The sequence below is a fragment of the Kitasatospora phosalacinea genome, from assembly GCF_030268885.1.
Classification (GTDB): domain Bacteria; phylum Actinomycetota; class Actinomycetes; order Streptomycetales; family Streptomycetaceae; genus Kitasatospora; species Kitasatospora phosalacinea_C.
In genome coordinates this window covers 228,100-285,074 of record NZ_BSSA01000005.1, presented here as the reverse complement: position 1 = coordinate 285,074, position 56,975 = coordinate 228,100, and the positions used below count along the sequence as shown (strand labels likewise).

At 74.7% G+C, this 56,975-nt stretch carries 51 protein-coding genes and 2 pseudogenes (2 of these 53 only partly in view); 14 read left to right on the top strand and 39 right to left on the bottom strand.

All coding sequences use genetic code 11. The features are described from left to right. The 6 genes in view from QSK52_RS10590 to QSK52_RS10565 are tightly spaced (at most 45 nt apart) and all read right to left on the bottom strand, a layout consistent with a single transcriptional unit that may run on beyond the window. On the bottom strand, positions 1-229 hold the 5' end (the start) of the coding sequence (locus tag QSK52_RS10590; RefSeq protein WP_285735696.1) for an SRPBCC family protein. The gene continues 230 nt to the left of window position 1, outside the view; only the first 229 of its 459 coding nucleotides appear in the window; it begins with the start codon at positions 227-229; the stop codon falls past the left edge of the window. A gap of 1 nt (position 230) precedes the next feature. Next, complete coding sequence (locus QSK52_RS10585; RefSeq protein WP_285735695.1) at positions 231-485, bottom strand: acyl carrier protein; 255 nt, start codon at positions 483-485, stop codon at positions 231-233. 11 nt (positions 486-496) lie between these two features. Then, positions 497-1,723 carry a beta-ketoacyl synthase N-terminal-like domain-containing protein gene (locus QSK52_RS10580; protein ID WP_285735694.1) on the bottom strand — a complete coding sequence of 409 codons (1,227 nt, stop codon included), beginning with the start codon at positions 1,721-1,723 and terminating at the stop codon, positions 497-499. Next, positions 1,720-2,985, bottom strand: coding sequence for a beta-ketoacyl-[acyl-carrier-protein] synthase family protein (locus QSK52_RS10575; RefSeq protein ID WP_285735693.1), 1,266 nt, complete (start codon positions 2,983-2,985; stop codon positions 1,720-1,722). The genes QSK52_RS10580 and QSK52_RS10575 overlap by 4 nt, the downstream gene beginning before the upstream one ends. Then, entirely contained in the window at positions 2,982-3,410 is a 429-nt protein-coding gene (locus QSK52_RS10570; RefSeq protein ID WP_285735692.1) for a cupin domain-containing protein, read from the bottom strand. Before QSK52_RS10570 ends, QSK52_RS10575 begins: the two co-directional genes overlap by 4 nt. A gap of 45 nt (positions 3,411-3,455) precedes the next feature. Next, on the bottom strand, positions 3,456-4,592 hold the full coding sequence (locus tag QSK52_RS10565; RefSeq protein ID WP_285735691.1) for a SchA/CurD-like domain-containing protein: 1,137 nt from the start codon (positions 4,590-4,592) through the stop codon (positions 3,456-3,458). A 248-nt stretch (positions 4,593-4,840) separates the two neighbouring features. On the opposite strand from QSK52_RS10565, the gene QSK52_RS10560 reads away from it, so the two are divergent. Beyond that, positions 4,841-6,502, top strand: coding sequence for an FAD-dependent oxidoreductase (locus QSK52_RS10560; RefSeq protein ID WP_285735690.1), 1,662 nt, complete (start codon positions 4,841-4,843; stop codon positions 6,500-6,502). A 207-nt stretch (positions 6,503-6,709) separates the two neighbouring features. Here QSK52_RS10560 and QSK52_RS10555 read toward each other — a convergent pair whose 3' ends face one another. The 12 genes and pseudogenes from QSK52_RS10555 to QSK52_RS10500 all read right to left on the bottom strand — a co-directional run bounded on the left by QSK52_RS10555 (position 6,710) and on the right by QSK52_RS10500 (position 23,458). Further along, positions 6,710-8,113 (bottom strand): MFS transporter, encoded by a 1,404-nt coding sequence (locus QSK52_RS10555; RefSeq protein ID WP_285735689.1) that lies wholly within the window; start codon positions 8,111-8,113, stop codon positions 6,710-6,712. Between the two features lie 97 nt (positions 8,114-8,210). After that, positions 8,211-8,789 (bottom strand): hypothetical protein, encoded by a 579-nt coding sequence (locus QSK52_RS10550; RefSeq protein ID WP_285735688.1) that lies wholly within the window; start codon positions 8,787-8,789, stop codon positions 8,211-8,213. 85 nt (positions 8,790-8,874) lie between these two features. Then, positions 8,875-11,355, bottom strand: coding sequence for a SpoIIE family protein phosphatase (locus QSK52_RS10545; protein ID WP_285735687.1), 2,481 nt, complete (start codon positions 11,353-11,355; stop codon positions 8,875-8,877). 130 nt (positions 11,356-11,485) lie between these two features. After that, positions 11,486-12,100, bottom strand: a complete 615-nt coding sequence (locus QSK52_RS10540) for a TetR/AcrR family transcriptional regulator (RefSeq protein ID WP_285735686.1) — start codon at positions 12,098-12,100, stop codon at positions 11,486-11,488. Positions 12,101-12,160: 60 nt separating this feature from the next. Continuing rightward, positions 12,161-13,759, bottom strand: a complete 1,599-nt coding sequence (locus QSK52_RS10535; protein WP_435053216.1) for an AMP-binding protein — start codon at positions 13,757-13,759, stop codon at positions 12,161-12,163. Positions 13,760-13,954: 195 nt separating this feature from the next. Beyond that, a complete protein-coding gene (locus QSK52_RS10530) occupies positions 13,955-14,758 on the bottom strand; it encodes an inositol monophosphatase family protein (RefSeq protein WP_285735684.1) in 804 nt (267 codons plus the stop codon). A 224-nt stretch (positions 14,759-14,982) separates the two neighbouring features. Beyond that, entirely contained in the window at positions 14,983-15,738 is a 756-nt protein-coding gene (locus QSK52_RS10525) for a maleylpyruvate isomerase family mycothiol-dependent enzyme (protein ID WP_285735683.1), read from the bottom strand. A 69-nt stretch (positions 15,739-15,807) separates the two neighbouring features. Further along, a complete protein-coding gene (locus QSK52_RS10520) occupies positions 15,808-16,971 on the bottom strand; it encodes an acyl-CoA dehydrogenase family protein (protein ID WP_285735682.1) in 1,164 nt (387 codons plus the stop codon). Positions 16,972-17,039: 68 nt separating this feature from the next. Continuing rightward, positions 17,040-18,989, bottom strand: a complete 1,950-nt coding sequence (locus QSK52_RS10515; protein WP_285735681.1) for an acetyl/propionyl/methylcrotonyl-CoA carboxylase subunit alpha — start codon at positions 18,987-18,989, stop codon at positions 17,040-17,042. 35 nt (positions 18,990-19,024) lie between these two features. After that, the gene (locus QSK52_RS10510) at positions 19,025-20,623 is read right to left on the bottom strand and encodes an acyl-CoA carboxylase subunit beta (RefSeq protein ID WP_285735680.1); all 1,599 of its coding nucleotides are present in this window, start codon (positions 20,621-20,623) and stop codon (positions 19,025-19,027) included. After that, a pseudogene (locus QSK52_RS10505) lies at positions 20,620-22,355 on the bottom strand (acyclic terpene utilization AtuA family protein). Before QSK52_RS10505 ends, QSK52_RS10510 begins: the two are co-directional and overlap by 4 nt. 749 nt (positions 22,356-23,104) lie before the next feature. Then, positions 23,105-23,458, bottom strand: coding sequence for a VOC family protein (locus tag QSK52_RS10500; RefSeq protein ID WP_285735679.1), 354 nt, complete (start codon positions 23,456-23,458; stop codon positions 23,105-23,107). 193 nt (positions 23,459-23,651) lie between these two features. On the opposite strand from QSK52_RS10500, the pseudogene QSK52_RS10495 reads away from it, so the two are divergent. Next, positions 23,652-23,993, top strand: a pseudogene (locus QSK52_RS10495) (transposase); the annotation flags it as partial. A gap of 70 nt (positions 23,994-24,063) precedes the next feature. On the opposite strand, the gene QSK52_RS10490 reads toward QSK52_RS10495, so the two are convergent. Further along, on the bottom strand, positions 24,064-24,249 hold the full coding sequence (locus tag QSK52_RS10490; protein ID WP_285735678.1) for a hypothetical protein: 186 nt from the start codon (positions 24,247-24,249) through the stop codon (positions 24,064-24,066). A gap of 258 nt (positions 24,250-24,507) precedes the next feature. On the opposite strand from QSK52_RS10490, the gene QSK52_RS10485 reads away from it, so the two are divergent. The 3 genes from QSK52_RS10485 (at position 24,508) to QSK52_RS10475 (ending at position 26,759) form a co-directional block, all read left to right on the top strand. Beyond that, positions 24,508-25,419: an HAD family hydrolase gene (locus tag QSK52_RS10485; RefSeq protein WP_285735677.1), complete on the top strand. Its 912-nt coding sequence runs from the start codon at positions 24,508-24,510 to the stop codon at positions 25,417-25,419. A gap of 4 nt (positions 25,420-25,423) precedes the next feature. Then, positions 25,424-26,062, top strand: a complete 639-nt coding sequence (locus QSK52_RS10480) for a GNAT family N-acetyltransferase (protein WP_285735676.1) — start codon at positions 25,424-25,426, stop codon at positions 26,060-26,062. A gap of 181 nt (positions 26,063-26,243) precedes the next feature. Then, positions 26,244-26,759: a GNAT family N-acetyltransferase gene (locus tag QSK52_RS10475; RefSeq protein WP_285735675.1), complete on the top strand. Its 516-nt coding sequence runs from the start codon at positions 26,244-26,246 to the stop codon at positions 26,757-26,759. Positions 26,760-26,792: 33 nt separating this feature from the next. Here the strand turns inward: QSK52_RS10475 and QSK52_RS10470 are convergent, their stop codons facing one another. Continuing rightward, positions 26,793-27,482 (bottom strand): HAD family hydrolase, encoded by a 690-nt coding sequence (locus QSK52_RS10470; protein WP_285735674.1) that lies wholly within the window; start codon positions 27,480-27,482, stop codon positions 26,793-26,795. 281 nt (positions 27,483-27,763) lie between these two features. Between QSK52_RS10470 and QSK52_RS10465 the strand changes: the two genes are divergently transcribed. Continuing rightward, entirely contained in the window at positions 27,764-28,111 is a 348-nt protein-coding gene (locus QSK52_RS10465) for a hypothetical protein (protein ID WP_285735673.1), read from the top strand. Between the two features lie 13 nt (positions 28,112-28,124). Here QSK52_RS10465 and QSK52_RS10460 read toward each other — a convergent pair whose 3' ends face one another. Beyond that, positions 28,125-28,319, bottom strand: coding sequence for a hypothetical protein (locus QSK52_RS10460; RefSeq protein WP_285735672.1), 195 nt, complete (start codon positions 28,317-28,319; stop codon positions 28,125-28,127). A gap of 416 nt (positions 28,320-28,735) precedes the next feature. Next, a complete protein-coding gene (locus tag QSK52_RS10455; protein ID WP_285735671.1) occupies positions 28,736-29,806 on the bottom strand; it encodes a phosphatase PAP2 family protein in 1,071 nt (356 codons plus the stop codon). A 151-nt stretch (positions 29,807-29,957) separates the two neighbouring features. Here QSK52_RS10455 and QSK52_RS10450 point away from each other — a divergent pair, with 151 nt between their 5' ends. Further along, the gene (locus tag QSK52_RS10450) at positions 29,958-30,620 is read left to right on the top strand and encodes a TetR/AcrR family transcriptional regulator (protein WP_285735670.1); all 663 of its coding nucleotides are present in this window, start codon (positions 29,958-29,960) and stop codon (positions 30,618-30,620) included. A 170-nt stretch (positions 30,621-30,790) separates the two neighbouring features. Continuing rightward, complete coding sequence (locus QSK52_RS10445; protein WP_285735669.1) at positions 30,791-31,555, top strand: glucose 1-dehydrogenase; 765 nt, start codon at positions 30,791-30,793, stop codon at positions 31,553-31,555. Positions 31,556-31,566: 11 nt separating this feature from the next. Here the strand turns inward: QSK52_RS10445 and QSK52_RS10440 are convergent, their stop codons facing one another. Both QSK52_RS10440 and QSK52_RS10435 read right to left on the bottom strand, forming a co-directional pair. After that, positions 31,567-32,223, bottom strand: coding sequence for an MBL fold metallo-hydrolase (locus QSK52_RS10440; protein ID WP_285735668.1), 657 nt, complete (start codon positions 32,221-32,223; stop codon positions 31,567-31,569). 67 nt (positions 32,224-32,290) lie between these two features. Next, on the bottom strand, positions 32,291-33,268 hold the full coding sequence (locus QSK52_RS10435) for a nucleotidyl transferase AbiEii/AbiGii toxin family protein (RefSeq protein ID WP_352230280.1): 978 nt from the start codon (positions 33,266-33,268) through the stop codon (positions 32,291-32,293). 410 nt (positions 33,269-33,678) lie between these two features. Between QSK52_RS10435 and QSK52_RS10430 the strand changes: the two genes are divergently transcribed. The 3 genes from QSK52_RS10430 to QSK52_RS10420 are packed head-to-tail and all read left to right on the top strand — an operon-like array spanning position 33,679 to position 40,130. Then, complete coding sequence (locus QSK52_RS10430) at positions 33,679-34,806, top strand: LCP family protein (protein ID WP_285735667.1); 1,128 nt, start codon at positions 33,679-33,681, stop codon at positions 34,804-34,806. A 13-nt stretch (positions 34,807-34,819) separates the two neighbouring features. Next, the gene (locus QSK52_RS10425) at positions 34,820-38,701 is read left to right on the top strand and encodes a bifunctional glycosyltransferase/CDP-glycerol:glycerophosphate glycerophosphotransferase (protein WP_285735666.1); all 3,882 of its coding nucleotides are present in this window, start codon (positions 34,820-34,822) and stop codon (positions 38,699-38,701) included. Further along, positions 38,694-40,130 carry a hypothetical protein gene (locus tag QSK52_RS10420; RefSeq protein WP_285735665.1) on the top strand — a complete coding sequence of 479 codons (1,437 nt, stop codon included), beginning with the start codon at positions 38,694-38,696 and terminating at the stop codon, positions 40,128-40,130. The genes QSK52_RS10425 and QSK52_RS10420 overlap by 8 nt, the downstream gene beginning before the upstream one ends. 88 nt (positions 40,131-40,218) lie before the next feature. Here the strand turns inward: QSK52_RS10420 and QSK52_RS10415 are convergent, their stop codons facing one another. From QSK52_RS10415 to QSK52_RS10365, 11 genes are all read right to left on the bottom strand, one after another. Then, complete coding sequence (locus QSK52_RS10415; protein WP_285735664.1) at positions 40,219-41,124, bottom strand: endonuclease/exonuclease/phosphatase family protein; 906 nt, start codon at positions 41,122-41,124, stop codon at positions 40,219-40,221. Positions 41,125-41,267: 143 nt separating this feature from the next. Continuing rightward, positions 41,268-42,167: a Gfo/Idh/MocA family protein gene (locus tag QSK52_RS10410; protein WP_352230281.1), complete on the bottom strand. Its 900-nt coding sequence runs from the start codon at positions 42,165-42,167 to the stop codon at positions 41,268-41,270. 169 nt (positions 42,168-42,336) lie between these two features. Further along, complete coding sequence (locus QSK52_RS10405; protein ID WP_435053215.1) at positions 42,337-43,326, bottom strand: urease accessory protein UreD; 990 nt, start codon at positions 43,324-43,326, stop codon at positions 42,337-42,339. A gap of 32 nt (positions 43,327-43,358) precedes the next feature. Beyond that, positions 43,359-43,985 (bottom strand): urease accessory protein UreG, encoded by a 627-nt coding sequence (ureG, locus tag QSK52_RS10400; protein ID WP_285735661.1) that lies wholly within the window; start codon positions 43,983-43,985, stop codon positions 43,359-43,361. 22 nt (positions 43,986-44,007) lie between these two features. Beyond that, positions 44,008-44,769 (bottom strand): urease accessory protein UreF, encoded by a 762-nt coding sequence (locus QSK52_RS10395; RefSeq protein ID WP_435053212.1) that lies wholly within the window; start codon positions 44,767-44,769, stop codon positions 44,008-44,010. Beyond that, positions 44,766-46,490, bottom strand: coding sequence for an urease subunit alpha (gene ureC, locus QSK52_RS10390; RefSeq protein WP_285735660.1), 1,725 nt, complete (start codon positions 46,488-46,490; stop codon positions 44,766-44,768). The genes QSK52_RS10395 and ureC overlap by 4 nt, the downstream gene beginning before the upstream one ends. Beyond that, positions 46,490-46,897, bottom strand: a complete 408-nt coding sequence (locus QSK52_RS10385) for an urease subunit beta (protein WP_285735659.1) — start codon at positions 46,895-46,897, stop codon at positions 46,490-46,492. The genes ureC and QSK52_RS10385 overlap by 1 nt, the downstream gene beginning before the upstream one ends. A gap of 32 nt (positions 46,898-46,929) precedes the next feature. Continuing rightward, positions 46,930-47,784 (bottom strand): sirohydrochlorin chelatase, encoded by an 855-nt coding sequence (locus tag QSK52_RS10380; protein WP_285735658.1) that lies wholly within the window; start codon positions 47,782-47,784, stop codon positions 46,930-46,932. A 3-nt stretch (positions 47,785-47,787) separates the two neighbouring features. After that, positions 47,788-48,093 carry an urease subunit gamma gene (locus QSK52_RS10375; RefSeq protein WP_285735657.1) on the bottom strand — a complete coding sequence of 102 codons (306 nt, stop codon included), beginning with the start codon at positions 48,091-48,093 and terminating at the stop codon, positions 47,788-47,790. A gap of 270 nt (positions 48,094-48,363) precedes the next feature. After that, positions 48,364-48,819: a type II toxin-antitoxin system death-on-curing family toxin gene (locus tag QSK52_RS10370; protein ID WP_285735656.1), complete on the bottom strand. Its 456-nt coding sequence runs from the start codon at positions 48,817-48,819 to the stop codon at positions 48,364-48,366. Continuing rightward, a complete protein-coding gene (locus QSK52_RS10365) occupies positions 48,816-48,956 on the bottom strand; it encodes a hypothetical protein (protein ID WP_285735655.1) in 141 nt (46 codons plus the stop codon). Before QSK52_RS10365 ends, QSK52_RS10370 begins: the two co-directional genes overlap by 4 nt. A gap of 166 nt (positions 48,957-49,122) precedes the next feature. On the opposite strand from QSK52_RS10365, the gene QSK52_RS10360 reads away from it, so the two are divergent. Then, positions 49,123-49,464 (top strand): S26 family signal peptidase, encoded by a 342-nt coding sequence (locus QSK52_RS10360; RefSeq protein ID WP_285735654.1) that lies wholly within the window; start codon positions 49,123-49,125, stop codon positions 49,462-49,464. A gap of 29 nt (positions 49,465-49,493) precedes the next feature. On the opposite strand, the gene QSK52_RS10355 is transcribed toward QSK52_RS10360, so the two are convergent. The 3 genes from QSK52_RS10355 to tdh form a co-directional block, all read right to left on the bottom strand. Continuing rightward, positions 49,494-50,414: a LysR family transcriptional regulator gene (locus QSK52_RS10355; protein ID WP_285735653.1), complete on the bottom strand. Its 921-nt coding sequence runs from the start codon at positions 50,412-50,414 to the stop codon at positions 49,494-49,496. 284 nt (positions 50,415-50,698) lie between these two features. Next, complete coding sequence (locus QSK52_RS10350) at positions 50,699-51,889, bottom strand: glycine C-acetyltransferase (RefSeq protein WP_285735652.1); 1,191 nt, start codon at positions 51,887-51,889, stop codon at positions 50,699-50,701. Positions 51,890-51,937: 48 nt separating this feature from the next. Further along, the gene (gene tdh / locus QSK52_RS10345; protein ID WP_285735651.1) at positions 51,938-52,969 is read right to left on the bottom strand and encodes an L-threonine 3-dehydrogenase; all 1,032 of its coding nucleotides are present in this window, start codon (positions 52,967-52,969) and stop codon (positions 51,938-51,940) included. 415 nt (positions 52,970-53,384) lie between these two features. Between tdh and QSK52_RS10340 the strand changes: the two genes are divergently transcribed. Further along, complete coding sequence (locus QSK52_RS10340) at positions 53,385-55,337, top strand: fibronectin type III domain-containing protein (RefSeq protein ID WP_285735650.1); 1,953 nt, start codon at positions 53,385-53,387, stop codon at positions 55,335-55,337. Between the two features lie 78 nt (positions 55,338-55,415). Here QSK52_RS10340 and QSK52_RS10335 read toward each other — a convergent pair whose 3' ends face one another. Further along, positions 55,416-56,633 carry an FAD-dependent monooxygenase gene (locus QSK52_RS10335; protein WP_285735649.1) on the bottom strand — a complete coding sequence of 406 codons (1,218 nt, stop codon included), beginning with the start codon at positions 56,631-56,633 and terminating at the stop codon, positions 55,416-55,418. Between the two features lie 159 nt (positions 56,634-56,792). Here QSK52_RS10335 and QSK52_RS10330 point away from each other — a divergent pair, with 159 nt between their 5' ends. Then, positions 56,793-56,975 carry the start of a TetR/AcrR family transcriptional regulator gene (locus QSK52_RS10330; RefSeq protein WP_285735648.1) on the top strand. 774 nt of this gene lie beyond the right edge of the window, so only the first 183 of its 957 coding nucleotides appear in the window; its start codon is at positions 56,793-56,795; its stop codon lies beyond the right edge, outside the window.

The window sequence follows — 56,975 nt, the reverse complement described above, 5'->3', positions numbered from 1 at the left end:
TGAGCTTGTCGCGGTCGGCCTCGCGCTCGGAGACCCAGCTCCAGACCTGGCCGTTCTCGTCGGGGTGCATGGTGAGCCGGAAGCGGACCAGCTGGTCCTGCCGGTCGAGGACCTCGACGGAGGCGTACTCGCTGAACAGCTGGGGCCAGTTCTCCAGGTCGTTGGTGACGTCCCAGACCAGGTCGACGGGCGCGTTGATGACGATCGTGTTGTCGGTGTGTCCGGGCATCTCAGGCACCAGCCTTCACGGAGGAGTTGACGGTCTGCAGGAACTCGGCGACGGGGCGGCCGAGCAGGTCGGAGGAGTCGATGGAGACGCCGTAGCGGTTCTCCACGTCGGCGAGGACGCCGAGGACGCCGAGCGAGTCGACGCCGAGGTCGAGGAACATGCAGCCGGGGTCGGCGAGTTCGTCGACGGTGACCGCGACGCCGGCCCGGGTCTTGATCAGGGTGGCGAGTTCCTCGTAGGTGATCTCGGAGGCCATGTCGTGCTCCTTCAGGGGTTGGGGCGGCGCAGCACCAGGGCGGAGTTGGAGCCCATCAGGCCGCGGCTGAGCACCAGGGCGGTGCGCAGTTCGGCGGCGCGCGGGTGGCCGGTGACCAGGTCGAGGTCGTGCGGGCAGTCCGCGGTGTGCGGGGTGGGCGGGACGAGGCCGTGTTCGAGGGCGAGCACGGCGGCGGCGACGTCCAGGGCGGGGGCGCCGCAGTGGGCGCGGCCGAGTCCGGCCTTGGGGGCGGTGACGGGGACGCGTCCGGCGTGGTCGCCGAGGGCGTCGGCGAGGGCGAGGGCCTCGGCCCGGTCGGCCTCGGGGACGCCGAGGGCGTCGGCGAAGACCACGTCGACGTCGTCGGGGGCGCAGCGCGCCTCGGCGAGGGCGCCGCGGATCGCGTGGGCGAGCCCCTCGCGGCTCTCGGCCCAGCGGGCGGCGCCGGTGAAGGTCGCGCAGTGCCCGGCGATCTCGGCCCGGGGGCGGGCGCCGCGCAGGCGGGCGGTGTGCTCGTCCTCGACGACGAACATCGCGCCGCCCTCGGCGGGCACGAACCCGGCCGCGTCGCTGCCGAACGGGCGGTAGGCGCGTTCGGGGTCCTCGGCGGTGGACAGCCCGGGGTAGCCGAGCTGGCAGACCATCGAGTACGGGGCGACGGGGGCTTCGGCGGCCCCGGCCAGCACGGCGTCGGTGCCGCGGGAGACGGCCCGGGCGGCGTGGGCGAGCGCGTCGAGGCCGCCGGCCTCGTCGGAGGCGACCACGCCGCAGGGGCCCTTGAAGCCGCCGCGGATGGAGATCTGGCCGGTGGAGGCGGCGTAGAACCAGGCGATCGACTGGTAGGGGCCGACGTGGTGCGGCCCCTCGGCCCACAGGTGCTGCAGTTCGCGCTGGCCGAACTCGCCGCCGCCGGAGCCGGCCGCGGTGACCACGGCGACGCCGTACGGGTCGTCGGGGTGGTCGGCCAGGTCGGCGTCGGCCATGGCGAGTTCGGCGGCGGCCATCGCGAAGTGGGTGAACCGGTCGGTCTGGACGAGGTAGCGGGGTTCGACGTACTGCTCGGCGTCGAAGCCGCGCACCAGGCCGGCGGTCCTGAGCGGGAGGTGCTCGCAGCCCTCCCGGTCGATCGGCCCCAGGGCCGAGCGCCCCTCGCGCAGGGCCTTCCAGTAGTCGTCGGCGCCGATGGCGGTGGGCGCGACCACGCCGATGCCGGTGATCACGGCGCAGCGTCGGTTCATGCGGCTGCCTCCACCTTGCTCAGCACCACGGCGGACTGGAAGCCGCCGAACCCGCTGCCGACCGACAGCACGTGGCGCAGCGGCAGTTCGCGGGCGGTGCGGGGGACGTAGTCGAGGTCGCACTCGGGGTCGGGCTCGGTGTAGTTGGCGGTGGGCGGCACGACGCCGTGGTGCAGGGCGAGGGTGCAGGCGACGAGTTCGATGGCGCCGATCGCGCCGAGCGAGTGCCCGACCATCGACTTGATGGAGCTCATCGGGGTGCGCCGGGCGTGCGCGCCGAGGGAGCGCTTGACCGCGGCGGTCTCGTGCCGGTCGTTCTGCTTGGTGCCGGAGCCGTGCGCGTTGACGTAGTCGACCGCCTCGCCGGGGAGTTCGGCGTGGGCCAGCGCCCGGTCGATGGCCCGGGACATCTCCAGGCCCTCCTGGGTGAGGCCGGTCATGTGGTACGCGTTGCCGAAGGTGGCGAAGCCGCCGAGTTCGGCGTAGATCCGGGCGCCGCGCCGCCTGGCGTGCTCCCACTCCTCCAGCACCAGGACGGCGCCGCCCTCGCCGAGGACGAACCCGTCGCGGCCCGCGTCGAAGGGACGGGAGGCGTGCTCGGGGTCCTCGTTGCGGGCCGAGGTGGCCTTGATGGCGTCGAAGCAGGCGACGGTGATCGGGGAGATCGGCGAGTCGCAGGCTCCGGCGACGATCACGTCGGCGCGGCCCTCCTCGATGGCGAGGGCGGCGTAGCCGACGGCGTCCAGGCCGGAGGTGCAGCCGGTGGAGACGGTCTGCACCGGGCCGTGGGCGCCGATCCGCTCGGCGACGGCGGAGGCCAGGGTGGAGGGGGAGAACGCCCGCTCCAGGTGCGGCTGCGCGGGCCGGTGGTCGACGTCCCAGTGTTCGCCGCGGCCGCTGACCAGCACGTAGTCGCGTTCCAGCCGGGTGGTGCCCCCGACGGCGGTGCCGAGCGAGACGCCGACCCGCCAGGGGTCCTCGCGTTCCGGGTCGAGCCCGGCGTCGGCGACCGCCTCGGCGGCGGCGACCAGCGCGAACTGCACGTACCGGTCGTTGCGGGCGGTCTGTTCGGGGGTGAGGCCGTGCGCGGCGGGGTCGAAGTCGCACTCGGCGGCGATCCGGGAGCGGAAGCCCTCCGGGTCGAACAGGGTGATGCCGCGGGTGGCGGTGCGGCCCTCGGTGAGCAGTGACCAGAACCGGGGGACGCCGATGCCGCCGGGGGCGACCACGCCGATCCCGGTCACCGCGACCCGGCGCGTCACGAGGCCGCCCCGGCGGGTTCCGGCGGTCCGGCCTCCGCGGCGGTCTCCTCGGTGTCGACGTGGCCCAGTTCGGGGCGCGGGGCGAGCGGTCCGAGGTGGAAGACCATCCGGGCCTCGGTGCTGCCGACGTTGCGGAAGCGGTGCCGCATCCCGATCGGGATCATCAGGCCCTCGTCGGGACGCAGCCGCTGCGGCACGCCGTCCAGGTCGACCTCCAGCTCGCCGGAGATCACGAACACGAACTCCTCGGAGTAGGGGTGGTAGTGCTCGCCGATCCGGTCGCCCGGTTCGACGATCGCCACTCCCATGAATCCGCTGGTCGCGCCGACCGCCGGCGGGGTGAGCATGGCCCGCAGGTCTCCGCCGCGCTTGCGGTTGGGGGGCGCGTCGTCGACGTGGACGATGCGTGGCATCTCGGTGGTCACGGTGGTCTTCCTCTCGTGGCGGGGCGTACTGGGGATGGGGGGTGGTCAGTCCTCGGCCGAGGTGCGGTCGGTGACGGCGGTCATCGCGCACTCGGCGAGCAGGCGGCGCAGGCCCTCGTGGGTGCGCTCGGCGGACTCGGTGAGCTTGCCGAGGACGGCGGCGGCGCGCGGTCCGGCCAGGCCGAGGGCGGTGGCGGGGTCGTCGGCGGGGTCGCCGAGCAGGTCGACCAGCCGGACCACCAGGTCATCGCGCCGGTGGACGGTGGCGCGCACCAGCGGGCCGCCGGGGTCGGCGGCGGCGTGCTCGTCCTCCTCGGACAGCAGCTCGGCGAGGGCCGCGCCGGCGCCGGGGCGGACGGGGTACAGGTAGGCGTGCCGCTGCACCGGGCCGGACTTCAGGGAGGCGTGGTGGTGGACGGCGGGCAGGGCGGCGCGCTGGAAGAAGTCGCGGGCGGACAGCGGGTCGTCCAGGTCGCGGTCCTCCTCCAGGTACGGGTTGATCGCCTCCTCGACGGCCCGCACCTCGGGCTGCCGGGCGACGTGCCGCAGCGCGGCGGTCAGGTCGCCGGCCACCTCGACGCAGCGCACGATCCGGTTGCCGCGCATGAACAGCGAGGTGCGCAGCAGGCGGGTGGTGTCGTCGACCCGGGCCTGCGGGGAGCGGTAGTCGGCCAGCAGTTCGGCCGCCCGGGCCTCGGTGCCGGGCTTCACGGTGAAGCTGAGCGCGTGCCGCACCACCCCGTCCGGGCCGGGGCGGGGGGTGCCGGGGACGGCGGGGTGGTGCTCGCCGGGGCGCAGCGGCGGGGCGGTGGTGTCGGTGGCGACGGTGCCGCGGGTCTCGCGCAGCACGGTGTAGCGCAGCGAGCGGTTGTCGCGGACGCAGCCGTGCATCGGCTTGACCATCTCGCGGTGGGCGGGGCTGTCGACCCAGGCCAGGAAGGGCTCCGCGCTCTCCCACTCGCTGGTGATCAGCCAGCGGGACGGGTCGTCGATGGACTGGCAGAGCTGGTCGCTGACGTGTCCGGGGACGGCCGAGACCTGGTAGCGCAGCAGCTCGTAGGCGTCCAGGAAGCGGTCCTGGGCGCCTTCGTAGACCTCCAGCATCAGGATGACGCGGAGTCGGCCCGGGGTGGGCCGGTCCGCGCCGGTGGTGGTCTCCTCGGTGGCGGAGAGCAGGGTCATGGTGATGGGTTCCTGTCGTCGGTTCGCGGTTCGTCTGCGAAGGGGCCCCCGCCGGTGGCGGCCCCCGGCCGGTGCAGGCCGGGGCGCCCGGCGGACGGGCGATGGTTCGCCCTCGATCGTCAGACGTCGGCGGGGGCCGCGCGAGACTTCGGGGCCATCCGGGCGAAGCACCCTGAGTGCCCGTCAGCGACGGGGGATGGATGTCCGGTCCGGCGCGCCCCGCGCCCTGCACGGATGGAGCAGAGTCGATGAACACACAGATGGCGGACCGGGTTCCGGTCCTGATCACGGGCGGATCGTTGGTGGGGCTCTCGGCCTCCCTCTTCCTGGGTCGGCTCGGCGTGCCGCACCTGCTGGTGGAGCGGCACGCCGAGACCTCCCGGCACCCGCGCGGCCGCGGCAACAACCTCCGCACCATGGAGCTGTTCCGGGTCGCCGGGGTGGAGGAGGACATCCGGACGGCCGCCTCGGTGCTGGCCGGCAACCACGGCATCCTGCAGGCCGAGACGCTCTCCGGCGGCGAGCAGGAGTGGCTGTTCCGGGAGATCGACCCGGGCGGCGGGCTGGCCAGGTTCAGCCCGTCCGGGTGGTGCCTGTGCAGCCAGAACGACCTCGAACCGGTGCTGCTGCGGCACGCCGCCCGGCGGGGCGAGATCCGGTTCAACACCGAGCTGGTCTCCTTCGAGCAGGACGCCGACGGGGTGACGGCGCTGCTGCGCGACCGGGCCACCGGCGAGGAGCGCACCGTCCGGGCCGACTACCTGATCGCCGCGGACGGGCCGCGCAGCCCCGTCCGCGAGCGGCTGGGCATCGGGCAGTCCGGGCGCGGCGACCTGTTCCACAACGTCTCGGTCACCTTCCGCGCCAAGCGGCTCGCCGAGGTGGTCGGCGACCGGCTGTTCATCGCCTGCTACCTGACCGACCCGGCCGGGGCGGGCGCGCTGCTGCCCGTCGACAACCGCGAGGAGTGGGTGTTCCACCTGCCCTGGCACCCCGAGCGCGGCGAACGGGTCGAGGACTTCACCGACGCCCGCTGCACGGCGCACATCCGGGCCGCGGCCGGCGTCCCCGACCTCGACGTGGAGATCACCGGCCGCGCCCCCTGGCACGCCGCCGAACGGGTGGCCGACCGGTACTGCGCCGAACGGGTCTTCCTGTGCGGCGACTCCGCCCACGAGATGCCGCCCACCGGGGCGTTCGGCTCCAACACCGGCATCCAGGACGCGCACAACCTGGCCTGGAAGCTCGCCGCGGTGCTGGCGGGCTGGGGCGGGCCGCGCCTGCTGGAGTCGTACGGGGCGGAGCGGCGGCCGGTGGCCGTGCAGACCGCGGCCCGGGCCGCGGCGCGCTCGGTGGAGCACCAGCACCCCGGCTTCGACGCGGCGCCGGTCGGCGGGCCGCGCACCAACGTGCTCGCGGTCGCGCTCGGCTACCGCTACACCGAGGGCGCGCTGGTCGGCGCGGACGCCACCGCCGGGGTCGTGCCGGAGCGCTTCGCCGCGACCGGCGAGGTGGGCACCCGGGCCCCGCACCTGTGGCTGCGCGACCGCGACGGGCAGCGGCTGTCCACCCTGGACCTGTTCGAGCGCGAGCCGGTGCTGCTGGCGCCCGCGGCGGGCGGCGGGCGGTGGCCGGAGGCGGCCCGGGCGGTGGCCGGGGAGACGGGGGTGCCGATCAGGTGCCTGCTGGTCGGCGAGGGCGGCGACCTCGTCCCCGAGCCCGTCCCCGACGCCCCCGCGGCCGGGCCCCGCCCCGCCGGGCCCGGCGGCTGGCCCGCGGTCTACGGGCTGCGCGAGGGCGGCGCGGTGCTGGTCCGTCCGGACGGGTTCGTCGGCTGGCGCGCGAGCAGCCCGGTCGGGGATCCGGTGGCGGCGCTGCGGGTCGCGGTGCGAGGGGTCGCGGGGCTGTAGGGGTCGCCCAGGGGCCCGGGGAACGGCGGGGCCGGGGCTGCTGGCGGTGCACTGCCGGTGCGTGCGGTGGCTTCGGGTTCTGTTCGGGCGGCCCGGAGCAGCACGGACCTCCGGCGGGCTCCGGCCGGCAGCAGCTCGGACCCGCCGTTCCCGGGCCCCTGACGGGGGGCCCTCCGTGCGGGGTCCTCCTCGTCCTCCTGGCGGGGCTCAGTGGCGGGTGGCGGCCAGCAGGGCGAGCAGGACGAAGGCGAGGACGACGGCGAGGCTGAGCTGGAAGGCGGCGGGGTAGTCGGCGGGGGTGTGCAGGTGGGAGAAGAAGGTGGCTCCGACGGTGGCGATGCCCGCGGCGGAGCCGATCCGCTGGGCGGTCTGCAGGACGCCACCGGCGGAGCCCGCCCGGGCGACGGGGACCTCGTTGAGGGTGAGGGCCTGGTTCGGGGAGACCACCAGGCCGCTGCCGAGGCCGGCCAGCAGGAGCGGGAGGGCGGTGGCCCAGCCGACCTCGGGGCCGTCGAAGAGGTGGACGGCGAGGGCGGCGAGGGCGAGGCCGACGGCGACGGTGGTGAGGCCGGTGGCGATCAGTCGGCGGCCGTAACGGGTGACCAGGCGTCCGCCGACGGTGGAGGCGACCGCGGAGGCGAGGGCGAAGGGGGTGATGGCCAGGCCCGCCTGGAGGGCGCTGTAGTGGCGGCCGGACTGCAGGTAGAGGGTGAAGACGAAGAAGACCGCGGTGAAGCCCGCGAAGTAGAGCAGCGAGACCAGCGCGCCGCCGGTGAAGGAGCGGGTGCGGAACAGCTCGGGGTGGACGAGCGGCTCGCGCTGCCGGGCGTAGTGGCGCTCCCACCGCGCGAAGGCGACCAGGACGAGCGCGGAACCGGCCAGCAGCAGCCACTTGCGGACGTCGTGCCACTGGGCCTGGACCAGCGGGAGCAGCAGCAGGACGGTGCCGAGGCCGAGCAGCAGCACACCGACCGGGTCGAAGTCGCGGCGGGCGCAGGTGTCGGGGGTGGGCGCGGGCAGCAGTCGGCGGGCGAAGGGCAGGGCGACCAGGCCGATCGGCAGGTTGACGTAGAAGACCCAGCGCCAGCCCTCGGCGGTGCCGAACGCGGCGATCAGCAGGCCGCCGAGCAGCGGGCCGACGGCGGTGGAGAAGCCGATGGTGGTGCCGAGCAGGCCGAAGGCGCGGGCGCGTTCCTCGCCGCGGAACAGCTGCTGGATGAAGCCGGAGACCTGCGGGACGAGCAGCCCGCCGGACATGCCCTGCAGCAGTCGGGCGACGACCAGCCAGGCCTCGTTCTGGGCGGCGCCGGCCAGTGCGCTGGTGGCGGTGAACAGGGCGAGGCCGGTGAGGAAGACCGGGCGGCGGCCGACCGCGTCGCCGAGCCGCCCGGCCGGGACCAGGACGAGTCCGAAGGCCAGCGAGTAGCCGGAGAGCACCCACTGGAGCCCGGCCTCGGACATCCGCAGTCCGCTGCGCACCGACGGCAGGGCGACGTTGACGATGGAGACGTCGAGCAGGGTCATGAACCCGGCGACCAGGCACACCGCGAGGGCCCGCCAGCGGCGCACCTCGGGGGCCGGGGCGTCGACTGTCGTGGGCTGGCTGGCCATGGCGGGGTCCCCTTCCGTCGGGCGTCCAGTCTCGGAGGCGTCGGCGGCGGCGGGCGGGCGGCGCGCCGGGAGCGGGGGCCGGTCGGCTGACGCGGGGTCAGGGGGCGGGGGGCAGGTCGAGGGGGATCCGGCGGGCGTCGGCGGCGGCGGGCGGGGTGGCGCCGAGGTCGGTGAGGGTGGTGACCACCACGGAGTCGGTGCCGGTGAGCCAGTTGCTGGTCTTGGACTGGACGGTGACGGTCTGGGCCTGCGGGGTGCCGTCGCAGACCACCAGGGCCGGGGAGGTGCGGGTGGAGCCGAAGGCGATGGTGGCGGGGTCCTCGGGGTCGGGCTGCTCGACCGAGGTGTTCAGCGAGCGGGGCTGGTCGGTGGGCGCGCAGGTGTAGGCGAGGGCGACCCGGACCCGGCTGGGGACCTTCGGGTCGACGGTGGCCCCGGTGATCGTGACGGCGGTCGGGGGTGCCTGCGGCGCGGAGGAGGGCGAGGACGCGGGCGAGGGTGAGGGCGAGGGGGACGGGCCCTCCGCCGGCTGTCCGGTGCCGGTCGGCGCGGGGGCCGTGCTGGGCGACGGCGCGGGGGCCGGGTCGTCGGCGGGCGCCGGGGCCGGGGCGGTGAGGGCGGCCGCTCCGGCGGCGAGGGCGAGCAGGCCGACGGCGGCGAGGGGACGGAGGTGCACGGCGGGGCCTTTCGGTCGACGGCGTGGTTGCTCCGACTCTCCGTCAGCGCGGCGCACCGGGCGAGCGGTCGCGCCCGGGCGGGTGTCAGCCCGCCCGGTACGGGAGTTCGATCTCCGCCCAGACCACCTTGCCGTGCTTGGTGGGGCGGCTCCCCCAGCGGTGCGCGAGCTCGCTGATCAGGTGGATGCCGCGGCCGCCCGCGTCGGAGACCTCCAGGGTGAGGGTGCGGTCGCGGAAGATCCGCAGGCGGCGCGGGGCGTCGGCGTGCAGCAGGGCGTTGGTGACGAGTTCGCTGACCACCAGTTCGGCGTAGTCGGTGAGCGCGGACAGGCCCCAGGCGTCCAGGGTGGCGCGGGTGAAGCGGCGGGCGCGGGCGGGCAGCGGGCCCTCGCTGGGCAGCAGCAGGGTGGCGATCCGGTCGGCGGGGACGGGCAGGACGCGGGCCATGATCATGGCGATGTCGTCCTCGGTGCCGTCGGTGACCAGGGCGGAGAGCGCGGCGTCGCAGCTCTCCTCCAGGGTGCGGCCGGGGGCGGCGAGGGTGCGGGCGAGCAGGTCGATGCCCTCGTCGAGGTCGCGGCCGCGGCGTTCGACCAGGCCGTCGGTGTAGAGCGCGAAGGTCGCGCCGGGCGGGAGGGTGAACTCGACCGACTCGAAGGCGCCGCCGCCGATGCCGAGCGGGACGCCGGGCGGCAGGTCGACGACGTGCGCGGTGCCGTCGGGGTCGACCCGGACGGGCGGCAGGTGGCCGGCCGAGCAGATCACCACGCTGCGGTCGACGGGGTCGTACACGGCGCACACGCAGGTCGCGAACTGGCCCTCGCCGATCGCGGAGGCGGTCTCGTCGAGGCGGCCGAGGACCTGCTCGGGCGGCAGGTCGAGGGTGGCCAGGGTGCGGGCGACGGTGCGCAGCTGGCCCATCGTGGCGGCGGCGCGGATGCCGTGGCCCATCACGTCGCCGACCACCAGGGCGACGCGTCCGCAGGACAGCGGGACGACGTCGAACCAGTCGCCGCCGACCTCGCTGACCACGCTGGAGGGCAGGTAGCGGTGGGCGATCTCCAGGCCCAGGGTGCGGTGGATCTCCTGCGGCAGCAGGCTGCGCTGCAGGGTGAGGGCGGTCTCGCGCTCGCGGCGGTAGAGCCGGGCGTTGTCGATGGCCAGGGCGGTGCGGGCGACCAGCTCCTCGGCGAGCGAGACGTCGGCGGCGCCGAACGGCTCGGGATTGCGGGTGCGGACGAACTCGGCGCCGCCGAGCACCATGCCGCGGGCGATCAGCGGCACCAGCAGGTAGGAGTGGATGCCCGCGGCGATACCGGGGGCGACCCGGGAGGGGTCGGGGACCAGGCCGCGCAGCACCTCCTCGTCCACGTGCGGCTTGAGCAGCGGACGGCCGCTGCGCAGGCACTGGGCGTAGACCCGGTGCGGGCCGTACTCGGTGGTGCCGCCGACGGCGTCGGCGGCGCCGGTCAGGCCGGAGCCGTAGGCCTCGCCGACCGCGACGGCGCGGACCTGGATGGGGCGGTCGGGCTGGATCGGGGCGGGCTCCTCGCCGCGCAGCACGGGCTCCAGCAGGTCGACGGTGGCGAAGTCGGCGAACTTCGGGACGATCGCCTCGACCATCTCCTCGGCGGTGCGCTTGAGGTCGAGGGTGGTGCCGATCCGGGCGCCGGCCGAGGCGAGCAGGGTCAGCCGCTCCTGGGCGCGGGAGGCGCGGGCCTCGGCCTGGAAGCGCTCGGTGACGTCGATGATGGAGGAGGAGACGCCGAGCACCTTGCCGGTGGAGTCCTCCAGCCGGAAGTAGGACGCCGACCAGGCCCGGTCGCGGCGCGGGTCGCCGGGGACGCGGCCGTGCGAGCGGGCGTCGACCACGGGCTTGCCGGTGGCGATCACCTGCCGCATCACGTTCTCGATCTCGTGGGCGTTGATGCCGGGCAGCACGGCGGAGATCCGGCGGCCGAGGTGCTCCTCGGCGCTGAGGCCGTTGATCCGGGCGAGCGCCTCGTTCAGCCGGACGAAGCGCAGCTCGGTGTCGTAGACGGCCAGGCCGATCGGGGACTGGTCGAAGAAGCCGTCCAGGATCGCCAGGTCGGACTCGACCTCGTGCAGGGCCTCGGTGTCGGAGGCGGTGGCCAGCAGCAGGGTGCGGCCGTCGGGCCCGGCGATCGGGTAGGTGTGGAACTCCAGCTCGACGGTGGAGCCGTCGCGGCGGCGGACGGGGTGGGTGCCGGTCCAGCCGCGTCCGGCGACCAGGCGCTCGAAGAGCTTCTCGGCGGCGGCCCGGTCCTGCTCGGGCAGCAGCAGCTGGACGGGGTGGGCGCCGATGGCCTGCTCGGCGCTCCAGCCGGTGAGCGCCTCGGCCTCCTGGCTCCAGTGCAGCACCCGGCCGTCCTCCTGGACCAGGGCGGTGGCCAGCGGGACCAGGCGGTGCCCGGCCAGGCGCGCGGAAGCGGCGCCCGCCGCGTCGCGGCCGGGCCTGTGTTCGAACCCGTGCGTGCTCAGTTGGCCACCTGCCCGGTACCTTCCCCGGTTCTGCCGGTCGTTCCGGCTTCCACCAGACTGCACGGCCCGCCGGGCGCTGGCGACTGGTGGTCGTGCGGGCCGTCGGACCGGAGATGCGAGTGTGCTCGATTCGGACCGGTTCGGGCAAGGGTGCGACCCCCAACTGCCGGTCACGGACCGTTCCGGGGCGGTGTCACCCGGCGAGCGCGGCGTCCAGCAGGCGCGACCACTGGCGGACGACGCCGGCCCGGCGCGGGCCGTCGTCGGTGAGCAGGTTGGCCAGGCCCAGGCCGCGGGCCAGGTCGAGGGTGGCCTGGACGGTCTCCCGGACGCCGGTGGCGGACTCGTCCGCGCCCAGGCACTCGACCGCGGCCCGGTGCGCCTCCCGGCCCACGTGGTTCTCCAGGCTGACGATGCGTTCGCGCAGCGGCTGCTCGGTGGCGGCGGCCACCCACAGGTGCAGCGCGGCGCGGAACAGCGGGCCGGTGTAGAGGTGGACGATCATCTCCACCACGGCCTCGGTGCGGGCCGGTCCGGGCGGCGGCAGCTGCTCGGACCGCGCCAGCACCGCGGCCAGGCGTTCGGCGGCGACGTGCTCGACGGCGGCGGTGAACAGGTCCTCGCGGGTGCGGAAGTGGTGCTGGGCGGCCCCGCGGGTGACGCCCGCCCGCTCGGCGACCACCAGCACCGTGGAGCCGTTCCAGCCGAGCTCGGCCAGGCACTCCACCGCCGCTTCCAGCAGCCGCCGGCGGGTGGCCCGGCTGCGGTCCTGCCGGGGCGTGCGGGCGGCGGGGAGGCTGGTCGTCATCGGCGGCTCCTGGTCGGCGCGTTCGGGCCCGGGCGGCGGGCGGGCCGCGTGCCACCGATCCTATGCACCGCCGTCCGGCCGCCGTTCCCGCTCCGCCGCCCGGGCCCGCAGTTCGCGGCGCAGGACCTTGCCGCTGGCGGACTTCGGCACCGCCTCCAGGAACTCCACCTCGCGGACCTTCTTGTACGGGGCGACCCGGCGGGCCACGTACTCGACCACCTCCTGCTCGGCCAGCTCGCAGCCGAACGCGGGCACCACGTACGCCTTGGGGTGCTCGGCGCCGTGGGCGTCGGGGACGCCGACGACGGCGGCGTCGACGATGCCCGGGTGGGTGAGCAGCAGGGCCTCCAGCTCGGCCGGGGCGACCTGGTGGCCCTTGTACTTGATCAGCTCCTTCACCCGGTCGACCACGAACAGCCAGCCCTCGGCGTCGACCCGGCCGACGTCGCCGGTGTGCAGCCAGCCCTCCGGGTCGACGGTCGCCGCGGTGTCGGACTCCTTGCCGAGGTAGCCCGCCATCAGCTGCGGGCCGCGCAGCAGCAGCTCGCCGTCCTCGCCGGGGCCGAGGTCGCGGTGCGGGGCGTCCAGCGAGCGGACCCGCAGTTCGGTGCCGGGGGCGAGGCGGCCGACGGTGCCGACCGGCGGGTGGGGCTCGCCGGGCGGGACGACGTGGGTGACCGGGGAGAGCTCGGTCATGCCGTAGCCCTGCAGCAGGTGCGGCAGGCCCAGGCGGCGGGCCGCGGCGGCGGCCAGCTCGGCGTCCAGCGGGGCGGCGGCGGAGAGCACGTAGCGCACGGAGGACAGGTCGAAGCGGTCGACCAGCGGGTGCTTGGCCAGCGCCAGGACGATCGGCGGGGCCACGTACACCGCCTCGATCCGGTGGCGCTGGATCGCCGACAGGAACTGCTCCAGGTCGAAGCGGGGCAGCACCACCACGGTGGAGCGGGCCCGCAGCGGGCGGTTGAGCAGGGCGGTGAGGCCGTAGATGTGGAAGAACGGCAGCACCGCCAGGACGCGTTCGCCCGGGGCCGGGCCGAGCAGGGCGTCGACCTGGACGAGGTTGGTGGACACCGAGCGGTGGGTCAGCATCACGCCCTTGGGCAGGCCGGTCGTCCCGCTGGAGTACGGCAGCACGGCCAGGTCGGCGGCCGGGTCGATCCGCGGCTCCGGCTCGGGGGCGGCGGTGGCGGCCAGGTCGGCGAGCGAGCGGTGGCCCGCGGCCGCGTCGCAGACGAAGATCTCGGCGACCGGGTGCTCGGCGGCCGCCTGCCGGGCGACGGGCAGCAGGTCGGCGGTGGTGACGATCCAGCGGGCGTCGCTGTCGCGCAGCTGGCCCGCCAGCTCGGACGGGGTGGCGAGCGAGCTCACCGGGGTGACGGTCGCCCCCGTGCGGGTCGTGCCGTAGAACGCCAGCGGGTAGGCGGTCGAGTTCGGGCTGAACAGCGCCACCACGTCGCCCCGGCCCACCCCCGCCTCGGCCAGCCCCGCGGCGAGGCGGCGGCTGCCCGCGTCCAGCTCCCGGTAGCTGGTGCTCCGGCCGGTCAGCCCGTCCACCAGCGCCGGGCGGTCGGCGTGCTCGCCGGTGGCGCAGCCGCCGAGGACGGCCTCGTGGACCGGCAGGTCGAGCGGGGCGACGGGCGGGTAGTCGCTGTGGAACACCATGCGGGCCTCCGGCGGCTCGGCGGTCGCGCCCGCGGGGTGCGGGCGCGGCTGCCAGCGTGCCGGGGGGCCGGGTCCGCCGCCAGGGCGCGTGACGGGCTTACGGGCGTACGGGCGGGCGGGGGGCGTGACGGGGCTGTGCGGCGGGGGCGGACGGGGCCCGGCGGGCGGGCGACGGGTGGGGGCGCGACGGGCCTACGCGGGTGCGGAGGGGCGCTCCTGGCGGGAGAGCAGGTCGAGCAGGCGGGCGTGGGTCTCCGGGTCGGCCGCGGCGATCAGGCCGCCCGCTCCGCCGTGCAGCGGCGCACCGCGCAGGTCGGTGACCGTGCAGCCCGCGGCCTCGCAGAGCGCGATGCCCGCCGCGAAGTGGACGCTGTCCGCCAGGTGCCCGTCCGTCACGTACGCGGCGCGGCGGCCGGCCGCGACCCAGGCCACCGCGAGGGTGGTGGAGACCACCCGGGGGCGGAAGTCCCGTTCGAAGTCGGGGTCGGTGAGCAGTCGCGCGACCCGCAGCGCCGGGGCGTTCGGGTAGGGCGGGTCCAGGTTGAGGTCGACCAGCCGGGAGCCGGCCGACGGGACGAGCGGGGTGTCGCGGCCGTCCCGGCGCAGGTGCGCGGTGGTGCCGTCGGTCCAGAACGTCTCGCCGGTGTACGGGTCGGCGGTGGCGGCGGCGGTCGTCCGGCCGTGCTCGCGCAGGGCGACGTTGACGGCCACCAGGTGGGTGCCCACCGCGAAGTTGAGCGTCCCGCACAGGGGGTCGACCAGCCACTTGCGGGGGGCTCCGCGGTCTCCGGCGGGGCCGCTCTCCTCGCCCGTGAACGCGTCGCCGGGGCGGGCCTGCCGCAGCAGGCCGAGGACGACCTGCTCCGCGGCGAGGTCGGCGGCGGTCGCGAAGTCGCCGCCGCCCTTGTCCTCGCGGGCGACGCGCTCCCAGGGGGTGCTGCGGACCACCTGCGCCCCCAGGTCGGCGGCCCGGCGGGCGAGGTCGGCGTCGTTCACGGGGATCACCTTTCGGCAGACGGGGGTGCGATCAGGGGCCCGGGGAACGGCGGGCTCGGGGCTGCTGGCGGTGCACTGCCGGTGCGTGCCGTTGGCTTCGGGTTCCGTTCAGACGGCCCGAAGCAGCACGGACCTTCGATGGGCTCCGGCCACCAGCAGCTCGGACTCGCCGTTCCCCGAGCCCCTGACGGGGCTCTCGTGACGGGGCTCTCGTGACGGGGCCCTCATGCCTCCGGTTCCCAGGCGTAGAGCTGGTGGAAGGGCTCGGGGTCGCCCTCGACGGGGAGGGCTTCGATGGGGGTGCGGCCGTGGAGGACGGCGAGGATCTCGGCGGCGGTGCCGCGGATGGTGGCGTCGGGGGACGTGGTGGGGGTGCGGGTGGCGTGGGCGCCGGACGGGGAGAGGGTGAGGTGCCAGGTGGGGCCGTCGGTGGCCTGGAAGGCGAGGGTGGCGGGGGTGTGGGGCCAGGCGACGGTGGTGGAGCAGCAGGTGTGGAGGAACTCGTCGACGCTCTCGCGGGCGACCTCGGCGGGGACGGCGGCGGGGGTGCCCGCGGCGAGCTGGGCGTCGTAGGTGTGGACGGCGGTCTCGTTGAGGCGGCGGCGGGCCGCGGCCAGGGCGTTCTGCGGGGACTGGGCGAGCTCCCACCACGTCCAGCAGGGGGCTTCGGGGCCGGCCTCGCGGAGGGCGTCGAGGAGCTGGTCGGTGGAGGCGGCGAACCAGGAGATCAGGGCCTCCCGCTCGGCGGGGGCGGGCTCGGTGGGACGGGGCGGGGGCGTCTCGGAGGCTCCGGCGGTGACGATCGCGGCCCAGAAGCGCTGGCCCTGGCCGAGGTGCTGGGCCAGCTCGTGCAGCGTCCACTCGGGGCAGGTCGGGACCTCGGCGTCCAGGGCGGGGGCGGTGGCGAGGGCCTCGCGGAAGGCCGCGGAGCGGTCGTCGAGCAGGCTCAGCAGGGCGGGGAAGTCATGATCACTGGACACGGTGGACTGTCTATCACCACCGTCCGGGCGGGTGGAAGCCGTTATTCGGTGCGGGCGGCCCGGTCACGGTCAGTAGGAGCGGGGCAGGCCCAGGGTGTGCTGGGCGACGTAGTTGAGGATCATCTCCCGGCTGACGGGGGCGACCCGGCCGACCCGGGTGGCGGTGATCAGTGCGGCGAGGCCGTACTCCTGGGTGAGTCCGTTGCCGCCGAGGGTCTGGACGGCCTGGTCGACGGCGCGGCAGGCGGCCTCCCCCGCCGCGTACTTGGCCATGTTCGCGGCCTCGCCCGCGGCCCGGTCCTGGCCCGCGTCGTACAGCTGGGCGGCCTTGCGGGTCATCAGGCGGGCGAGTTCGACCTCGATGGCGCACTGGGCGAGCGGGTGGGCGATGCCCTGGTGGGCGCCGATCGGGCGGTCCCAGACGGTGCGGGTGCGGGCGTAGGAGGCGGCGGTGGCGAGGGCGTGGCGGGCGATGCCGAGGGTGAAGGCGGCGGTCATGATGCGTTCGGGGTTGAGGCCCGCGAAGAGTTGCAGCAGGCCGGACTCCTGGTCGCCGACCAGGGCGTCGGCGGGGAGCCGGACCTCGTCCAGGAAGACCTGGAACTGCCGCTCGGGGGCGGTCAGTTCCATCGGGATGGGCCGGTACTCGAAGCCGGGGGTGTCGCGCGGGACGACGAACAGGGCGGGCCGGAGGCGGCCGGTGCGCGCGTCCTCGGTACGGGCGACGAAGAGGACGGCGTCGGCCTGGTCGATGCCGGAGACGAAGACCTTGCGGCCGCTGAGCAGCCAGTCGGCGCCGTCGCGGCGGGCGGTGGTGGAGATGCGGTGGGAGTTGGAGCCCGCGTCGGGTTCGGTGATGCCGAAGGCCATGACGGCGGTGCCGGCGGCGAGGGCGGGCAGCCAGCGCTGCTTCTGCGCCCCGGTGCCGAAGCGGGCGATGACGGTGCCGCAGATCGCCGGGGAGACGATCAGCATCAGCAGGGGGCAACCTGCCGCGCCCAACTCCTCCAGAACGACCGCGAGTTCGGTGATGCCCGCACCTCCGCCGCCGTACTCGGCAGGGAGGTTGACGCCGAGGTAGCCCGCCCCGGCGGCCTCGGACCAGAGTTCGCGCACGGGCTGGCCGGCCCGGGCCTTGCGCTGGAAGTAGTCGCGGCCGTAGCGGGCGGCGAGGGCCGCAACGACGGCGCGCAGGTCGTGCTGTTCCTGGGTGTCGATCAGCGGTGCGGGCACGGCGGGTCCTCCCGGGGACGGGTTCACGCGGGTCGGTTGCACGCAGGTCGGTTTCACGCGAGTCGGTTTCACACGGGGTCGGTGGTGGGGCGGACGACGGCGAGGACGGCTCCGGCCTCGACCTGGCCGCCGAGGGTGGCGGTCAGGTCGGTGAGGGTGCCGTCCGCGGGGGCGGTGATGCGGTGCTCCATCTTCATCGCCTCGATCCGCAGCAGCACCTGCCCGGCGGTGACCCGGTCGCCGGGCCGGGCGTCGATCCGGACGACGGTGCCGGGCATCGGGGCGAGCAGGGCGCCGGGGGCGAGCGGGGCGGTGGGGACGGGGTGGCGGTCGAGGGCGGTGAGGGCGTGGTGCTCGGTGGGGGCGTCGACGAAGACCCGGTCGCCGTACCGGGCGATCCGGTAGCGGCGGCGCAGCGGGCCGACCGCCAGTTCGACGGCGTCGGGTGCGCCGTGCAGGAGTTGGACGTCGGGGTGGTCGTCGGCGCGCAGTCCGTCGCGGGTGAGGCGGTAGCGGACGTCGAGTTCGGTGCCGTCGGCGGTGCGGTAGCGCTTGGTCTGCGGCTGGGAGGGGAGGTTGCGCCAGCCGGAGGGGAGGTGGCGCAGCGGGCCGCGGCGGTCGGCGGCGTCGGCGAGGGCGGCGGCCAGGGCGGCCAGCGGGGCGGACTTCCCGTCGGGGGCGGTGAGTTCGGCGTGGTGGTCGGCGAGCAGGGCGGTGTGGACGCGGCCGGACAGGAAGTCGGGGTGGCGCAGGGCGCGGACCAGCAGGTCGCGGTTGGTGGCGGGGCCGTGCAGGCGGGCCCGGGCGAGGGCGTCGGCGAGGCGGCGGGCGGCGGCGGCCCGGGTGGGGGCCCAGGCGACGGCTTTGGCGAGCAGCGGGTCGTAGTGGGCGGTGATCCGGTCGCCGGGGCCGGCTCCGGCGTCCAGACGCAGTCCGGCGGGGGTCGGGAGGGTGGCGAACTCGACGTCGGCGCCGGGCAGTTCGAGGTGGTGGAGGTCTCCGGTGGCGGGCTGCCAGCCGCGGGCCGGGTCCTCGGCGTACAGCCGGGCCTCGATCGCGCAGCCGCGGGTGGGGGGTGGGTCGGCGGGGAGCTTCTCGCCTTCGGCGACGGCGAGTTGGAGGGCGACCAGGTCGAGTCCGGTGACGCACTCGGTGACCGGGTGCTCGACCTGGAGGCGGGTGTTCATCTCCAGGAAGGCGAGGCGTCCGTCGGGGGCGAGCAGGAACTCGGCGGTGCCCGCGCCCCGGTAGCCGACGGCGCGGGCGGCGGCGGTGGCGGCCGCGTGCAGGCGCTCCCGCAGTTCGGGGGCCAGGCCGGGGGCGGGGGCCTCCTCGATCACCTTCTGGTGGCGGCGCTGGAGCGAGCAGTCGCGGTCACCGACGGCCCACACGGTGCCGTGGGCGTCGGCGAGCAGTTGCACCTCCAGGTGGCGGCCGGTGGGCAGGTACGGTTCGCAGAACACCTCGTCGTCGCCGAACGCGGCGGCGGCCTCGGCGCGGGCGGCGGCCAGGGCGTCCGGGAGTTCGGCGAGGGTGCGCACCACCCGCATGCCGCGTCCGCCGCCGCCCGCCGCGGCCTTGACCAGCAGCGGCAGGTCGGTGGCGGCGGGTTCGGGCCCGACGGTGAGGACGGGGACGCCCGCGGCGGCCATCAGGCGCTTGGCGGCGGTCTTGGAGCCCATCGCGGCGATGGCGGCGGGCGGCGGGCCGATCCAGCACAGCCCGGCGTCGAGCACGGCCTGCGCGAACTCGGCGCTCTCGGACAGGAACCCGTACCCGGGGTGGACGGCGTCGGCCCCGGCGTCGAGGGCGGCGCGGACCAGCAGGTCGGCGCGCAGGTAGGTGTCGGCGGGGGCGGTGCCGGGCAGCCGGACGGCGCTGTCGGCCTCCCGGACGTGCCGGGCGTCGGCGTCCGGGTCGGCGTACACGGCGACGGTGGCGATGCCGAGGGTGCGGCAGGTGCGCAGGATCCGGCGGGCGATCTCGCCCCGGTTGGCCACCAGCAGTGAGCTGATCACTCGTCAGTTTCCTTCCTGGCCAAGGCTGTTGGTGGTCACATCCGGAAGACGCCGTAACCGCGGGCGCCCTCGACCGGGGCGCTGTGGATCGCGGACAGGCACAGGCCGAGGACGGTGCGGGTGTCGCGCGGGTCGATCACCCCGTCGTCGTGGAGGCGGCCGGAGAGGAACACCGGCAGCGACTCGGCCTCGATCTGCTGCTCGACGGCGGCCCGGATCGCGGCGTCGGCCTCCTCGTCGTACGGCTGCCCCTTGGCGGCGGCGGACTGGCGGGCCACCAGTGAGAGCACACCCGCGAGTTGCTGCGGGCCCATCACGGCGGACCTGGCGCTCGGCCAGGCGAACAGGAAGCGCGGGTCGTAGGCGCGGCCGCACATGCCGTAGTGCCCCGCCCCGTACGAGGCGCCCATCAGGACGGACAGGTGCGGGACGGTGCTGTTCGCCACCGCGTTGATCATCATCGCGCCGTGCTTGATGATGCCGCCCTGCTCGTACTCCCGGCCGACCATGTAGCCGGTGGTGTTGTGCAGGAAGAGCAGCGGACGGTCCCGCTGGTTGGCGAGCTGGATGAACTGGGCGGCCTTCTGCGACTCCTGGCTGAACAGCACGCCCCGGGCGTTGGCCAGGACCCCGACCGGGTGGCCGTGCAGGGTGGCCCAGCCGGTGGCCAGGGCGGTGCCGTAACGGGGCTTGAACTCGTCGAAGTCGGAGCCGTCGACGATCCGGGCGATCACCTCGCGCGGGTCGAACGGCGTCCTGAGGTCACCGGGGACGATGCCGAGCAACTCCTCCTCCGGGTACTCCGGCGGCCGGTACGAACTGCTGGGCGCCGGGCCCGACTTGCGCCAGTGCAGGCGGTGGACGACCCGGCGGGCCAGCCGCAGCGCGTCGGGTTCGTCGAGGGCGAGGTGGTCGGCGAGGCCGGAGGTGCGGGCGTGCATCTCGGCGCCGCCGAGCGACTCGTCGTCGGACTCCTCGCCGGTGGCCACCTTGACCAGCGGCGGGCCGCCGAGGAACACCTTGGCCCGTTCCTTCACCATGATCACGTGGTCGGACAGGCCCGGCACGTACGCGCCGCCCGCCGTGGAGTTGCCGAACACCACGGCCACGGTGGGGATCCCGGCCGCCGACAGCCTGGTCAGGTCGCGGAACAGGGCGCCGCCCGGGACGAACACCTCCTTCTGGCTGGGCAGGTCGGCACCGCCGGACTCGACCAGGTTGATCAGCGGGAGCCGGTTGCGCAGCGCGATCTCGTTGGCCCGCAGGGCCTTGCGCAGCGTCCACGGGTTGGACGAACCGCCGCGCACGGTGGGGTCGTTGGCGGTGATCACGCACTCGGTGCCCGCCACCGCGCCGATGCCGGTGACCAGCCCCGCCCCGACCTGGTAGGGGCTGCCCCAGGCGGCGAGCGGCGAGAGTTCGAGGAACGGCGCGTCCGGGTCGAGCAGCAGCTCGATCCGCTCGCGGGCCGCGAGCTTTCCCCGACCGCGGTGCCGTTCGAGGTACGCGGGGCCGCCACCGGCCAGTGCCTTGGCGTGCTCGGCGTCCAGTTCGGCGAGCTTGGCCAGCATCGCGGCGCGGTGGGCCGCGTACTCGGCCCCGGCCGGGTCGAGCCGGGTGGGCAGGACGGTCACTGCGGGGCCTCCGGGGCGTGCGGCAGCGGGGGTGGGGTGTGCGGCGGAGGGGGCGGGGTGAACGGAAGGAGGGTTTCCGGGACGTCGAGGTGGCGGGAGCGCAGCCACTCCCCCAGCGCCTTGGCCTGCGGGTCGAAGCGGTGCTGGGCGGCGACGCCTTCGCCGAGCAGGCCGTGGAGGGTGAAGTTGACCGCCCGGAGGTTCGGCAGCAGGTGCCGCTCGATGGTCAACTCACTTGTCTCCGGCAGGAGTTCGCGGAGCTTGCCGATGGTGAGGGTGTGCACCAGCCAGGGCCAGCCGGCCGCGGTCCGGGCCCAGACGCCGAGGTTGGCGTCGCCGCCCTTGTCGCCGCTGCGGGCCCCGGCGACCAGGCCGAGCGGGGCGCGGCGGGTCGGCCCGGGGGCGGGCGGCGGGGCAACGACGGTGCGGGGAGGGCTGGTTGGCGGGTGGTGACGGTCGGCGCCGGGGGGACGGGGATGCGGGTGCCGTCGGGCAGGTGAGCGGTGTGGTCGACCGCCCGGCGGTCCACCTCCCTCGTCTCGAACACGCCGTAGGGGCTGGGCCGGGCGGGTGGGGCGGTGAGGTGGAAGCCCGGGTAGCCGGACAGGCCGAGTTCGACGGCGGCGGCGGTGAGGGCGCGGCCGACCCGGTGCTCGTCCGGGTCGCGGGCGGTGAGCCGGAGCAGGGTGCTGGCGCGCTCCTCGGTGTCGGCGTCCGGGTGGTGGGTGCGGGTCTCGGTCCAGCGCAGTTCGGCGGGCGGGCCGGTGGGCGGAGCAGTGCTCGGGTCGGCGGCCAGGGCGCGGGTCAACTGGCGTCGCACCAGGGCGGACTTGGCCTCGGTGTCCAGCCCGGTGAGGACGAACACCAGCTCGTTGCGGTAGCCGCCGAGCCGGTTCAGTCCGACCCTGAGGGTGGCGGGCGGCGCCTCGCCGCGCACCCCGTCGATCCGGACCCGGTCGCGGCCCTGCGCGGTGAGCGTCACGGTGTCCAACCGGGCCGTGACGTCCGGCCCGAGGTAGCGCGGCCCGCCCGTCTCGTACAGGAGTTGGGCGGTGACGGTCTCCACCGTCACCGCGCCGCCGGTGCCGGGGTGCTTGGTGATCACGCTGCTGCCGTCGGCGTGCAGTTCGGCGATCGGGAAGCCCGGGTGGTCGACGTCGTGCTCGGTGAAGAAGGCGTAGTTCCCGCCGGTGGCCTGCGCCCCGCACTCCAGGACGTGCCCGGCCACCACCGCCCCGGCCAGGGCGTCCAGGTCCTCGGGGGTCCAGCCGTGGTGCGCGATGCCGGGACCGACCACCAGGGCCGCGTCCGTCACCCGGCCGGTCACCACCACGTCCGCCCCGGCCCGTAGGCACTCGGCGATGCCGAAGGCCCCCAGGTAGGCGTTCGCGGCCAGCAGCGGACGCCGCCGGTCCTCCCCCGTCCAGCCGAACTCCTCGGCCCTGGGCAGGAGTTCGTCGCCCGTGACGTGACCGATCCGGGGCCGCAGGCCCTGGCGCCCGGCGAGTTCGCCGAGGGCCGCGGCCAACCGCCCGGGGTTCAGGCCGCCCGCGTTCACCACGATCCGCACCCCGCGGTCGAGCGCCTCGGCGAGACACTCCTCGGCCTGCCGCAGGAATGTCCGCGCGTACCCCAGCGACGGGTCGCGCAACCGGTCCCGGGCCAGGATCAGCATCGTCAACTCGGCCAGGTAGTCGCCGGTCAGCACGTCCAGCGGCCCGCCCGCCAGCATCTCGCGGAACGCCCCGAACCTGTCCCCGTAGAACCCCGAGGCATTGCCGATCCGCAGCACGGTTCTCCTCCCCAACTCCGCTGCGCCCGAACGCCGTTCACGGCTGCGGCCGGGCCGGTGGGTGTCCGGTCGCGACCGAGCGTGGCAGCAAGCCGGGGACAAAGCAAGCACGCGTGCTTGTTTTTAGTCGGGGGGAGGGACGCGGGGAGGGGGAGGACGCGGGTGCGGCCGGGGCGGGAGCGGCGCGCAGCAGCGCGGGCCGCGGGGACTCCGGCCGGGCGGGGCCGGGGAGTCGAGGGTGGCGCGCGGGTGCGGAACCGCCCGGCCAGGACGCGGCGCGGGCCGGGGCGGGAGTGGCGCCGGGCAGCAGCCGCTGGGGGGCGACCACCGGTTCCGCGAACCGCTGCGGCCCGCGTGCGGCGGCCCGGTCCGCGTTCACGCGCGGATCACGGGCTCCGGCGTCCTCCGCGCAGGAGCCGCACTGCGGGCCGCGACGCCGGGCGCGTCCTCCGTGCGGACCCCGCGGACGCTCGTCCCCCCGAGGCCGATCATTCGTAACCGGGAACGTCGACGGCCGAGGGACGACGCCCGCCCCGACGCGTCCCGGCGGGGCGGCGCGGGCGGACCACCGGCCGGTGCGCCCGCTGCGGACCGGTCCGGAACGTGCACGCGACGGCGCGATCACCTCACGGCGACCACGCCTCGCCCCGGCGTCCGGCACCTCCGGCCGAGCGGCGGCCCGGACCGGCTCAGCCCTTGCGCTCGCCCAGGACGCAGAACTCGTTGCCCTCCGGGTCGAGGAGGGTCACCCAGTGCTGCTCGTCCTGCACGGGGTCGGCGCGCCGGGCACCCAGGGAGATCAGCCGGGCGACCTCGGCCTGCTGGTCATCGGGGCGGAAGTCCGGGTGGAGCCGGTTCTTCGACGTCTTGCCCTCGGGCACGCCCACGAACAGCAGCCCCGGCAGCCGGTCCGGCTCGGGGCGGATCTCGACGATCTCCTCGTCCTCGTCGACCACCACCCAGCCGAGGGCCTCCGCCCACCAGTGCCCGAGGGCGATGGGGTCGGCGGAGTCGACCATGATCTGTTCCCATTCAAGTGCCATGGGTGTGAGCATAAACGAGGCCGACCAGCCGCCTGAGCTGGGGTTACTTCCGTCCGCCGTCGATCGGACGCCGCCGTTCCAGGCGTCCGGGACCTCCGGGGGGAGGCGGTCGGAGCCTTCACGGCGGGCCGGGACGGGTGGCCGAACGGGGTACTGCCCATGTCCGTCCGGGAGTCGGCTCGTTGGGCCTGGCGTGGGGAAGAGAGCGCCGTGGTTGGTGTCGGACGAGCTGTGGGGCCGGATCGAGCCGCTGCTGCCGGTGCGGCGGCAGGGCCTGGGCCGCCCGTCCGCGAACGACCGCGGCTGCCTGCAGGGCATCCTGTTCGTGCTGCACACCGGGATCCAGTGGGAGTGGCTGCCGCAGGAGTTGGGCTACGGCTCGGGCATGACGTGCTGGCGTCGGCTGCGGGACTGGCAGGAGGCCGGGGCCTGGGACCGGCTGCAGCGGGTGCTGCTGGACGAGCTCTACCGCGCGGGCGAGTTGGACTGGTCGCGGACCGCGGTCGACGACTCGCGCCAGCGGACCCGCCGGGGCGGTGGATGACGCTCCCCCGCGGGCGGGCTCACGCGAGCTGGTTCACGAGGGCTGATGCACAGGAGCTGGTTCACGGGGGCGGCAGGTGGCTCGGGGGGGGGGGGAGGTCGCCGGGCCCGGGGAGCGGGAGGCGCCCGTCCGGCAGGTCCTGGACGGCCTCGAGGTAGTGCTCCCGGGCGGGGTCCAGCCGGAGGCCCGGGACCGGGGCCTCGATCTCCGGCAGGACCTCGGGCGGGACGCGGCGGACGTCGGACATCCAGACGTCGTCGCCCCGTCGAAGTGCTCGCGGATCCGGAGGACGACCTCCCGGCCCGGGGCCGCGACCACGACCCGGTCGCGTTCGCCGGGCCGACGCGCCAACTCCCGGGCGACGTTCGCCCCGTCGTGGAACGGGTGGGACTGCTCGCCCACGGTGGGCCCCCTCGGGGTGGATCGGCCCGGCCTGTCCTCGACCGTCTCCCGCACCCTCCGTCCGTCTGGTGCGGGGATGCGGCGCCGCGGGATGATCTCCCGCATGACGGACGTGATCTTCTTCGACCTGGACGGCACCCTGGTCGACCACCGCGGTGCGGTCTTCGCCGCGATCGGCCGGATCGTCCGGGAGTCCCCGAACGCGACGGCTGCGCCGGAGGAGTTGGCGGCGGCGTGGTGGGCCCTGGAGGCACGGCACATGCGGGAGTACCTGGACGGCGCGTGCTCGTTCGCCGAGCACCACCGGCGGCGGGTCGCGTCCTTCCTGCCGCTGCTGGGCGAACCCGTCCCCGCGGGCCCGGCGGGGCTGGACGCCTGGACCGCCGAACGCTACCTCCCCGCGTTCGCGGACGCCTGGCGGTGCTACCCCGACGTACGGCCCGCCCTCGAAGCCCTCGGGAGGCTCCCGCACCCGCCGCGACTCGCCGTCCTCACCAACGGCGACCCCGGGCAGCAGCGCGCCAAGCTGGCCCGCTTCGGGCTGCTGGAGCACTTCGAGGCCGTCCTGACCCCGACCGAACTCGGCAGCGCCAAACCCGCCGCGTACGCCGCCGCCTGCCACGCGCTGCGCACCGTCCCCGAACGGGCCGCCAACGTCGGCGACATGCTCTCCGGCGACGTCACCGCGGCCACCGCCGCCGGGCTCACCGGCATCTGGCTGGACCGCGGCGTCGACTTCGTCACCGGCGAACCGACCACGAGCACCGGCGCGGGAACGGGAGCGGACGCGGTGGTGCTGCGGATCGAAGAGCTCACCGCGCTCGCCGAACTCGCTTCCCCGGGAGGCCCGTTGGCGCGGAAGCGACCTCGAACGGACGCCAACCGCCCACCGGCAGGCGGCCCGGACACCGGAGCGGCCGTGCCACACGCACCGCACCGGCCGAGAAGGCCTTCTGAACACCCAGGAGGGTCCGGGGCGCACGACGGTCAGGCTGTGCGTTTCGATCACGTTTAGGGGGGTGCTCGTGCTGGACAGGGAGTTGATGCTGGGGTGGGTCGCGGGACTGGCCAAGGCGCGGCGGGATGTCGGACCGGTGGAACACCCGTGGGGGCTGCGGGTGGAGACGCCGCGTCAGCGGGAGCGGGCGCGGCACGTGCTGCTCGACCCGCGCGAGGAGCTGGTGCGGGCGGCGGCGGAGGCGGCGCAGCGCGTGCCGTACACCTGGATCAAGGCGTTCGTGGACCCGCGGGCCGCGTCGGCCTGGGTCGGGGAGGGCTGGGAGATCGGCGGGCCCGAGATCATGATGACCGCGCCGCTGCACCCGGCCGAGGTCCGGGTGCCGGCCGGGTACGAGCTGGGCACCGATGTGGTGGACGGGGTCGTCCACGTCCGCGTGCGGACCGGGGCCGGGGAGTACGCTGCCGACGGCTGGACCGCCGTCGTGGGCGGGGTGGCCGTGGTCGACCGGGTGGCGACGGACGAGGGGCACCGGCGACGGGGGCTGGGCAGCCTGGTGATGCGGGTGCTCGGCAATGCCGCGCTGGAGCAGGGTGCTGTGACTGCCGTGCTCGGGGCGACGGTCGAGGGCCGGGCGCTGTACGAGTCGCTGGGCTGGAGCGCGCACGGGAATCTGACCGGGCTGGTCTACAAGGGGTGAACCACCGCCCCGAGGACGATCCCGAGCCGGCGGCACGCCTGATCCGGGACGGGGTTCGACTCCGGGTCGGTCCGGGCAGCGCACGGGCGAGGGAGCCGAACCCGCCCCCGCAGGGCGGCCGTCGTCGCGCCATCAGGCGCGGCGGAGCGGGCCGGTCGCGGGGCCGGGTAGGGTCGGGGGCGTGGTCGAACTGACGTTGTTGCGCGCTGATCACGCGGAGGCGGTGCTGGCCTTCGAGGTGGCCAACCGTGCGTACTTCGCGGCTTCGGTCCCCGACCGCGGGGACGCGTTCTTCGCCCGGTACGCGGAGCGTTTCCGGGCGCTGCTGGCCGAGCAGGAGGCCGGTGACTGTGCGTTCCACCTGTTGCTCGCCGAGGACGGGGCGGTGCTCGGCCGGTTCAACCTGGTCGACATCGGGGGCGGTGGCGCGGTGCTCGGCTACCGGGTCGCGCAGCACGTCGCCGGGCGCGGGGTGGCGACCTCGGCCGTGCGGGAGGTGTGTCGCCTGGCCGCGGTGCGGTACGGGCTGGGGCACCTGCGGGCGGCGGCCGCGGAGGAGAACGTCGCGTCCCGGCGGGTCCTGCTCAAGGCCGGTTTCGTCCCCGTCGGCCCTGCCGACCCGAAGGATCTCAGCGGTCGGCAGGGCACCTGGTACCGGTGCGGGTTGGACGCGGTGGCGGGCGGCGGTCCGCGCTGACCTCCGGGGCGCCGGGCGGCCGGCGCGGACGGTTCAGAACAGGTCGAGCAGGTCCGTCAGGGAGGTGACGGTGGGCAGGTCGGCGGCGGGTGCGTCGCCCCGGCGGAGGTGGCGGGCGGCGTAGCCGAGGTCGAGGGCGGCGGCGACCAGCTCCGGGTCGTCGTCGACGAACAGGCACCGGGCCGGGGGGAGGCCCAGGGCGGTGCTGGCGTGCCGGTACATCCGCGGGTCGGGCTTGTTGCAGCCGAGGACCGCGGAGATCGCGTACGCCTCGAAGAACCCGTCGAGGCCCAGGCCCGCGTGGAGGTCGGGCAGGTTGGGCCAGGCGTCCGAGACCACGGCCATCCGGACGCCGCGCCGGGCGAGCTCGGTGAGGGTGTCCACCACCTCGGGGTAGGTCTCCAGGACCTTGGCGGGCGGGACTTCGCGGCGCAGGTCGGCGAGGAGTTCCGGGGTCGGCTCCACGTCGAGGACGCGGAGCAGCAGCCGGTGGTAGTCGTCGGGCGCGGGGGTGGTCGAGGAACCGTCGAGGAAGCGGTCGCCCTCGGCGACGGCGGCCGCGAAGCGTTCCGGCGGGATCGCGGGGTGGTGGGCGAGGACGGTCTCCTCGAAGTCCGCCCGCGGGTTCCAGCGGCCGCCGATCGGTCGCATCAGCACGCCGCCGGAGTCGAGGAGGACGGCGCGCAGGTCTTCCCCGGCCCGGGGCGCAGGTCGTGTCGTCATCCGACCGATTCTGGCCGCCGGACGCCGCGCGGGTCGACCCCCCGGGGCGCTCCGTCACGAACCGGGGCTTCCGGGACGGGTACGGCGGTCCGGGGCGCCCGGTCCGGTTGCGGCTCGCCGTCGGCGGGTGGTCGGCGCTCCCCCGGCGGGCCCGAGGACCGGACCGGCCGTCAATCGCCACGCGCGGTGCGGGCGTTGCGGTGCCGGGGCGGGTGGACGGCGGCCACCCCGGTGGGTGCGGTGTCGGTGAGGTGCGGCATGCTCCACGCATGCTTCACGCGATGACCGAGCGCGGACTGTCGATGCGCGACCCCGGACCGGCCGCTCTGAGCCGGTTGGTGGCGAACATGCAGCGCGGCGATTCCCACCTGGTCCTGGAGCGGTTCGGCGCGGACGAACCGGAGGGCGACTGGTACGTGCAGGTGCGCCTGCAGGAGAACGGCGTCTACCAGGTGGAGTACTGCGACGGCGTCCCCACCGAGCGGTACCGGACGCTGACGGTCTCCCTCGCCAAGGTGGTGGACGCGCTGGTCGGCTGGGCGGCCGGGCGGACGGCGTGGCGGTCGGAGTTCGACTGGACCTGCGTGGGCCACCGGGGCGCGGAGGAGGGGGCCGGTACGGGCGGCTGAGTCCGGCGGGGTCTCAGAGCATCCAGAGGCCGAAGCCCGCGACCAGGATGCCGGAGGCGATCAGCAGCGGGCCGAGCAGGTGGTCGCGGGGCCGGTCGGTGCCGGGGCGGATCCGGATCGTGGAGGCCAGGCCGAGGCCGGAGAGCAGCACGCCCAGCGGGGTCAGGACCGCCCACAGGGCGGGTGCGGCGAGGTGGCCGTAGATCATCGGGCCGTCGGCCGGCCGGCGGATCGGGGACGCGCGCCGGGCGCTGACGGGACGTGGGGTGCAGCCATGATGCGGGTCCTCCTGCTGGGTTCCGCACGACGCTACCGGGGGGCGCAACAAGACTCCGCCACGGATTGGCAAAGCCTTCACCGCACCCGTCCGACCGGCCCGGAACCACGCCCTCCGCGGGCCCGCCGGATTCACCCGGGCGGCCCACCAGCACGAACGCGGGGGCGGCCCGATTCCCAGCGAAAGTCCAGGGAGTTCCCAGGCTGCACACAGCACCCTCCGGCGGGGCCCTCCGCGGGCCCGCGGAGGGCCGCCGGGCGGCGCGGCCCCCGGTACGGCGAGGGCCCCGGCCCGGCACCACCTTGCCGGGCCGGGGCCGGGGCCCGCGGGGCGGGACGCCTCCGCGGTCAGACGACCGGGACGGTCGGCTCGGCCACCCCGGTCGCCCCGGTCGCCCCGGTCGCCCCGGTCGCCCCGGCGGCAGGGACGGGGGCGGGAACGGCGGCGCCACCCTTCGCGGCCCCGCCCTTCGCGGTCCGGGCCGCCGCACGGCGGGCGACGAAGCGGTTGACCAGGCCGACCATCACCCAGGCGTAGGCCCAGCCGACCAGGATGTCGATGATGAAGTGCTCGGCGCCGTAGACCAGGGTGAAGGCCATCGCCAGGGGGTACGCGGCGAGCAGGACGCGCAGCGCGCGACCGGCCTTGGGCCAGAACACCAGGGCGATCATCATCGGGTAGGCGGCGTGCAGCGAGGGCATCGCGGCGACGTCGTTGGCGAACTTGCTGCCGTTCTCGAAGATGGTGCCGGCCCGGTGGAGGCCGCTGTTGTCGAGGACGGTGGCGACGATCCGGTTGACGGCCGGCAGGTGGTGCTCCAGCGCGGCCAGCCACGGCGGGTCGGCGGGGTAGAGCACGTAGGTGACGAAGCCGATCGCGGTGATCGCCAGGTAGCAGCCGAGGAAGTGCCGGAACCGGGCGTGGTTGCGCTTCCACAGCACGGCGAGGATCACGAACACCGCGAAGAAGTGCGACATGTAGACGGTGACGGCGGCGTAGTCGTACCACTGCGGCTGCCCGGGGTGGTACAGCCAGTGCTGCAGGCGGACGGTCCAGGTCTCGCCGAAGCCGAGCACCTCGTCGAAGGCGATCTGCGGCGCGTAGTGCGGGCGCCAGGGCGTGTGCGCGCCGTAGCCGCGGAGCAGGGAGTACACCCAGACCACGGCCATCACCGGGACCCAGTCCCGCAGGACGTGCAGCCAGCCCCGGCGGCCCCCGCTGTGCACGGACGCCGCGACCAGCGCGGAGATCAGCCAGAGGAAGACCACGTCGTTGGCGTAGGGCAGGCCGTAGACCGCGAGGTACCACCAGAACGCGATGGCGAACACCGGCCAGGCCAGGTGTCGGAGTCTGAGGCGGGACAGCAGGTGGAGCGCCAGGGAGCGTGACCGGGCTGCCAGGTGGGACGAGTCGATCATGCGTCACGAAGCTAGCAAGTGCGGCTTGGAGATTCCTCGTGCCGCGCACCGGGGTTCCCAGCGAGTTCCCAGGCGACACACGGACGGGTGGCGGCGACGGCCGACTGGCCTAATGCTCGACATTAATAATGCTGAGTATTAATGTGGAGACATGGCGAGGAAGTCGACGGGTGCACGGAGCACCCGGGCGAGCGAAGGGCCCACCGGCGGCGGGTCCACCCGGGAGCTGCTGATCCGTTCCGCCGAGCGCCTGTTCGCGGCGCAGGGCGTGCACGGGGCGCAGCTGCGCGAGGTGGTGCGGCGGGCCGGGCAGGCGAACCCGTCCGCGGTGCAGTACCACTTCGGTTCGCGCGAGGGGCTGCTGGACGCGGTGATGGCCGAGCGCCAGCAGCGCACCGAGCGGGCGCTGGCCGAGCGGCTGCCGCAGCCCGAGGGGCGTTCGCTGGACGAACTGCTGCGGGCGCTGATCGACGCGGAGGCCACCGAACTGCGCACCGAGCGCGGCCGGGACTGCCTGCGGATCTCCACCCAGGTCAGCCACCGCAGCGGCATCCGGGAGCGGCGTCCGCACGCCGGGCTCGCGGGCACCCTCTACTGGCGGCTGATCACGGAGCTGGAGGTGCCGCTGGTGCCGCTGGCGCCCGAACCCGTCCGGTTGGAGCGGATCGACCTGGCGCTGACCCTGATCGGGGCGGCGCTGGCCGAACGCGCCCGGCAGCTCGCCGAGGGCGAGCACACCCTGAGCGACGACCGGACGTACCTCGCCGACCTGGTCTCCGTCTGCGTCGGTCTGCTGACCGCACCGGCGCCCTGAACGTCCGGGCCCTACCCGGGGCCCGGTGGTGCCGCGGTGCGCCGAACCGCACCGCGGCCCGGTGGAGGACCGCGCGGCGCGGTGAGCAGACCGCGGCGCGGTGGAGCGAGCAACGAAGCAAGGAGCGCGGGCCCACGAGGCGTGCGCGTGCGAGTACCGAGGAGCGAGTCATGAACGAGCTGGCCGGCAGGACCGTCATCATCACCGGCGGGGCCCGGGGCCTGGGCGCGGAGACCGCGCGGCAGGCGGTCGCGGCGGGGGCGAACGTGCTGATCACCGACGTCCTGGACGAGGACGGCGCGGCGACGGCCGCGGAGCTGGGCGAGCGGGCCCGCTACCGCCACCACGACGTCACCTCGGAGCAGGACTGGGCGGACGTGGTGGCGTACGCGCAGGCCGAGTTCGGGGCGGTGCACGGGCTGGTGAACAACGCGGGCATCTCCACCGGCAGCTTCCTGGTCGACGAGTCGGTGGAGCACTTCCGGAAGGTGCTCGACGTCAACCTGACCGGTGTGTTCATCGGCATGAAGACGGTCGTCCCGGCGCTGCGGGCGGCGGGCGGCGGTTCGGTGGTGAACATCTCCTCGGCGGCCGGGCTGATGGGCCTGGCGCTGACCGCCGGGTACGGCGCGTCCAAGTGGGGCGTGCGCGGCCTGACCAAGATCGGTGCGGTCGAGCTGGGCACCGACCGGATCCGGGTGAACTCCGTCCACCCGGGCATGACCTACACGCCGATGACGGCGTCCACCGGGATCCGGCCCGGCGAGGGCAACTACCCCAACACCCCGATGGGCCGGGTCGGCGAGGCGCACGAGATCGCCGCGGCCACCGTCTTCCTGCTGTCCGACGCGGCCTCGTACGTCACGGGCGCCGAGCTCGCGGTGGACGGCGGCTGGACCACCGGTCCGACCGTCCGCTACGTGATGGGCCAGTAGGGCCGCCGGGGTCAGTCCAGGAGGGCGGACTCCCGGAGCGGGATCCGGGTGTAGCGGGTGTCGGTGGCCCGGTCGATCCAGCCGTCGACGTTCTCGTTGCCGATCTCGCTGAGGTGGGCGTCGTGGATCGGGAAGGTGCGCTCGGGGCGGACGGCGCGCACCATCTCGATGGCCTGCCGCAGGCTCTGCCAGGGGCCGCCCGCGGGCAGCAGCAGGGCGCGCACCTCCTCGTCCGGGCCGGTGGGGACGTGCAGCGAGTCGCCGGGGTGGTAGACGCCCTCGACCAGGTACCCGAGGTTCGCGCAGTCCGGGTAGCCGTCGATGGTCTCGGCGTGCCGTCCGCCGACCGCGCGCACCGCGAAGCCGCCCGCGGTGAACGCCTCCCCCGTCCGGACGGCGACGGGGGCGGGGCCGGTGAGGTCGGGGTGCGCGGCGAGTTCGGCCGCGAGCTCGGGGTGGGTGTACACCTCCAGCTGCGGGTCGGCGGCGCGGGCGGCGGCCAGCAGTCCCTCGTCGACGTGGTCGGCGTGCCCGTGGGTGTAGAGCACCGCGCGGACGCCGTGGAACGCCTCGGGTTCCGTCCAGCAGCCCGGGTCGATCAGGACGGAGCGGTCGCCGTCGGTCGAGTCGATCCGGACGCAGGCGTGGGCGTACTTCGTCAGGCGCACCGGACCAACGTAGCGCCGGGCCGGGGTGGCGCGCCTCCCCTTTTCCCGCGGGGGAGCTGACGCCGGGTCAGGGGCGCAGCAGGGGCGCGAGGGCGGTGCGCAGGCGGGCCAGCCAGGCGTCGGCGGTACCGGTGACGGCGGGGTGTTCGGCGCGCAGGGCGGCCCAGTCGGCGGGCGGGGCGGTGAGGTCGGCGGGGCGGAGGGTGCCGGGGTGGCCCGGTTCGCGGGCCAGGACGCGGCGCAGCAGGGCGGGGTCGAGGGTGTGGGCGCAGAGTTCGGCGAGCAGGACGGCGTCGTACAGGTCCTTGGCGCGGGCGCGTTCGCCGTCGGCGCGCAGCCAGAGCAGTTTCCAGGCGAGCGAGAGTTCCCGGCTCGCGGTCAGCACGCTGGTCGCGCCGGGGCCGGCCGCGCCGGGCCCGGTGGCGGCGCGCGGGACGGCCGTGCGGACGGGCGGTTGGGGCAGCCGTTCGTCGCGGGCGAAGTCGACCGTGACCTCGCCGCCCCCGGTGCCCTCCGCCGTCCAGCGCAGGGCGACCCGGACGCCGGGCTCCCGGTGGTCGGGCTCCTCGCGGTCGGGGTCGTACGCGGTCTCGTACGACCAGTAGGCCCAACTGCCGGTGTCCCGGACGGAATCCGGGTCGAGCCGGATGCCCGGGGCGACCTGCGGGTGGCGTTCGACCAGGTCGCGGAGCACCTGGTGCGGTCCCTCCTCCTCGGGTTCGGCCGCGGGGAGCCAGTGCAGGCCCTCGGGCGGGAGGCGGACGCGCAGGCCGCGGGTGCCGAACTCCTCGAAGCGCCACATCTCGTACGCCCCGGCGCCGTCCGCCGCCTCGGGCCAGCACTGGACGGGCGCCAGGTCCGCCAGGTACGGGTACGGGTCGCGCGGGTCGACCGGGACGAGCGTGGACGGCGGCAGGACCCAGTCCAGGTCCGCGGGTTCGCGCGCGGCCGCGCCGACCCACGCGGGCATCACCATGCTGCCGCGCAGCACCAGCGACTCGCCCCAGGGCGAGTCGGCGATCAGCGCGAGCAGGTGGTCGAGCACGGCGCGCCGGGCGGGGCACCGCTGCGGGGGGCGGCCGTTCAGCGTGGCTCCCGGGTCGGCGGAGGGGACGGGGAGGACGGTAGCGAACGGGTCGGACAGCCCGCCGGGGAGGGATCCGCCGGTCCGCGCCCGGGCTCTCCCGCAACCCGCCGGTCCGGGGGGCGAGTTGGTGTCAGGAGGGCCGCTCCGGTCCACCCTTGACGGAGCGTCGGCAGGAGCGGGGGCGCCGCCCGGCCCGACCGGGACGAACGGGAGGAATCGGATGCGCACGGTGCGTGATCGGAAGGTTGCGCAAAGATTCGGTATAGGGATGTGATCCTTCTGGTTAAGTTCGAGTGAAGGCCGCGTGAGATCATGTCCTGCGCGCACACCCACCCACCGTGCGTCACGAAACAGGAGGACGCACGAGCATGGCGCAGACCGACGAGACGTCGACCGCGATCCCGGACGCCCCCGCGCAGCCACGACGGCGGCGCCGGGCACGGCGGATCCTGCTGGTCGGCGGCGGCGGTGTGCTGGTGCTGGCACTGGCCGCGGGCGGCTGGGCGTACTGGGCGTACCGGCACCTGGAGGGCAACCTGGGGACGGTCGACATCGACCGGGCGCTCGGGACGGACCGGCCGGCTCCGCTGCCGGACGGGGCGCAGGACATCCTGGTGCTGGGCTCCGACTCGCGCGACGGCGAGAACGGGGACCTGGCGGGCGGGGACACCGGGGGGACGGCCCGCTCCGACACCACGATGGTGGTGCACATCCCGCAGGGGCGGGCGGCCGCGACGGTGGTGAGCATCCCGCGCGACACCATGGTGAGCCGTCCGGCCTGCACCACCCTGGAGGGGCGGCAACTGCCCGCCGCGAACCGGGTGATGTTCAACTCGATCTACACCAGCGGCGGTCCGGCCTGCGTGGTGAAGACCGTGGAGTCGATGACCGGGCTGCGGATGAACCACTACGTGGAGATCGACTTCTCCGGCTTCGAGCGCCTGGTGGACGCGATGGGCGGCGTCCAGGTCACCATGGACAAGCCGATCACCGACCCGTACTCGGGGCTGCAGCTGCCGGCCGGGACGAGCACCCTGGACGGGAAGCAGGCGCTGGCGTTCGTGCGGACCAGGCACGGCATCGGCGACGGCAGCGACCTGGGGCGGATCGGGCTGCAGCAGAAGTTCCTGCTGGCGGTGCTCAGCCAGTTGCAGCGGGAGGGGACGCTCTCCAACCCGACCAAGGCGTACGGGGTGGCGGACGCCGCCACCAAGGCGCTCACCACGGACCAGGAACTCGGCTCGCTGACCTCGCTGCTGACCTTCGCGCAGAGCCTGAAGGGCCTGCAGCCGGAGCGGATGAAGACGGTGATGCTGCCGGTGGTCGAGGACCGGATCGACCACAACCGGGTGGTCGCCGACGAGGCGAAGGCCGCCGCGCTGTGGCAGTCGCTGCGCGACAACCACCCCGTCCCCGGCGCCTCCCCCAACACCTCCCCCACCGCCGCCCCGAGCGCCGGCGCGCACGCCTCCGCGAGTGCCGCCGCGCACAAGTGACAGGTACCTCACCGTGGTTGCCCATCGTCCGCGACTGAGTGTCGTCGTCCCGTTCCAGAACGTCGAGGCGTACCTGGCGGAGTGCCTGGAGTCGATAGCCCGTCAGTCGTTCCGCGACTTCGAGGTGATCCTGGTCGACGACGGCTCGACCGACTCCTCCACCGACATCGCCCGGGCGGTGTGTGCCCGCGACCCGCGCTTCCGGCTGATCCGGCAGGAGGCGAACGGGCCGGGGCACGCCCGGAACACCGGGCTGCGGGCGATGCACCCCGAGGGCGAGTTCCTGGTCTTCGCGGACGGCGACGACGTCGTGCCCGAGCACGCGTACGAGGTGCTGCTGCGCACCCTGGAGCAGTCCGGGTCGGACTTCGTCTCGGGCAACGTGCAGATGATGAACTCCACCACCACCTGGCAGTCCCCGCTGCACAAGGGCCCGATGCAGACGGAGCGGCGCGGCACCCACATCACCCGGTTCGACAAGCTGATCTACGACCGGACGGTGTGGAACAAGCTGTTCCGCCGCAGCTTCTGGGACTACTACTTCATCGAGTTCCCCGAGGGCGTCCTGTACGAGGACTCCTGGGTCAACATGTTCGCCCACTTCCGGGCCGCCAAGGTCGACGTGATCACCGACGTGGTCTACTACTGGCGCCGCCGCGACGGGGCCGCCGCCCCGTCCATCACCCAGCGCCACCACGAGCTGGACAACCTGCGCGACCGGGTCGCCGCCGTCCGCTCGGTGAGCCGCTTCCTGGCCGGGTACCGCTCGCAGCGCTTCGCCGAGTCCAAGCGCAAGTACGACCTGGCCTGCCTGACCTCCGACCTGATGCTGCACCTGAAGGTGCTGCCGGACGCGGACGAGGAGTACCGGCACGCCTTCCTGGAGTGGACCAACGAGTTCCTGGACGAGGCCGACCCCGGCCTGATCGACGAACTGCCCGCCGAGGCCCGGGTGAAGTGGCTGCTGGTGCGCGGCCGCAAGCTGCCCGAGCTGATGGAGGTGCTGGAGTTCGAGCGCCGCGGCGGCCCGCTGCCCGTCCAGCGGCGGCTGCGCCGCTACCTGAAGTACCCGCACCTGGGCGACCGCAGCCTCGGCATCGACCGCCGGGCGTACCGGCTGGACAAGGAGCTGTCGCTGCACGGCTCGGTCGGCGGGGTGCGCTGGGACGGCGACCGGCTGGTGGTCGACGGGCACGCGTACATCCGCTTCCTGAACGTCCACAAGCGGCGCATGTCGGTGAAGGGCCTCGCCCTGCGCAACAAGAAGCAGGGCCGGCTGCTGCTGGCCCCGGCCCGGACGGTGTACGCGCCGCAGGCCACCGAGCACTCCAACCAGAACCGCTACTGCTACGACTGGTCCGGCTTCACCGCGGGCTTCGACATCAACCGGCTCAAGCTCAAGGACAAGTGGGCCGAGGGGACGTGGGACGTGGCGGCGGGCGTGTTCAGCCGCGGCCTGTTCCGCTACCGCGGCCTGGACCGGGGCGCCGTCGGCAGCGCCGCCAACCCGCCCTACCGGTACGTCGACAAGAACACCCGGGTGCTGCCGCTGTTCGTGCAGAACCGGCTCAAGCTGCGGGTGGAGATCGTCCGCTGCCGGATCACCGGGCACCGGATCGACGGCGAGCACCTGGTGCTGCGCGGCGTGTACCTCGGCCCGACCGTGCCGAACGGCGGCCAGCTGCGGCTGGTCAGCCTCGGCGGGGCCGGGCGGGTGCAGGTGCCGGTCCGCTTCGTCCCCGGCGGCGAGGGCTGGTGCACCTTCACCGTCCGCGTCCCACTGCGCTCGGTCGTGCCCCCGCACCGCAGCGAGGGCACCGACGGGGCGCGCCCGGTCTCCTGGGAGCGCGGCGGCAACGGCTGGAAGACCACCTTCCACGTGGCCGGGCGCAAGATGACGATGTACCCGGTGATGGCCGAGGACACCCCCGACGGCCACCACCGCCTCCCCGACCGCCTGCAGACCCCGGAGGGCGACCGCGAACTGGTCGTGCACCGCAACGGCGCCGGGTACCTGGTGCTGTTCGAGCGCGCCACGCTGCCGCTGGTCATCCGCTACGAGTGGCTGGCCGACGGCGTGCTGGAGGTCGTCGGCCGGTACGCCGCCCTGGACCGGATGCCGCCCGAGCAGCGCCGCACCGCCCACCTGGTGCTGCGCTCGCGCGCCCAGGGCGCCGAGCGGGCCGTGCCGCTGGAGTGGCGCGGCGAGCACTTCCGGGCCCGCTTCGACCCGGCGGGGCTGCGCACCCTGGCCGGCACCGTCCCGCTCGCCGCCGGCCGCTGGGACCTCTTCCTGCGCCGCCAGGACCCGTCCCGCACCGCGCCCGACGAGCTGCTGCCCGACCTGATGCTGAAGATCGAGCAGGGCGCCATCCCCGGCCTGCCGCTGTCCCGGGAGGCCGACCAGCGCCGCTACGAGCTGCAGGCCGAGGCGTACGACCGGCTCTCGCTGCAGGTCCACTCGGCAATGCCCGACCACGCCCGCGGCCCCTACCGGCAGAAGCTGCTGCGCACCAAGGCGTACCCCGCCGCCCGCCAGCAGCCCGTCCGGCCCGCCGTGCTGTTCGACGCCTTCAAGGGCACCCAGTACTCCGACAGCCCGCGCGCCGTCCACGAGGAACTGGTGCGCCGCGGGGTGCCGTTGGAGCACCTGTGGGTGGTCAAGGACGACCAGGTGGACGTTCCCGCGACCGCCCGCGCGGTGCGCATGTGGTCGCCCGAGTGGTACGAGGCGCTCGCCACCAGCCGGTACGTGGTGGCCAACAACCACCTGCCCGACTGGTTCCGCAAGCGGCCCGGCCAGGTCGTCGTGCAGACCTGGCACGGCACCCCGCTGAAGAAGATCGGCCACGACATCGAGGCCGTCCACTTCGCCGACAAGCGCTACCTGGAGCGCCTCGCCGTCGAGGTGGAGAACTGGGACCTGCTGGTCTCCCCCAACAGCTTCTCCACCCCGATCCTGCGCCGCGCCTTCGGCTTCCCCGGCGAGATCGTCGAGTCCGGCTACCCCCGCAACGACGTGCTGCGCAGCCCGGGCACCGAACGGCTCGCCGCCGGGATCCGCCGCCGGATCGGCGTCCCCGACGGTAAGCGGGTCGTGCTGTACGCACCCACCTGGCGCGACGACCAGTACTACGCCCCCGGCCGGTACAAGTTCGACTTCCGGATCGACCTCGACGACGCCCGGGCCCGGCTCGGCGAGGACCACGTGCTGCTGGTCCGCCGCCACCCCAACGTGGTGGACCCGGTGCCGGGCGCCGGCGACGGCTTCGTCTTCGACGTCTCCGACTACCCGGACATGGCCGACCTGTCGCTGATCACCGACGTGATGGTCACCGACTACTCCTCGCTGATGTTCGACTACGTCAACACCGGCCGACCGATCCTGTTCTTCACCTACGACCTGGAGCACTACCGCGACACCCTGCGCGGCTTCTACTTCGACTTCCAGCGCAGCGCCCCCGGGCCGCTGGTCTTCGACTCCCCGGAGCTGGTCTCCTCGATCCGGGACGTGGACCGGATCCGGCAGCGCTACGCGGAGCGCTACCGGCGCTTCCAGCAGGACTTCTGCGACCTGGACGACGGGCGGGCCGCCGCCCGGCTGGTCGCCCGGATGCTCACCGTGGGCGGAGACCTGGCGCCGGGGACGGCGACGGGGACGGAGCCCGCGCCCGCTGCGGCCGGACCGCGGCCGGACGGACCCGCGCCGGACGGACCCGCGCCGGACGGGCAGACGGCCGGGGCGCGGAGGGCCGGGGTCCCGTTGCCGGGCGACACCTTCGAGGGCGTGCCCTGGCCGCTGCCCGCGCACCTGACCACCCCCGCCGACCCCACCGCCGACCGACTGCGGGAGCGCGCCGGCGCCCACCGAGAAACGGAGCACGCCCGTGTCTGACCAGGCCCGCCCGAGCCGCCCGACCGTCGAGGGCACCGACAGCAGCGGGCCCGTCCCGGTCGACTTCCGGTTCAGCCCGACCCGCAACGGCACCCGTCACCTGGTGGTGGTCTTCGCCAACTTCTCCGCCCCGGACGACTACGGCTTCTCCAACGGCGTGCTGGACCAGGTGCGCGCCAACGTGCTGTGGATCCGCGACCGGTTCAACGGCGGCAACGCCTACTACCTGTGCCAGGACATGGACTTCGCCACCGAGCGCGCGGTGGCCGCCGTCATCGCCCGCTTCGTGCACGCCCTCGACCTGACCCACGACCAGGTCACCGTGTTCGGCGGCTCCAAGGGCGGCAGCGCCGCGCTGTGGTTCGGACTGCGGCACGGTTACGGCAACGTGTTGGCTCTCATCCCGGCGTTCCGGATCGGCACCTCCCTGTTCAAGCGCCGACCGGCCGCGGCCGAGCTGATGACGGGCGGGGTCACGCCCGAGAAGGTGGCCGCGCTCGACGCCCTGCTGCCCGAGCTGGTCGCCACCACCCCGCACCGGAACACCCGCGTCTACCTGCTCACCTCGCCGCAGGACGAGCTCTACGCGGAGCAGGTCGAGCCGTTCCTGCCGCTGTTCGCCGACTACCCGGACTTCCACCTGCTGGTCAACGACTCGCCGCTGATCACCGGCCACACCACCGTCACCGCCCGCACCCTGCCCGTCGTGCTGGGCCTGCTCAACCTGCTGGTCGCGGGCATCGCCCCGCGCCTGGGCCTGGCCCGCACCGGCGGCGAGCAGCCCGACCGGGACACCTCCGCGCTGGACGCGCTGCTGGCCGCCACCGAGCGCTTCCCCCGCCCGCAGGTGACCTTCCCCGACCCGGCGGTCCCCGTCCCGGCCGACACCGTCGCGGTGGGCGGCCGGGCGCCGGGCGCGGAGCGGGTCAGCATCTGGCTGAACGGCAAGTACATGGGCTCGGCGACGACCGCCGAGGACGGCAGCTGGGTGCGGCGCTTCACCCGGCCGTGGGAGCCGGGCGAGTACACCCTCAAGCTGTTCGGCGTGGCCGCGGACGGGGAGCAGAGCCCGCGCACCCTGCACACCTTCAGCGTCGTCGAACCCGCCCCGGGGCTGCCCACGCCACTGGTCACCGAGCCGGCGGACCTCGCCCTGGTGCCCGGGCCGACCGTCCGGCTGGCCGGTTCCGCGCCGGGTGCCGAGCGGGTCGAACTCGTCATCGGGGAGCACTCGTTGGGCTCCGCCCCGGTCACCGCGGACGGCAGCTGGAGCTGGCAGCCCGCCTGGGAGTGGCGCGGCGGCGAGCACACCGTGGACGTGGTCGCCCAACTGTCCGGGCTGCGCCCCTCGGCACCGGCCCGGGTCACCTTCACGGTGGCCGGCGCGCTGGCCCGCGACCCGAAGCTGCAGGCCAGGTACGGCTACTGAGGCGGTACCGCTCGGCGCTGCGGACTCGCCGGGTGCCGCGGGCTCGCCGGGTGCCGCGGGCTCGCCGGGTGCCGCGGGCGGCCCGTGCTCACAGCGAGCCGGGGACGGTGAGCAGCAGCGCGCGGTGGTCGGAGGCTCCGGTGTCCACGATCCGGCAGCCGTGCCGGGGCAGCGCGGTGAACAGGTAGTCGAGCTTCTCGCCGTTGTCGTGAGTGGGCCCGGGGCGGCCCGGGCTTCCGGGGGTGCGCTGCTCGCACTCCTGGACGCGGTCGTAGTAGGCGGTCGGCCAGATCCACGAGTCGCGGTTGCCGGGCCCCGGCGGCCGGGCGTTGAAGTCGCCGCCGAGCACCGCGCCGTCCCCGGCGGCCGCCAGCAGCGCGGCCAGCTGGTCGTCGCGCAGCTCGGCCGCGCGGTCGCTCCGGTCGGCGGGCGGCAGCGACAGGTGGGCCGCGCAGATCCGCGGCCCGTGCCCGGGGGTGGTGCACAGCGCGCCGCGCTGCAGTCCGGTGGCGGGCTGCGGGGCGGCGACCGGAGTGGTGCCGGTCAGCGGGGCGGCGGCCAGGACGCCGTACCCGGCGCGGCCGCGGTCGGCGCCGCAGTCGACGGGGGTGCGGGCTCCGGTGGCGTCGAGCTGCTCGTACGGCTGGAGGGCGAGGTGCCAGTCGGCGCCGAGGCGCTGCCGGGCGGCCTCGGCGTCGCCCTCGCACGCCTCCTGCAGCAGCAGGACCCGGGCGCCGTGCTGTTCGGCGAGCGCGACCAGGGTGTCGGCCTTGGCCTTGCCGTCACCGAACGGGGTGCAGCCCCAGGCGTCGATCCCGCAGGTGTTCCAGGTCGCCACGGTCAGCCACGGCCCGTCGTCCTGCTGCCCGGCCAGTGCGGTCACGCCGTGGCGCACGCCCGGCACCAGGGCCAGCAGCAGCGCCCCGGCGGCCGCCCCCAGCAGCGCCCGGCGGCGGAGTAGCGGCCGCGAGGGGTCCGAGGAGGTGGGTGGCACGGTGTTCCCCGGATCGCTGAGCGGTGGGCCGGGCGGGGGCTGGGTCCCGGCCGGGCGGTGGACGGCGACCAGCATAGCTCCGTCCACGGGGCGCCCGGCCGAGCGCCCCTGGCCGGGCAGCCAACGGCCCGGCCGTCAGGTCGTCAGACCGTCCCGGCCTCGATGCGGTCGACGATCAGCTCGCACAGCTCGTGGGTGCGCAGGGCGTCGGCGGCGTCGAGGGTCTTGCCGGAGCGGAGGGCGTCCAGGAAGTGCAGGACGACCTGCTCGATGCCGCGCTGGCGGGCGACCGGGACCCAGTCGCCGCGGCGGCGGACCGTGGGCTGGCCGCGGTGGTCGACGACCTCGGCGAGGTTGTGGACCTCGCGCTTGGAGTCGGCGCCGGAGACCTCCAGGACCTCCTCGGTCGAGCCGGAGACCCGGTTCATGATGCCGAGGGCGGTGAAGCCGCGCCCGGCCAGGGTGAGGACCAGGTGCTCGACCAGGCCGTCGCGGGTGCGGGAGCGGACGTCGACGTGCTCGATCTCGCCGGGGACGAGGAAGCGCAGGCTGTCGACCACGTGGATGAAGTCGTCGTAGACCAGGGTGCGGGCGCGCTCGGGCAGGCCCTCGCGGTGCTTCTGCAGGACGATCAGGTCGCGCGGGCGCTCGGCGGCGAGCAGGTAGCCGGGGGCGTGGCGGCGGTTGAAGCCGACCAGCAGCGAGCGGCCGGTGTGCTCGGCGAGCGCGACCAGGCGGCGGGCGCCGTCGAGGTCGTAGGCGAGCGGCTTGTCCACGTACACGTCGACGCCGCGGGTGAGCAGCTCCTCGACGATCGGGACGTGCTGGTCGGTGGCGGCGTGGACGAAGGCGGCGCGGATGCCGGAGTCGATCAGCTCGCCGAGGTCGGTGGTGCGGAACGGGAGGCGGTACGCGTCGCCGATCCGGTCGAGCTTGGCCCGGTCCCTGGTCATCAGCCGCAGGTCGAGGCCGGGTTGGGCGGTGAGGACGGGCAGGTACGCCTTCTGCGCGATGTCGCCCAGCCCGACGACGCCGATCGGGATCGGGGTCGTGCTGCGGTCGGTCCGGTGGTCGCTCATCGGGCACTCCTGCGAGGGTGGTTGGTGGTCGTCCCTGACCACCCGGCAGCATATGCCAGGACGTTCGTTGAGCAGTCCGAACGCCGTCGGATCGGCCGATTCGCGTCGGTGCGGGCGGTGGGCCGTCCGGCTACTAGGTCTTGCGCAGTTCGGGCGCGGGTGTGCCGGTCAGTTCGCGGCGGACGGCGTCCCAGGCCGCGCGGAGGGCGGCCGCTGCGGAGCGGGTGTCGGGGGCGAGCAGGCGGAGCCAGGCGCCGACCTCGCCGGGCAGGGTGGAGACGCCGTGCAGCGGGCGGGGGTCGTCGAGCGCGGTCAGGGCCCCGTGCAGGAGGTCGGCGATCCGGGCGGCGGGGGCGAGCGGGCTGAGCACGTACAGGGTGGACATCACGTCGTGCCCGGCCAGCACGGCCGGTCCGGTGACGCCACCGGGGGTGTTCCCGGGCACCAGGCGGACGGTGTCCAGGGCCAGCAACCCGCCGTCGGGGCGGCGCAGTTCCAGGTCGGAGGCGAACACCCGGTAGGCGTGCCGCTCGCCCCGGGCGAGGCGGCCGGCCAGCACGGTCTCGCCGGCCAGCACGGTGGCGGACGGGTCGACGGTGAGGACGGTCCGCTGGTAGAGGCGGGAGCCGGCGAACGGGATGACCGGTTCGGGCAGGTACTCGACGTAGGCGCGCGGGCCGGCGGTCAGGTGGACCAGCTGCGTCGCGTAGTCGCGCTCCATCCGGTGGACCTTGGTGGCGGCCTGGGTGGTGAGGTGCACGGCGGTGTCGGCGCCGCAGTGCAGGTCGGTGCGGAGCCGGTCGGCCTGCAGGACGCCGCCGCCGGTGGACATCAGGAAGGTGACGGCGAGGTCCGGGCGGGCCGGGTCGTAGTACAGCGGGCGGGTGATCTGCAGCGGCGACTTCTGGTAGTGGCCGGTCAGTTCGGTGCGCCCGCCGACCCGTTCGAAGGTCAGCTCCAGCAGGCCGACCTTGCCGGGCCGCCCGGCCGGGAGGGTGTCGGGCGTCCCCGCGTGGCACCGGACCTCGGGCGGGACGCGGGCCGGTTCGTAGTGCGCCGGGTCGAGCCGGGACGGGGCGGGCGGCGCAGGCCGAGCAGCGGACGCGGGCGGGGCGGGGGTCACGGTCGGGGCGGGGGGCACGGGCGGGGCGGGGGTCACGGGCGGACCAGCGCCTCGCGGCGGTCGCCGAGGAAGGCGGCGAGTTCCGGGATGCCGGTGCTCTCCAGCGAGTTGGTGAGGACGACCGGCCTGCCCTCGCGGACGCGGTGGGCGTCGCCCTCCATCACCGCGAGGTCGGTGCGCACGTACCGGGCGATGTCGATCTTGTTGATGACCAGCAGGTCGGACTCGGTGATGCCGGGCCCGCGCTTGCGGGGCATCTTCTCGCCCTCGGCGGTGTCCAGCACGAACACGAACACGTCGGCCAGCAGCGGGCTGAAGGTCAGGGTGAGGTTGTCGCCGCCGGACTCGTACAGCAGGGTGTCGATCTCCGGGAAGCGCTCCAGGAGTTCGGCCCCGGCGGCCAGGTTCATGGTGGGGTCGTCGCGGACGGCGGTGTGCGGGCAGGCGCCGGTCTCCACGCCGACCACCCGCTCCGGGTCCAGGACCCCGGCCAGGGCGCGGCGCACGTGCTGGGCGTCCTCCTGGGTGTAGATGTCGTTGGTGATCACGGCGGGACGGTGGCCGCGGGCGATCAGCTCCGGCACCAGCGCCTCGATCAGCGCGGTCTTGCCGGAGCCCACCGGCCCGCCGATGCCGACGCGGAGCACGTTCTCGGTCAACTCTCCTCCTCCGTACGGTGTTTCAGCTCATGAACAGTCGGGCCTCGGCCCGTTCGTGCCGCCCGGACATCGCGTCGGCGACCGGCACGCAGCCGCCGAGGTCCGCCAACTCCCGGACCAGGGCGGCGGCCACCGTCTCCCGGACGACCGGGGCGGCGGCCCGCAGGACGACCTGGGCCCGGCGGTGGTCGGTCAGCCGCAGCCGCAGGGCCGCGCCGACGAAACTGCTGCAGAACGCGAACAGGTCGCTGGTGACGGCCTGTTCGACCGGGACGCCGGCCGCCGCGTGGGCGACCCCGGCGGCCACCGCCTGGCAGCCGGGGGCGCGCTTGGCCGCGACCAGCGCGGCGTACCGCTCCAGCGCCTCGCCGCCGATCGACTCCCGTGCGATGTCCAGGAGTTGGCGTCCGGTGCGGGTGGCGGCCAGCCGCAGTTCGCGGTTCAGCCGGGTGGCGTGCAGCCGCCGGTCGGTCTCGGCCAGCAGCTCCCACTCCCCCGCGGTGGCGGCCCGGTGGGCCAGCACCAGGGCGGTGGCGTCGGACGGGCCGACGCCGTGCCGCAGCAGGTCGGCGAGCAGCGCGGGCAGCGTGTCGGGGGTGACGGCCTTCGCCTGGGCGTAGCCCTCCAACCCGTGCGAGAGGGTGTAGAAGCCGCTGGGGAAGGCGGAGTCGGTGAGCTGGAGGCAGACCAGCAGCGCGTCCAGCCCGTCGGCGCCGGAAGGGCCCTCGGCGCCGGAAGGGTCCTCGGCGTCGGTAGGACCCTCGGCGCCGGACAGGACGCTCACGTAAGGTAGAAGAGGTGGTTGAGCGGCAGTTCGCGGGCCGGTTCGATGGTGGCCACCTCGCCGTCCAGGGTGACCCGGTAGGTCTCCGGGTCGACCTCGATCCTGGGCAGCGCGTCGTTGCGCACCATGTGCTGCTTGCCGACCGAGCGGCAGCGGCGCACCGGCAGCACGGTGCTGCGCAGGCCGAGTTCGGCGGGGACGCCGAGGTCGACGGCGGCCTGCGACATGAACGACACCCGGGTGGCCTGCCGGGCCCGCCCGTACTGGCCGAACATCGGCCGGTAGTAGACGGGTTGGGTGGTGGGCAGCGAGGCGTTCGGGTCGCCCATCAGCGCCCAGCCGATCATGCCGCCCTTGATCACCATCTTGGGCTTGGCGGCGAAGGAGCGGATCGGCCAGAGCACGATGTCGGCGAGCTTGCCGGGCTCCAGCGAGCCGATGTGGTCGGCGGTGCCGGAGGCGATCGCCGGGTTGAGGGTGAGCTTGGCGAGGTAGCGCAGGACCCGGAAGTTGTCGTTGCGCTCGCTGTCGCCCGCGAGCTTGCCGCGCTGCTCCTTGCAGTGGTGCGCGGTCTGGAAGGCCCGGGTGAAGGACTCGCCGATCCGGCCCATCGCCTGCGAGTCGGAGGAGAGGATCGAGATCACGCCCTCGTCGTGCAGGACCGTCTCGGCGGCGATGGTCTCGGCCCGGACCCGGGAGTCGGCGAAGGAGACGTCCTCGGGGACGCTGTGGCTGAGGTGGTGGCAGACCATCACCATGTCGAGCAGCTCGTCGACCGAGTTGACGGTGTAGGGCAGCGTCGGGTTGGTGGAGGAGGGCAGCACGTTGGGCTCGCCCGCGATCCGCATGATGTCGGGGGCGTGGCCGCCGCCCGCGCCCTCGGTGTGGAAGGTGTGGATGGTGCGGCCGTCGATCGCGGACAGGGTGTCCTCGAAGTAGCCGGACTCGTTGAGGGTGTCGGTGTGGATCGCCACCTGCACGTCGTACGCGTCGGCGACGGACAGCGCGCTGTCGACGGACGCCGGGGTGCTGCCCCAGTCCTCGTGCACCTTCAGGCCGCAGGCGCCCGCCTCGACCTGTTCGCGCAGCGCGCCGGGCAGCGCGCCGTTGCCCTTGCCGAGCAGGCCGACGTTGACCGGCAGGTCCTCGACGGCCTGGTACATCCGGTGGATGTTCCACGGGCCGGGGGTGCAGGTGGTGCCGTTGGTGCCGTCGGAGGGGCCGGTGCCGCCGCCGATCAGGGTGGTGATGCCGTTGCTCAGCGCCTCCTGCACCTGCTGCGGGGCGATGAAGTGGATGTGCGTGTCGATGCCGCCCGCGGTGGCGATCAGGTGCTCGCCGGAGATCACCTCGGTGCCGGGGCCGATCACCAGCCGCGGGTGGACGCCGCTCTGGGTGTGCGGGTTGCCCGCCTTGCCGACGGCGACGATCAGGCCGTCCTTGACGCCGATGTCGCCCTTGACCACGCCGAGCACCGCGTCCATCACCACCACGTTGGTGATCACCAGGTCGAGCGCGCCCTGCAGGGAGGTCGCCGCCGGGTCCTGCGCCATGCCGTCGCGGATCGCCTTGCCGCCGCCGTACACGGCCTCGTCGCCGTAGTGGCCCTGGTTGTGGTCCTTCTCGACCTCGACCACCAGGTTGGTGTCGGCGAGGTGGAAGCGGTCGCCGACGGTCGGGCCGAACAGGTCGGTGTACTGCTTGCGGGAGAGCAGGGCCATCAGCGCTCGCCTTCCTGGTGCCTGGGGTCGGGGGTGGTGGAGCCGTGGAAGCCCAGCCCGGCGGCGCGCCGCAGCGCCCGCTCGCGGGTGGCGGGGGCGGTGACGCCGCCGTCCGTCAGGTTCGCGAAGCCGACCAGGCGGCGGTGGCCGCCGAACTCGGTCAGCACGACCTCCCTGGTGTCGCCCGGCTCGAACCGGACGGCGGTGCCGGACGGGATGTCCAGGTGGGTGCCGAAGGCCGCGGCGCGGTCGAAGTCGAGGGCCCGGTTGGCCTCGAAGAAGTGGTAGTGCGAGCCGACCTGGATCGCCCGGTCGCCCGTGTTGCTGACCGTGACGGTGACTCTGGCGCGGCCGGCGTTGATCTCCACCGGGTCGTCGCCGTACAGGTACGCGGCGCCAGCGGACATGGCGGCCCTTCCTCTCTGCCGGGTGCGGGGGGTCAGTGCGCGTGCGCGTGCTGGTGCGGGTGCGCGTGGACGTGCGTCGGGCCGTGCGGGTGGCTGTGCGCGTGGCCGTGGCCGTGCTCGGCGTCCAGGCCCGCGGCGATGCCGTCCTCGCCGTGGCCGAGCAGGTGCAGGGCCGCCGCCGTCCGGGCCGCGACCACCCCGGCGACGGCGGACGGGCGCAGCAGCGGGCCGCCGTCGCGGACGCCGGGCACGGGGGTGCGCAGCGCGGGCCCGAACGAGGCCGGGACGGCCGTGACCGTGCGTGCGCCGAGCAGGCGGCAGCGGGCCGCACCCTCGGCCGGGCCCGGGTCGCCGCCGTCGAGCGCGACCTCCACCCAGCGGTGGCGGCCGAACTGCCGGGCCAGCCGGGCGATCCGGAACAGTTCGGCGTCCTCGAACGGGTCGGCCGCGGGGGCGGTGACCAGGACCGCACCGTCCGGGACGTCCGGGGCGGCCCCGGCGGCGGCGCGCAGCCAGCCGGTCAGGTGTTCGGCGGCGCCGAACGGCGCGGTCAGCGCGAGCCGTCCGCGGCCCTCCCCGGTGGCGAGCCAGCGCAGCGTCCGGGCGGTGTCGGCGACCAGCCGCCGGTCCCGGCCCAGGGTCATCGGCACCACGCACACCGGGCGCCCGTCGGCCGCGGCCAGGGCCGAGCGGACGGCCTCGGCGAGCGGCCGCCCCGCCGGGGCGACGGCGTGCACCGCGGCACCCGCGGTCGGGGCGGCGGGCCGTTTGGCGGCGGGCCGGTCTGCGGCGGGCCGGTCTGCGGCGAACAGGGGTGCGAAGTCCCGTCCGCCGTCGCTCTCGTGGCCCGCGGCCAGTACCACGAGGGCGTCCTGGTGGTGCGTCACGGTTCAGGCGCCGACCGGGTCGTGGCAGGAGACGAGCTTCGTCCCGTCCAGGAAGGCGGCCTCGACCTGGAGCAGCGGGAGCATCTCCCGCACGCCCGGCATGACCTCCTCGCCGCGGACCGCCTGCTTGCCGATCTCGGTGCACTCGGCGACGGTGCGGCCGTCCCGGGCGGCCTCCATGATCGCCTCGCTGATCAGCGCGCAGGCCTCGCTGTAGTTGAGCTTGACGCCGCGGTCGCGGCGTCTGCGGGCCAGGTCGGCGACGACGTAGACGTACAGCTTGTCGATCTCGCGCGGGGAGAGGTTCACGGGAGCCACTCGTCCTTTCCGGGCATCCGGTCGAAACGCCGGGCGGCGGGCGCGACGTGCCCCGGGCAGCGCACCGGTGTGCGGTGCGGCCCAACGGGGAGTCGGCTCCGGCGATTGCTCCGGAACCGTACTCCGGTGATCGACGAATTCCATCAGCAACGGAACGTCACCCTAGCGCAACGGACGGCGACCACTGGCCCGTTGAGCTGCAACAATCTGTTGAACCACGAGCTCGGGGCCGCCGCCCGGAGGGCAATCCTTTGCCAAGTTTTACCGGCGCGTAACGCGGGCCCGGCCCCCGGGCCCGGAGGCGCCGAGGATCCGGCGGAAGTCGGCCACCGCCTCCTCGAACCGGCCCGCGTAGCCGCCCTGGGCCAGGCGCAGCACGAAGGCCACCGCGTCGTCCGGGTGCGGGTCGACGTACGGCTGCCCGTTGTAGTCGAGGAACAGCAGCATCGACTCGAAGCCGGTGCGCTTGTTGCGGTCCGTCATGGGGTGGTTGCGCATGACGGACTCGCCGAGCGCGACCGCCTTGGCCCACACGCCCGGGTAGGCGTCCGCCCCGAACGCCGAGGCCCGTGGCCGGCCGAGCGCGGAGCGCAGCAGCGCGCGGTCGCGCACCACCGCGACCTCGCCCAGCAGGTAGGCGACGTCCTCCTCGTCCAGGTAGTCCGGGTGGTCCGGGCCGTTCCGGTGCTCCGGCTGCTCGTCGACGCGCCCGCTCACAGCTCGGCCAGCCTCTCCAGCGTCTCCGCGTTCGCCGCCCTGATCCGCGCGACCAGCACGGCCCGCCGCCGGGCCCGCTGCCCGACCGGGCGGTCGGCGGCCTGCCGCTCCTCTTCCCGCGCCTGCTCCTGCTCCACTCCGGCGCCCCCTCCCGGCCGTTTCGGTTCGTGGGCGGAACCTAGCAGGTGGGGTCAGCTGCGGTCGACCGAATTACCCGGCGCGGTGGGCTCCTTGAGGCGCCGTCAGCACGGACGGCCGGAAAACCCGTGGAGCCGGGCGGCGCGGTCCTGCCACGATCGCGCGATGGGAATGCTCGATGCAGTGGCGGCCCGGGTGGCCGCCGGGGCCGCGGTGGAGTTCCGCCCGACGGGCTCCTCGATGGTGCCGCTGATCCACAGCCGCCAGCTGGTCTCGGTCGTGCCGGTCGACCCGGAGCGGCTGGCCGTGGGCGACATCGTGCTGGCCCGGGTCTCCGGCACGGTTCACCTGCACCTGGTCTCGGCGCTGGACCCGGCCCGGCGGCGGGTGCAGATCAGCAACAACCGGGGCCGCGTCAACGGCTGGACGGGCCACGACCGGGTGTTCGGCATCTGCACGGCGGTGGACGGCGCGCCCCGGCCCGGAGCGGCCGCGAAGGTCCGCTGAGGGCGCGGTCGGCGGCCGACGCTCGGCGCTCAGGCCGGGTGGTCGAGGTGGGCCGCCGTGCGGGCGAGGGTGGCCAGCACGGGGCTGATCAGCGGGTGGAGTTCGGCGCCCGCGCGGGTGGCGGCGAAGACCCGGCGGGTGGCGAGGGGGCTGTCGACGGGGCGGACGGCGACGGCGGTGCGCTCGGTGTCGCGGAGCGCGGAGCGCGGCACGAGGGCGACGCCCGCTCCGGCGGAGGCCAGGGCGGTGACGGCGCGGAAGTCGTCGGAGGAGTGGACGAGGCGCGGCTGGAAGCCCGCGTGCTCGCAGGCGAGCAGGACGACGTCGTGGCAGGGGTTGCCGGGGTAGGGGCCGATCCAGGGTTCGGCGGCGAGGTCGGCGACGGCGACCGGGCCGGGGCGGTCCGCCAGCGGGTGGTGCAGCGGGAGGACGGCGTCGAAGGGCTCGGCGTACAGCGGCAGGCGGGTGAGGCGGCGGTCGTCGGGGCGCGGGGCGCCGCGGTACTCGACGGCGACGGCGATGTCGGCGCGGCCGTCGAGGAGCATCGGCAGGCTGGCGTCGCCCTCCGCGTCCAGGACGCGGACCCGCAGGTCGGGGGCGGCCTCGGCGAGGGCGGCGACGGCGGGGGCCAGGACGAGGGCGATGCCGGTGGCGAAGGAGGCGACGGTGACCTCCCCGGCCGCGCCGGAGGCGTAGGCGGCGAGGTCGGCCTCGGCCCGTTCGAGCTGGGCGAGGACGGCGTCGGCGTGGGTGAGCAGGATCTCCCCGGCGGCGGTGAGGCGGACGCCGCGGCCGTCGCGGACCAGCAGGGTGTGGCCGGTCTCCTGTTCGAGGGCGGCGAGCTGCTGGGAGACCGCGGAGGGGGTGAGGTAGAGCGCGGCCGCCGCGGCGGTCACCGTCCGGTGGTCGGCCACGGCCCGGAGGGTCCGCAGCCGTCGTGCGTCGATCACGGGGTCAATTCTGCCAGCGCGGCGGGGCCGGTCGGGACGCCGGGTGGCCGGGGCCGGGTCGGTCGGGTCGAGGCATCCGGGCCGGTGGGGCCGGGACGGTGGGGCCGGGCGGCGCGGGTGGCGGGCGACGGGGCGCTCGCGGACCGCTCTGCGGGGACGAGGGACGGCGCGGGGAGCCGGGGGTGGCTCCCCGCGCCGGGCGGGCCGCCCGTGCAGGGGGGTCGGGGCGGCTCGCGGGGATGGCGCGGTTGAGGGTGCCCGCACCTGGTCGGGTGGGCCGGGCGTCAGGCGTCCAGGGCGGCGCGGGCGTCGACGAAGGCGGCGACGGCGCGTTCGACGTCCTCGGTGCTGTGCGCGGCGGAGAGCTGGACCCGGATCCGGGCGGCGCCGTGCGGCACCACCGGGTAGGAGAAGCCGATCACGTAGACGCCGCGCTCCAGCAGCAGTTCGGCCAGGCGCCCGGCCTTGGCGGCGTCGCCGACCATGACGGGGGCGATGGCGTGCTCGCCGGGCAGGATCTCGAACCCGGCCTCGGTCATCCGCGTCCGGAACAGCTCGGTGTTGGCGCGCAGCCGGTCGCGCAGGTCGTCGCTGGTCTCCAGCAGGTCGAGCACGGTGAGCGAGGCGGCGGCGATCACCGGGGCGAGCGAGTTGGAGAACAGGTAGGGGCGGGAGCGCTGGCGCAGCAGCGCGACGATCTCGCGGCGGGCGGCGACGTAGCCGCCGGAGGCGCCGCCGAGGGCCTTGCCGAGGGTGCCGGTGATGATGTCGACGCGGTCCGTGACGCCGTGCAGTTCGGGGGTGCCGCGGCCGGTGGGGCCGACGAAGCCGACGGCGTGCGAGTCGTCGACCATGACCATGGCGTCGTAGCGGTCGGCGAGGTCGCAGATCTCGCGCAGCGGGGCGATGTAGCCGTCCATGGAGAACACGCCGTCGGTGACGATCAGGCGGCGGCGGGCGTCCTGGGTGTCCTGGAGCTGCTTCTCCAGGTCGGCGAGGTCGCGGTTGGCGTAGCGGTGGCGGCGGGCCTTGGAGAGGCGGATGCCGTCGATGATGGAGGCGTGGTTGAGGGCGTCGGAGATGACGGCGTCGCGCTCGTCGAGGAGGGTCTCGAAGACGCCGCCGTTGGCGTCGAAGCAGGAGGAGTACAGGATGGTGTCCTCCTGGCCGAGGAACTCGGACAGGCGCCGCTCCAGCTCCTTGTGGACGTCCTGGGTGCCGCAGATGAAGCGGACCGACGCCATGCCGTAGCCCCAGCGGTCCAGGGCGTCCTTGGCGGCGGCGACCACGGCGGGGTGGTCGGCGAGGCCGAGGTAGTTGTTGGCGCAGAAGTTGAGCACCTGGCCGCCGTTGCCGGAGGTGACGGTGATCTCGGCGGACTGCGGGGTGCCGATGACGCGTTCCGGCTTGAACAGGCCGGCTTCGCGGATCTCGGCGAGGGTGGCGGCGAGGTCGTCGCGGACGTTCTCGAACACGGGGGTGTCGCTCCTAACGAGTGGTCGGCGGGTGTGCGGTGGGTGCGCCTACAGCGTCGTCCAGTCGAGGATGACCTTGCCGCAGTTGCCCCCGGCGGCCTCGTCGAAGGCGGCCTCGAAGTCCCGGGCGGCGTGCCGGCCGGTGATCACCGGGGTGAGGTCGAGTCCGCCCTCCAGCAGCACGGACATCGCGTACCAGGTCTCGAACATCTCGCGGCCGTAGATGCCCTTGATGGTGAGCATCGAGGTGACCACGTGGGCCCAGTCGACCGGGAAGTCCTCGGCGGGCAGGCCGAGCATCGCGATCTTCCCGCCGTGCGTCATGTTGGCGATCATCGACTGCATGGCCTCGGGGCGGCCGGACATCTCCAGGCCGACGTCGAAGCCCTCGCGCAGGCCGAGCTGGTGCTGGCCGTCGGCGATGGTGTGCTGCGAGACGTCGAGGGCGAGGGTGACGCCGAGCTCGCGGGCGAGGTCGAGGCGGTACGGGGAGACGTCGGTGATCATGACGTTGCGGGCGCCGGCGTGCTTGGCGACGGCGGCGGCCATGATGCCGATCGGTCCGGCGCCGGTGACCAGGACGTCCTCGCCGACCAGCGGGAAGGACAGCGCGGTGTGCACGGCGTTGCCGAACGGGTCGAAGATCGCGGCGACGTCGAGGTCGACGGGGACCCGGTGCACCCAGACGTTGGAGGCGGGCAGCGCGACGTACTCGGCGAAGGCGCCGTCGCGGTTGACGCCCAGGCCGATGGTGTTGCGGCACAGGTGGCGGCGCCCGGCCAGGCAGTTGCGGCACTTGCCGCAGACCAGGTGGCCCTCGCCGCTGACCAGGTCGCCGACGCCGACGTCGGTGACGGCGGCACCGACCGCGGCGACCTCGCCGACGAACTCGTGGCCGATGGTCATCGGGGTCTTGACGGTCTGCTGGGCCCAGCCGTCCCACGTGCGGATGTGCAGGTCGGTGCCGCAGATGCCGGTGCGCAGGACCTTGATCAGGACGTCGCCGGGGCCGATCTCCGGTTCCGGGACGTCGGTCATCCAGAGTCCGGGTTCGGCGTTCAGCTTGACGAGTGCCTTCACGGCGAGCGCTCCTGACGCGGGGTTCGGGCGGGCCTGCCGGTCGGCGGGTCCGGGGGCGGGCCCTGCGGGGTGGCAGGGCCGGTGGGGCGGCCCGGCGTGCGGCGGTCACCGACCGGGCAGGGTGAAATCTGCCTGGTCACGGTGGGTGCGGTCCATCGAGGAATTCTTAACGGGTGCCACAGCTGGGCTGAACGATCGTGCCCGAGCTGGGCCCGGGGTCCGGCTCCGGCGTGCCGCAAGACACCCGGACGGAGCAGCGCTCCGGCCGCCCGGGGAGGGGGTGCGCGGGACCGTGACGGAGAGTCAGGGCACCGTCCGCGCTTTGACCTAGCCTTGACATAACCAATTGGTCCAGTCCATTTTGTTGTGCGCGCTCCCTACGCACCTCCGCCCCCATCCCCCACTGGAGGTACCCGTGCACGCCCCCAACCGCCGCGCGACCGCGGTCGGCGCCGCCGCGCTGCTGCTGGCGACGGCCGCCGTCGCGGCCGTTCCGAGCAGCGCGAGCGCCGCGAACGTCCTCACCAACCCCGGGTTCGAGACCGGCACCCTGAGCGGCTGGACCTGCTCCGGCGGCCTCGGCTCGGTCGTCTCGACCCCCGTCCACGGCGGCACCAAGGCGCTGGCCGGTGCGGCCAGCGCCTCGGACAACGCCAAGTGCACCCAGACCGTCGCGGTGCAGCCCAACACCACGTACTCGCTGTCGAGTTGGGTGCGCGGCACCTACGTGTACCTCGGCGTCACCGGCGGCACCTCGACCTGGACGCCCGCCGCGTCCGACTGGAAGCAGCTGACGGTCAGCTTCACCACCGGCGCCTCGCAGACCAGCGCCGAGGTGTACCTGAACGGCTGGTTCGGTCAGGGCACGTACTACGCGGACGACGTCAGCCTGGACGGCCCCGGCGGCGGCACGCCGGACACCCAGGCGCCGACCGCGCCGAGCGGCCTGACCGCCACCGCGACCGCCGCCACCCAGGTCTCGCTGTCCTGGGGCGCGTCGAGCGACAACGTCGCCGTCACCGGCTACGACGTGTACCGCAACGGGACGCTGGTCACCACCGTCACCGGCACCAGCGCGACCGTCACCGGCCTGACCGCCTCGACCTCGTACACCTTCACCGTCAAGGCGCACGACGCGGCGGGCAACACCTCCGCCGCGTCCAACTCCCTCGCGGTGACCACGCCCGCGGGCGGCGACCAGCAGGCGCCGACCGCGCCGAGCGGGCTGACCGCCACCGCCACGGCCGCCACCCAGGTCTCGCTGTCCTGGGGCGCGTCGAGCGACAACGTCGCCGTCACCGGCTACGACGTGTACCGCAACGGGACGCTGGCCACCACCGTCACCAGCACCAGCGCGACCGTCACCGGCCTGACCGCCTCGACCTCGTACACCTTCACCGTCAAGGCCCGCGACGCGGCGGGCAACACCTCCGCCGCGTCCAACTCCCTCGCGGTGACCACGCCGCCGACCACCACGCCGAGCGGCTTCAAGCAGGCCGCGCCGTACCTGTACAACGGCTGGGGCAACCCGCCGGCCGCGACCACCGTGATGAACGCGACCGGCATCAAGTGGTTCACCCTGGCGTTCGTGCTGGCGCAGAACGGCTGCAACCCGACCTGGGACAGCCAGCGGCCGCTGCTGAACGGCGTCGACCAGCAGACCATCAACGCGGTGCGCGCCGCGGGCGGCGACGTCGTCCCGTCCTTCGGCGGCTGGTCGGGCAACAAGCTCGGCCCGAACTGCGCCGACGCGACCGCGCTGGCCGGTGCCTACCAGAAGGTGATCGACGCCTACGGCCTGAAGGCCATCGACATCGACATCGAGAACACCGACGAGTTCGAGAACTACACCGTCCAGGACCGCATCCTGAACGCGCTGAAGATCGTCAAGCAGAAGAACCCGGGCATCCGGACGATCGTCACCTTCGGCACCGCCACCAGCGGCCCGACCGCGCCCGGCAACCGCCTGATCGAGCAGTCCAAGGCGCTCGGCGCGGACATCGACGTCTTCACCATCATGCCGTTCGACTTCGGCAACGCGTCGACCGACATGTACGCCGCCACCGTCAGCGCGGCCAACGGCCTGAAGAACAAGCTCAAGTCGGTCTACGGCTGGGACGACGCCACCGCCTACTCCCACCTGGGCATCTCCGGCATGAACGGTCTCAGCGACAACAACGAGACCACCACGATCGCCAACTGGACCGCGATCCGCGACTGGGCCAACACCAACCACATCGCCCGCCTGGCGTTCTGGTCGGTCAACCGCGACCGCGGCTGCGCGGGCGGCGGCCTGCAGGAGACCTGCTCCGGCATCGCCCAGTCCGACTGGCAGTTCACCTCCATCACGGCCGGCTTCACCGGCTGACGCGCCGCTCCACCTCGACGGCCCCGCTCTCACCCCACGGAGACCGGGGCCGTCCCCGTGCCCGCGGGCGCCCGGTTCTCAGGCGAACTCCTGCTCGTAGTCCGGGAGTTCGACGTCGGAGGCCTTGGCGGCCTGGGTCTCCATGAGGCGGCGCAGCGGCCAGCGGGTCATCCAGCGCATGGAGGCGGCGCGCAGGGCGATCATCGGGGCGCCGATGGGGGCGTAGCCGCGCATGCCGCCGGGCGGGAGCTGCTGGGCCCGGGCGGCGTAGGGGCGCATGCGGCGCTGGTAGGCGGCGTAGGCGGTGGTGAAGTCGCCGCGGGCGGTGGCGAGTTCGCCAGCCAGGAGGTGGGCGCCGACCAGGGCGAGGCTGGTGCCGAGGCCGGTGAGGGGGGTGGGGCAGCAGGCGGCGTCGCCGACCAGGGCGGTGCGACCGCGGGCGTAGTGGTCGAGCCGGACCTGGCCGAGGTGTTCGAAGTGGAAGTCCTCGGCGTCGGCCATCGCGGCGAGCAGCCGGTCGCTCTCCCAGCCCGCGCCGGTGAACTTCTCGGTGAGCAGGCGCTGTTGGGCGGCGCGGTCGAGGCGGCCGGGGACGGCCGGGGCGGTGCGGAAGCTGAGGGCGACCTTGGTCTCGCCGGGCAGGCGGCCGGGGCGGGCCATCGCGACCAGGCCGCCGGGGGCGTTGTACATCAGGAACCAGCCGTCGAGGTCGAGGTCGAGGCGGGCGGTGAACCAGGCGGTGCAGCCGCCGAGCGGGACGACGTGCTCGCTCTCGGGGCCGAAGGCGAGGCGGCGGGTGGCGGAGTGCAGGCCGTCGGCGCCGACCACCAGGTCGAAGCGGCGGGGCGGGGCGTTCTCGAAGGTGGCGTGCACGCCGTCGGCGTCCTCGTGCAGGGCGGTGAGGGTGTCGTCGAAGAGGTACTCGACGTCGTCGGCGGTGGCCTCGTACAGCAGGTCGGCGAGGTCGCCGCGGAGGATCTCCAGGTCGGAGACGATGCCCTCGCCGCCGAAGAGTTCGGTGGGCAGCCGGGCGGTGTGCCGTCCGCGGCGGTCGACCAGGGCGATGCCGCGCTGCTCGACGGCGAGTTCGGCGGCCCGTTCCAGCAGGCCCATCCGGGCGATGACGGTGCGCCCGGCGCCGCGCAGGTCGACGGCCTGGCCGCCGGGCCGGGGCCCGGGGGCGCGTTCCACCACGACGGGGCGGAAGCCCGCCCTGCGTAGCCAGTACGCCAGGGCCGGCCCGGCGATGCCGCCGCCCGAGACGAGGATGTCGGTGTTGCTCGTCGCGTTCTCCATGACACCGAACGTACGGCGTACGCACTGTGATGAGCAATGGTTTGCCGGGGATTTGCGAGATTGGTGCACTAGTGCGGACGGGCGACTGGACGCCGATGTCCCGGCCGACGTGGCCGCTAGGATGGCGCGCACTGGTGCACTAGTGCGGAGGTGGGGCGGGTGGACCGCTACGAGCAGATCGCGGCCGAACTGCAGGGGCGGATCGAGCGCGGCGAACTGCGCCCGGGTGACCGGGTGCCGTCCACCCGGGAGATCACCCGCCGGTGGAACGTGGCGATGGCGACGGCCACCAAGGTGCTGGCGGAGCTGCGCGGCCGGGGGCTGGTGCGGGCCGTCCCCGGC

What these genes read in the sequence shown, in the direction of transcription:
- QSK52_RS10585 (WP_285735695.1), bottom strand. Translation starts at nt 485, where the DNA reads ATGGCCTCCGAGATCACCTACGAGGAACTCGCCACCCTGATCAAGACC.
- QSK52_RS10580 (WP_285735694.1), bottom strand. Translation starts at nt 1,723, where the DNA reads ATGAACCGACGCTGCGCCGTGATCACCGGCATCGGCGTGGTCGCGCCC.
- QSK52_RS10565 (WP_285735691.1), bottom strand. Translation starts at nt 4,592, where the DNA reads ATGACCCTGCTCTCCGCCACCGAGGAGACCACCACCGGCGCGGACCGG.
- QSK52_RS10560 (WP_285735690.1), top strand. Translation starts at nt 4,841, where the DNA reads ATGAACACACAGATGGCGGACCGGGTTCCGGTCCTGATCACGGGCGGA.
- QSK52_RS10555 (WP_285735689.1), bottom strand. Translation starts at nt 8,113, where the DNA reads ATGGCCAGCCAGCCCACGACAGTCGACGCCCCGGCCCCCGAGGTGCGC.
- QSK52_RS10540 (WP_285735686.1), bottom strand. Translation starts at nt 12,100, where the DNA reads ATGACGACCAGCCTCCCCGCCGCCCGCACGCCCCGGCAGGACCGCAGC.
- QSK52_RS10500 (WP_285735679.1), bottom strand. Translation starts at nt 23,458, where the DNA reads ATGGCACTTGAATGGGAACAGATCATGGTCGACTCCGCCGACCCCATC.
- QSK52_RS10490 (WP_285735678.1), bottom strand. Translation starts at nt 24,249, where the DNA reads ATGTCCGACGTCCGCCGCGTCCCGCCCGAGGTCCTGCCGGAGATCGAG.
- QSK52_RS10485 (WP_285735677.1), top strand. Translation starts at nt 24,508, where the DNA reads ATGACGGACGTGATCTTCTTCGACCTGGACGGCACCCTGGTCGACCAC.
- QSK52_RS10470 (WP_285735674.1), bottom strand. Translation starts at nt 27,482, where the DNA reads ATGACGACACGACCTGCGCCCCGGGCCGGGGAAGACCTGCGCGCCGTC.
- QSK52_RS10465 (WP_285735673.1), top strand. Translation starts at nt 27,764, where the DNA reads ATGACCGAGCGCGGACTGTCGATGCGCGACCCCGGACCGGCCGCTCTG.
- QSK52_RS10460 (WP_285735672.1), bottom strand. Translation starts at nt 28,319, where the DNA reads ATGATCTACGGCCACCTCGCCGCACCCGCCCTGTGGGCGGTCCTGACC.
- QSK52_RS10455 (WP_285735671.1), bottom strand. Translation starts at nt 29,806, where the DNA reads ATGATCGACTCGTCCCACCTGGCAGCCCGGTCACGCTCCCTGGCGCTC.
- QSK52_RS10450 (WP_285735670.1), top strand. Translation starts at nt 29,958, where the DNA reads ATGGCGAGGAAGTCGACGGGTGCACGGAGCACCCGGGCGAGCGAAGGG.
- QSK52_RS10445 (WP_285735669.1), top strand. Translation starts at nt 30,791, where the DNA reads ATGAACGAGCTGGCCGGCAGGACCGTCATCATCACCGGCGGGGCCCGG.
- QSK52_RS10430 (WP_285735667.1), top strand. Translation starts at nt 33,679, where the DNA reads ATGGCGCAGACCGACGAGACGTCGACCGCGATCCCGGACGCCCCCGCG.
- ureC (WP_285735660.1), bottom strand. Translation starts at nt 46,490, where the DNA reads ATGGCCCTGCTCTCCCGCAAGCAGTACACCGACCTGTTCGGCCCGACC.
- QSK52_RS10385 (WP_285735659.1), bottom strand. Translation starts at nt 46,897, where the DNA reads ATGTCCGCTGGCGCCGCGTACCTGTACGGCGACGACCCGGTGGAGATC.
- QSK52_RS10360 (WP_285735654.1), top strand. Translation starts at nt 49,123, where the DNA reads ATGGGAATGCTCGATGCAGTGGCGGCCCGGGTGGCCGCCGGGGCCGCG.
- QSK52_RS10335 (WP_285735649.1), bottom strand. Translation starts at nt 56,633, where the DNA reads ATGGAGAACGCGACGAGCAACACCGACATCCTCGTCTCGGGCGGCGGC.